This is a genomic window from Thalassolituus sp. UBA2590 (genome assembly GCF_002339775.1).
Taxonomy (GTDB): Bacteria; Pseudomonadota; Gammaproteobacteria; order Pseudomonadales; family Oceanobacteraceae; genus Thalassolituus.
This window is the reverse complement of sequence record NZ_DDKU01000108.1, coordinates 5,491-50,722: the sequence shown is the minus strand read 5'-3', so window position 1 is coordinate 50,722 and position 45,232 is coordinate 5,491. Positions and strand designations below refer to the sequence as shown.

The window sequence follows — 45,232 nt, the reverse complement described above, 5'->3', positions numbered from 1 at the left end:
GCGATGATGCTGTGCACCAGGTCAATGTTCTCTTCGAAGTCCCGGCCCCGTTGTCTGATCGGTGCTTGCTGAGCAATGATCTTGTCAGCAACGCATTGTTTACATTCAATACAGCCCCAGCCAGCACTGCTGCACTTATCGTGCACTTCGATGAGTTCAGCCCCTTCGGTGTAAACCTGATGGAACTGCCATACAGCACAGGCCTCTGGCGTACCAGGGTCCGCAAGCCGCACCCGGTTGGGGTCTGTCGGCATATTACGGAGTGCCTTCTCAACCGTTTCCGGCTCCGCTCTCAGCGGAATAATATTATCGTGGGTGTTGGACATCTTACGTCCGTCTAGCCCCGGCATTTTCGCCGCCTGCTCTGCCAGCACATGCTGAGGTTCCGGAAGGATGGCTACACTGTCCCCTTCAAGATACCCGAGCAGTCGCTCTTTATCTGACAGCGTCAGCTTATTCTGCTCGCGAATCAGCGCCTGAGCCGTTGCCAAAGCTTCTGTATCGCCGTGACGTGTGTGTGCAAGACGCAGCTCGGTATAAAGCTTTCCGGTCTTCTTGCCCAGCTTCCTGATTGCCGCTTCTGCATTGGCAGCAAAATCTTCTTCTGAACCGTACAGATGATTAAACCGACGGGCGATTTCGCGGGCCAGTTCGACATGTGGCGTCTGATCCGCCCCCACCGGCACCAGACCAGCCCGGTACGCAAGCACATCTGCACTTTGCAGTAATGGATAACCCAGAACGCCGTAACTGGCCTTATCCTGCTCCCGGTTAGATTCAATGAACTCTTTATAGGCTGGCGCCCTTTCTAACCAGGCGAGAGGCGTGATCATAGACAGAAGAAGGTGCAACTCCGCCTGCTCCGGCACACGACTCTGAATAAACATATGGCTGGCACCAGGATTCACGCCGGCGGCTAACCAATCAACCACCATTTCCCAGGTGCTTGAAGCGATGTCTTCCGGGGAGGCGTAACCGGTCGTCAGGGCGTGCCAGTCGGCAACAAAGAAAAAGCAATCGTACTCGTGTTGCAACTTAACCCAGTTTTTCAGAACACCATGATAGTGCCCCAGATGTACCGGGCCAGTCGGGCGCATTCCGGAAACCACCCGCCTCTGCGGATCCACTGTACTCAAGCCTGCTTCCTCTCTTTGCTTCTTATGTATTCGTTTTTACGCTGACTCGGCAGCGATGTCACGCTCTGGTAACCACCGCTACCGCTCAAAATTACTTGAGACCGGAAATACCGATGGCTTCACGTACCTGCGCCAGCATAGGCTTGCTGACGGCACGCGCTTTCTCAGCTCCCTTTTGAAGCTCAGCCTCAATGTCGGCTGGACGCGCAAGAAGGTCTTCATAGCGCTCGCGGGCCTCGGCGATTTCTTCATTGATCAGTGCAAAGAGTTTCTTCTTGGCATCGCCCCAACCAATACCTTCCTCGAAAGCACGACGCATTTCAGCGGTCTGCTCCTGAGTCGCAAACGCTTTCCAGATCTGGAACACGGCTGATGTATCCGGATCTTTTGGCTCACCCGGCTCAAGCAGGTTGGTTTTAATCTTATTGATATGCTTCTGCAGCTTCTTTTCTGGCAAAAACAGAGGAATGGTATTGCCGTAACTTTTACTCATTTTACGACCATCCAACCCCTGCAGAATGGCACTGTCTTCGTCCACCTGATAATCCGGCAAAGTGAGCAATGGCTCTTTCTTGCAGTAGATATGGTTGAAGCGCTGCGCCATATCACGGGCCATTTCAACGTGCTGAATCTGATCCTTACCGACAGGTACCTTGTTTGAACCGAACATCAGGATGTCCGCCGCCATCAGAACAGGGTAACTGAACAGCCCCATAGTAATGGCTTTATCCGCGTCCTCACCTTCTTCAACATTGGCATCAACAGCAGCTTTATAAGCGTGAGCACGGTTCATAAGCCCTTTCGCGCACACGCAGTTAAGCACCCAGGTCAGTTCCGGAATCTCAGGGATGTCAGACTGGCGATAGAATACGGCGTTATCTGTGTCCAGTCCGAGAGCCAGCCAGGTGGCGGCAATTTCTTTAGTCGACTGATGGACAGCTGCAGGGTCCTGGCACTTGATCAGCGCATGGAAGTCAGCAAGGAAGTAGAAGGACTCGTTATTGGTATCGCGGCTGGCTTCAATCGCCGGACGAATAGCACCGACATAATTACCCAGGTGGGGAGTCCCGGTGGTCGTGATACCGGTTAAAACACGCTGTTTGCTCATTGGAAGAACCCGTTACATCCGTTCAATCGTAAAGGGCGCAATGATAGCGGTTTTAACCGGTGAGTCACAGGGCCGGTAACCTGCGGATTACTTACTTAATTTACTCGGCAAAGGCGCTGGCATCGCCCACGCCCTGACGTGCGATCTCAGGAACGTCTCCGGTCATATCGACGACGGTCGTCGCTTCAAAACCGCAGAAACCACCATCAATGACCACATCCAGCTGATGCTCCAGCGTGGCGCGGATGTCATACGGGTCAGAAAGAGGTAGCTCATCTCCGGGCATGATCAGCGAGCTCGTCATCAGAGGTTCGCCGATTTCTTCAAGCAGCGCCATCGCAATCGCGTTGTCAGGGACACGTATACCAATCGTCCGCTTTTTAGGATGCATCAACAGGCGAGGTACATCACGGGTTGCCGGGAGGATAAAGGTAAATGCCCCTGGCGTATGCGATTTGAGCAACCGGTATTCGGTATTATCAACCTTTGCAAAAGTCGACAACTCAGAGAGATCACGACACAACAGAGTGAAGTTATGCTTAGATCCTAACTGGCGCAGCCTTGTAACACGCTCAGTCGCGGCTTTATCGCCCAGGCGACAGGCCAGCGCATAGGCGCAGTCTGTCGGAATAACTGCCAGCCCGCCCTCACGGATTATGTCCGCCGCCTGCTTAACAAGACGTGCCTGAGGATTTTCTGGGTGGATCTGAAAAAACTGGCTCAAAATAAATCCTTCAATAGTTCAATTAGATGGCTCTTTGCTTATTGCCACAAAGACCATACTGGCGTGACATCTTTAGGGAACGCTGGCATAACGCCCAGATCAAGCCCAAAACGGTTCGGCCCATGGAAATCACTACCACATGAGCCCATCAGACCCATATCTTTTGCCAGGGTCGTCATCTGACCGCGTTGATTGTTGTCCATCTGCCCGTAAGCGACTTCAACGGCGGAGCCCCCTGCCTCAATGAAGTCAGACATGCAGGCACGAAGCTTGGTTCGCGTCATTTTATACAGATGCGCGTGCGCCATAACAGCCACACCGCCAGCATCAACGATCCATCGCACCACCTGCTCAAGTTCAGGCCAGCTGGTTTTCACGTCACCGACTTTTCCCGAGCCCAGATATTTCGTGAAAGCGGCCTGCATCGAAGGCACCCAACCCTGATCGACCAGGTAGCGGGCAAAATGCGGACGTCCCACAATATCACTGCCCGCATACTCCCGCACTGAGTCCATACAGATATCCTGCTTCAGTTTTTTGCCGACTCGCTGAGCAATTAACTCACAGCGCTCATTGCGCGCCTTCAACTGAAACGCCTCGGCTTCCTTCATTGCTGCAGAATCTACGTCCATGTTCAGGCCCACGATATGTATCGTCGCACCGCCCCACACGCAGGATAGCTCGATCCCCGGTATCAGACGCAGATTCTTTTTTTCGGCCATATCACGTCCCTGACGGAACCCTTCGAGGGTGTCATGGTCTGTGATGGCCAACGTTTTAATGCCACGTTCTGACGCCCGCTCCACCAGCTCGGCTGGGCTCAGGCTGCCATCGGAAGCAGTAGTATGGCAGTGAAGGTCTATCACGGAGTTCACGATTGGACGCTCTGGGTGGCTTACGACATAATGCAGACCATTGTAAATGCACAGCCGCCACATAGCGAATAAGCGATTTTGAGCCATATTTTCTCTTGTGAGCGAGAAAACCTGTCCAAACCTTCCGAACAACAGAATAAGTGATACAACGAGGAAACCGTAACATGTGGTACGCCATTATCAGTCGGGACATAGAAAACAGCTTGCCACTGCGGAAAGAAGCCCGCCCCGCCCACCTTGAACGACTTGAAGCGTTGAAAAACGAAGGTCGACTCCTGATCGCAGGCCCACACCCTGCCATTGATAGTGAAGACCCGGGTGAAGCAGGCTTCACCGGCAGCCTCGTCGTCGCTGAGTTTGAATCACTTGATGCAGCACAGGCATGGGCAGATGCCGACCCATACGTTGCAGCGGGCGTGTACGCACACGTCGTCGTCAAACCGTTCAAAAAAGTATTACCTTAAACAGTACCCACTGAAGCCAAGAAGACCAACAAGATCAGTGACGGAGGACTCAATGAAGTACATGATCAGCCTGCTACTCGGACTCATGCTTGCCAGCCAGGCAGCACAAGCTGTCGAAAAGCGTTATGTAACCGACAAACTGTATATCCAGCTTCGCTCTGGCCCATCGAATGAGTATCGGATTCTGAAAGTCGTTCAGAGTGGCGAGCACCTTATCTACCTTGGCGAAGAAGGTGACTTCACACACGTGAAAACAACAAAAGGCGTGGAAGGTTACGTACGTACTCAATACCTGGTTAACGAACCCGTGGCCAAAGAAAATCTGATTCTGGCAAATCGTGAACTCGATAATATCAAAGCTGAACTCACAACCGCCCGGAACCAGGTAGAAGAACTGACGCAAGAACTCGAAACGGCCAAGTCTGAACGCGCAGATGCCAGTCGCTCCAGCACAGAGTTAGAACGCGAACTCGAACGTATCCGTACTATTTCAGAGAATGCGGTCGCGCTTGACGAAAAAGCACGAAAGCTGACCCGCAAAACACAGGAACTGGAACTTCAGGTGAGTACACTGTCAGCGGAAAATCAGGAACTTCGTGGCGACAGAAGTCTCTCTTATCTGATCTACGGCGGCGGTCTGGTTGTCGTAGGTATTATCGGTGGTCTTATTCTACCGGGTCTCCGCGGTCGTCGTAGTAACAGCGGCTGGGCATAATGCAGATACATTTAATAAATAAGGACAATTTCATGCGTAAGTTTTTAATGCTGGCACTCCTGGCACTTCCTGTATTCAGCGCGAATGCGGAAGAGACCGTCCACATCGGTCTGAATACCAGCGAAGGTTACATTGAGCTGGCACTCGATAAAGAGAAAGCACCAATTTCTGTTGAAAACTTCGTTACCTATGTTGAAGAAGGTCATTACGATGGCACCATCTTCCACCGTGTAATTAAAAATTTCATGATCCAGGGGGGTGGTTTCGATGCCTCAATGAACCGCAAACCAACCCGTGCGGCGATAAAAAACGAAGCTAAAAATGGTCTTAAAAATAAGCGCGGTTCTGTTGCGATGGCTCGTACTGCAAGCGTAGACAGTGCCACCAGCCAGTTCTTCATTAACGTAAAAGACAATACCTTCCTGGACCATGGCGTACGTGATTACGGCTATGCAGTATTCGGCGAAGTTGTTAAAGGTATGGATGTGGTCGATAAGATTACGGAAACACGCGTCGGCCGCCGCGATCAGCCAGCAGAAGATATTATTATCAACAGCGCTGTCATCGTTGAAAAAGAGAGCGAAGAAGCACCCGCGCCTCTGATTGAAAACTGAAGCCCTATGCGGATGATCGACCCACAGTCGTCAGCCGCGAGTCTGTCAAAGTAACACTGCCAGAAGAACCGGCAGGAATGCGAACGACAGAAAGGTCGACACGACCACTAACCCGGCCACTGCGCCGGGTTCTTTGTTATAGCGGACGGCAAAAAGGTAATTGAATACCGCCACAGGCATCGAACTCTGGATGAGCACCACGCCCCGAGCGACGCCCTCGAGCTCCATAAACCAGCACACAAGCAACCCGGCTGCGAGACCGCCGAGTATCCGTATCAGGCTGTATAAAAATGCCTTCCCCCACCCGCTCACCTGCAGGCCATAGAGCGATACACCAAGAGTAATCAACATAAGGGGAATGGTCATACCACCGATCAAGGCCACCGCGTTATTCAGAAATTCAGGCAAACGCGCGCCGCTGATAACGAGAATGACGGAAAGCAGAATTGCATACATAATAGGCATGCGCGCAACACCACTTAGTCCTCCGGCGTCTTTTCCTCCTGCAAGCAGGATACCTACTGGGAAATGCGCGACAGACAACATCATAAAAAACGCCAGTGCCAACGCAAGGCCCTGTTCGCCAAATGCCAGCATACAAACAGGAAGCCCCATATTGCCGACGTTCGGAAAAAGAAATGACGGCAAATACGTGCGGACACTGTCCCCCAGCATACGCGGCACTATGATGCCCGGAAGTGTCATCAAGACCGTTACCAGCACGCATGCCAGAGCTGTCTGACCGAAGACCTGAGGGTCAATATCGACTTGGCCCAATACCGATAACATCAGGCAAGGCGCGCCTATATTCAGCACCAGACGGGAAACAAAATCACTGTCGTAGCCAGTGCGGGTATGTGCCCATATTGCGCCCAGCAATGCACAGAGCACGACAGGAAAGAGTACGGTTGCTATTTCAATCATCATAGCCGGGAGTATACCGCTCCTTCGTCAGCTTTATTACAATACGCACCGAGAAACCGGACGGGTGAGAAATTTGAGCATCAAAGAAACAACCACGGGTGATACCGATACGGTTCTGAGGCATCCAGACCTCACCTGGAACGAGCATGGGCTCCCGGTGGCTGATGACTTCGACGACCCATACTTTTCAGTTGAGAACGGCTTAGAGGAAACCCGCTACGTTTTTCTGAAACAGAATGGCCTTCCGCAGCGCTGGCAGTCCCACCAGGCGCCCTTCCGCATTATTGAGACCGGCTTTGGCACCGGGCTCAATTTTCTTGCTACCTGGCAGGCATTCCAATCCACTCGTGGCAAGAATAACTGGCTGCACTTTACCAGCATCGAAAAATTCCCGTTAAGCCGTGATCAACTGCAAAAAGCACTGGCCCTGTGGCCGGAGCTTAGGGAATTATCAGACAGGCTTATTGAAGCTTACCCTCCGGCATTAAGAGGATTCCATACTCTCAAATGGCCGGATGAGCGGGTCTCTTTGACGCTGATTTTTGATGATGTTCATTCTGCTCTCCCCCAACTGAATGGCCCGGTTGACGCCTGGTTTCTTGATGGTTTTGCCCCAGCGAAAAACCCTGCGATGTGGTCTGACGCGCTGTTTTCTGAGATTCGACGCATTAGCAGAAACCCTCGCTCAAATCGAATACCGACGGTGGCGACCTTTACCGCAGCAGGCGTGGTCAGGCGAGGGTTAAAAGGCGCCGGTTTTAACATCGCAAAAGTACCAGGCTTCGGCCGCAAAAGAGAAATGCTCGCAGGCAGGTATGCGGCAACCACCGGCCCAGAGCAAAGTCGGTTGCATAACCATCTACCATGGCAACTGTTTCCTGCACCACTTAAAGACGCCAGCAAAGTCGTCGTTGCAGGTGCTGGTCTCTCTGGCTGCACCACAGCGCGAGCGCTGGCAGAGCGTGGTTTCCGGGTCACGCTGTGCGACCCTGAAGGTATCGCCAATGGGGCCTCAGGGAATCCACAAGGCGGACTTTACATAAAGCTGGCCGCAGACGACCAGGCAACCCATTCTGATTTTTATCGTCAGGCCTATCTGCTCGCTCTGAAAGAAGTCGAGCGTATGCTGGAAGCTCCAGTAGAGAATAATAAAACCTGGGATGCCTGTGGCGTACTACAGCTCGCCTACAGCGCTAAAGAAGAAGTGCGTCAGCAACGCTTTGTAGAGCGGCATCAACCACCCGCTGAATTCGTAGCGTCTGATAGCGAAAAGAAAGGGCTGATCTTCCCAGCGGCCGGATGGGTATCTCCGGCTGATTTCTGCAAAGCTCTCGTCAACCACCCGAATATTCAGTTTATTACCGCCGCAGTAACAAGGATAACCGGCGAACAGAATGCACTGGCCATTACTACAGACTCTGGTGACCTTGATGCCTCTGCGATCGTAATAGCAACAGCCCACCAAGCGAATGAACTTGCTGGTGAGCATAGCTACCTGCCAACCAAAAAAATTCGTGGGCAGCTTACTTATCTTAATGCTGATGCATTACCAACGGCAGATACCGTACTCTGTGCGCGCAGCTACATGGCACCGCCACTCAACGGGCGCCTCGTACTCGGTGCTACCTATAACTTAAAAGATGAAGAAGCAGAGCTTCGGGACTCGGATCATCAAACCAACCTGAGCCATCTCTGTGATTTTGGTGCTGAATGGGAAACTGCTGCGAACTCCGCTGAAATTATTGGTGGCCGTGTGGGCTTTCGCTGTACAACACCGGACTACCTGCCGATGGCGGGGCCACTGGTTGTTAAAGATGAATTCGTAAAGCGCTTTCGCCCGATGACCAAAAACGCGAAGCGCATCCCTCGTGAGCCTATGCCCTGGATGAGCGGAGTCTGGTTGAATATTGGCCACGGCTCGCGAGGACTGGCGTCCTCTTCTTTATGCGCAGAACTGATCGCCGAACAGATGGCTGGTGATGCCGTCAGTACCAGTCAAACCGTGGTCGATGCTTTGGCGCCAAACCGGTTTTTATTGCGGGATTTAATCCGCAATAAATTATAAAAGCCGATGGTCAAAGCCCCGGGGGTAACTGATCGAGAAGCGCCAGTTGGCAGGTTTCCCCAACCGGGTCAAACAGGATGACAACCTGCCCGCGGCGTATCTGCTCACGAACCTGTTCTTTTTTGTCGTCAAAAGAGTAGTTATAGTCGCCGTAATCGGTGCCTTCACGGCTGACAAACTCTTCGATAATACCGTCCAGGGCGTCGGCCGAAAGACGGTCGTAGGGAACGCGGATGACACCCTCTTCTGGCGCCTGTCCATCGCCAGAGTGAAAGTCAGATTGCAAAAGCACCCTCCCGCTCCCACTCACAACTCATACGCAATTCAGCATCTGACGGTGTGTGACCGTGCTCGGCCTGCCAGTTAAAGGTGTGCTTACCAGAGAGTTCGGTTTCCAGGTGGACCGTGGCGGAAACCCAGTGCATCGCTTTCAGCAGACTTTCGAACTGGCGCAACCAGCTTTCCCACTCATACTCTACAGCACGGTAAGAGGCAGCGAAGTGAATGATCTGCGTCTGATAGGCCCCACTGAAAATGTCATCTCCAGAGATTGAGAACATCTCACGCTTAAGCAGGGAGAAGTCATCATCCAGACCAACAGGCAAGGACTGTATCGCACCCCAGTTGGTGCGGCGCTCGCGGCGGGCTGCGAGGTCTTCTGTGGAAGGAATGTGGCGTATCACGCCGTAAACGATCGATTCCTGATCAAACTGAGACACGAGCTTCTCTCAATGCTGACTAAGGCTTTGATCATACCCAAAAGTTGCTCCAACAGAAACTGCCGGAGCCACCCTGAATGGAAACATTATAAAGACCACTCAACGGCCGACCACGTCCTGAATTCGCATACGCACATAGCTTCCGGGCGCATCTTCGATCGCTGCAAGTGGACCGTCCCCGGGCTCACGAGCCGGCACACGCTCCGCACCACCCTGCTCCTGAATCCAGGCCTCCCAGTCCGGCCACCATGAGCCACGATGGCTTTCGGCGCCCTGGAACCATTCATCACTGTCTTCAGGCAAGCAGTCGTTGGTCCAGTAGTTGTATTTGTTGGCGGCTGGAGGATTAATAACACCTGCAATATGACCTGAGCCGCCCAGGACAAAGCGTGGCTTTCCACCAAGCACTTTGGCTCCTTCGTAAGAGGCTTTCCACAGAGCAATATGGTCCTGAGACGTCGACAGGAAATAGGTCGGAACTTTAACTGCAGAAAGATCGATTTTTACGCCATCGATTTCCAGTGCATTCTTCTCGCGTAGAAGATTGTTCAGATACATGTTGCGCAGATAGTATGAATGCATGCGCGCCGGAAGGTTCGTACTGTCCGTATTCCAGTACAGTAAATCAAATGCAGCCGGACGCTCGCCCTTCAGATAATTATTCACAAAGAAAGACCAGAAAAGATCATTCTCGCGTAAGGTGTTAAAGCTGAACGACATCTGACGGCCATCATAATAACCGAGCATATCCATTTGTTTTTCCAGCCCAGCGATGGTCGTTTCGTTAATGAATACGCCAATTTCTCCCGGCATCGAAAAGTCGATCAGTGTCGCAAGAAAGGTGGCCGACTTAATACGCTCTTTGCGCTTTTTCTTCAGGTAAGACAGAGCCGCCGATAACAGAGTGCCGCCTAGGCAATAACCGATCGCGTTAACATCTTTTTCACCGGTAATCTGCTCAATCACATTCAGCGCTTCAACCGGGCCTTCCAGCAGATAGTTATCAAAACCTTTATCACGTAATGACGGACCGGGGTTAACCCACGAGATAACAAACACCGTATGCCCCTGACCTACCAGCCAGCGAAGCAGCGAGTTATTCTCACGCAGGTCCATGATGTAGTACTTGTTGATAAAAGGCGGAATGACCAGAAGTGGGCGCTTGAAAACCTCTTCCGTTGTTGGCGAATATTGAATCAGCTGCATCAGTTCATTCTGATACACCACCTTACCCGGCGTCGTTGCTACGTTCACACCGACCTGAAAGGCCGACGTATCCGTCATAGCAACATTTAGTGCGCCATTCGCACTGGCCTCCAGATCTTCAGTTAGTTGCTCGATACCGTGAGCGAGGTTCGCCCCTCCGGTTTCGAGCGTTTTATTGATCACATCAGGATTCAGGCCGGCAAAATTGGAGGGTGCCATCGCATTTGTATACTGACGGATCAGGTATTCAACTTTACGTCGTGCGTTATCGCTAAGGCCGTCTGTGTCATCGATCATCTTTTTCAGGGTATTTCCTTGAATAAGGTAAAGCTGCTTCAGATAATCAAAGAAAGGGTTCGCTTCCCATTCGGCATTCCTGAATCGTTTATCGCCTTTTTCGGGCTCGACAATTGGCTCTACCTCTTTACCCATCAGGCGAAGTACGGTGTTCTGAAATAACGCCTGTTGTTTTTTGAGCAGATCCATCTGGTCATCGATAAGTTTATCCGGGTGCTCCATCATGGCTTCGCCCAGTTCTTTAAGGGCTTCTGAGAAATCGTTCAATACACAGGCTGCCGGGTCTTCTGCCGAGGTTGGCTGCTGTATGAATTTTTCCCAAACTTTGCCGGTATGCTCCGCCGCCTGTATAGCCATATCAAAATAATCGCTAACTGCAGCCGTCAGCTGCTCAGACACATCACTCATCGACGTTCAATCTCCATGTAATTAATAAACAACCCAGTTGGTAAGACGTCCAATCAAAAAAGGCCACCGCAAGGGTGGCCTTATTCACTGCACCCGTCAGATTAAGCCGCTTTAGCTTTTGACGCCGCAGTTTTAGCAGTTGTCTTGGCAGTTTCAGCCGCAGTGTTGCGCATCTCTTCCATGATGCCTTCCATCTGGGTTTTGAACTCCATAGTCATGTCAGACAGTGTTTTAACGTCTTCCATGATTTTCTTGTTCATGCCAGATGCAACTTCAGCCTGAGAAGATGCGAACGTGCGCATTGATTCCAGGTCCTGTACATCAGCCGCGGATTTCATCTGGCTCAGTCCCATTTCAGCGTAGCTCTTAACCGCGTTGATCTGATACTCAGTCAGCTTCTCCATATTTTCAACGAACAGACTGTTGAACTTCGACATAGGCGCGTACATCGTTTTTGCCTGTTCAGCGAATGCATTAAGAATATTCTCTTGCATGGTCTTGCTCCTTCAATGGTTGGTAAGAACAACTATCACTTCCACATGCTGCAGAAGTAACATTACACTTGGGTGACAGCCGTACGATTAAAGTAGCAGTCACAGCGGTGATTGCACCTCTTTAACCGCACCGCAATGAGCAAAGCTTACATTGCCCCTCACTGTGTCCGGATTTATCCAATTCCGTCAGTCTTTGGACTGTCCCGCCATCATCATAGACATCAGATTCTGCTGAAAATTGGTCATTGCGCTCATGCCTTTTTCCATCATTGGCTGATAGATACTCATTGGATCGTATCCATCTTCTCCCGCCTTCATTTTTTCCATCATTTGTTCAAACACATCTGCCTGAAATTGCTGAACGTCGGGTAAACCAAGCAGACGACGGAATTCTTCTGGCGTCATATCGAATGTGACATTCACTTTCATTTCGTGTTCCTTTATTTGGTTATTGGCGGCTCTGTTGCTGCTCATCTGGGGACAAACTAAGCCAGGCTATGACCGCACCGGCCAAGGAGGTTGCCCCTGCAAGCACAAACACCAGCGTGCCACCCAGAGGCTCCCAGAGCAAGCCACTGACCCAGGCCCCCACCGCACCTCCTAAGCCAAAACTGACACTGCTGTATAAAGCCTGGGCACGCCCCTGAAGATGATCCGGAAAAAGTGTCTGAACATAACGCATTGATACTGCGTGCATCACGCCAAAACTGAACGCGTGTAAGATTTGCAACAGCAGAAGCACCCAGAGAGACCCGATAAGGTATCCGGTCAACATCCATCTAACGGCTGTAAGAACAAGACTCAGAACGACCCAGCCTCTCCAGCTAAGCAGATGCATAATGCGTCCGAATTGCCAGAACAGCACAACTTCGGCGATCACCCCTACACACCAGATAACCCCGGTCAGACTGGCGCTGTAACCAGCTTCATCGAGGTAAATACTAAAGAAGGTGTAATAAGGTCCAAAAGACAACTGCAGGAGGATATTAACAAGAATAAAACCTGCGACAGGCCCCTTAAGCAAGCGTCGCCAGAACTGCTGGTCTGTCTGGTTTTCAGGTCTGACGGGGTGATTAACATGCGGCATAAGCCAGGCATTAGCGACGATGCAGAACATGAGCGCCCACATCACCGCAGGCAACACTGAAATACTTAACGCCTGAAGCACTGCGCCAAGCAACACCACACTGACAATAAAGCCAACGGAACCCCACATGCGAACGCGACTGTAGCGATCGACCTGATTCGCCATCGACTGCATACAGAGTACTTCGTACTGCGGCAGCATGGCTGCCCAGAAAAAGCCATAGGCGATCATAACTGCAGCCACGCCGTAGAAGCTTTGTGTTGCGTAGATCAGAGAAAAGCAAACCAGAGTAAGAAGACCAGCCATTCGCACCATCTGAACCGGGCCACGGAATCGTCGGCTCTGAGCGGCCCACATATTGGGTGCAAGAATTCTGACAACGCCAAACAAGGCCATGAGGCTGCCAATTTCGACCGCAGTGAACGAGAGGTGTTTCAGATACAGGCCCCAGAAGGGAGCAATACACCCCAGGAGTGCGAAGTACAGGGCGTAAAATAAGGCGAAGCGCGATGGTGTAACTGGCATCAGCGGACGACCAGAAAAACGTATGAGGTGAAGGTACCAGCGGTCATAAGCGCCCGCTGGTAGTCGAAGTACTTATCTTGATGTTTATTCCGGCGCCTGGCCTGGAATCACTGGCGTAGTACATACAACATCGGAATTCTGGCCACGGTCACGCATCAGGTGGTCAAGAAGAACGATGGCCATCATGGCTTCGGCAATCGGTGTCGCGCGAATGCCAACACACGGGTCATGACGCCCTTTCGTGATGACTTCAATCGGATTACCGTCAGTATCTACAGAGCGCCCCGGCAGAGCCATACTCGAGGTTGGCTTAAGCGCAATATGCGCAATGATGTCCTGCCCTGTAGAAATTCCACCAAGTACACCACCCGCATGGTTGCTCAGGAAGCCTTCTGGCGACATTTCGTCTCTGTGCTCAGTACCTTTCTGTTCGACAACATCAAAACCGTCGCCAATTTCTACGCCCTTCACTGCGTTGATGCTCATGAGTGCATGAGCGAGATCTGCATCGAGGCGATCAAAGATCGGCTCACCCAGACCCGGCTTTACACCTGTCGCTACGACGCTGATTCGTGCACCAATAGAGTTACACTCTTTGCGCAGCTTATCCATGTACTCTTCCATTTCTGGCACTTTACTCGCGTCAGGACAGAAGAAAGGATTGTTATGAACCTCGCTCCAGTCAAAGGCCTCAGCCTTAATAGGACCAAGCTGGGAAAGGTAGCCACGGACTTCAATGCCCTTTCCGGCCAGCACTTTCTTTGCAATCGCACCAGCAGCAACACGCATCGCGGTTTCGCGTGCAGATGAACGACCACCACCACGATAGTCGCGGAAACCATACTTCTGCGTATAAGCGTAGTCAGCATGTGCAGGACGGAAGGTTTTGGCAATGTTCGAATAGTCTTTAGAGCGCTGATCGGTATTTTCAATAATCAGGCCAATCGGCGTGCCTGTGGTCTTGCCTTCGAAAACGCCGGAAAGAATCTTCACCTGGTCTGGCTCGCGACGCTGAGTCGTGTGACGCGAGGTTCCCGGCTTACGACGATCCAGGTCAGCCTGAAGATCTTCTTCAGTCAGTGGAATACCCGGTGGGCAACCATCAACAATCGCCCCGAGGGCAAGTCCGTGACTTTCACCGAACGAGGTGACTGTGAATAATTTTCCGAAACTGTTACCAGACATAAGATTTCCGTCGCAGCGCTCACGCGCCTGTTGTTAATTCTTCAGTTAATACATCAAGGTCTGAGGCTCTCAGAACACAGACACCGTGCCCACCATGTTCAAACTCGGGCCACTCAAAAGCCAACTGAGGGTATGCCGTCTGTAAGGCCGGGAAGCTGTTACCGACCTCCAGAATGAAGATACCGTCGTCCGTCAGATAGTCCCGGGCCTCCGCCAGCATAATTCTGACCAGATCCAGACCATCATCCCCGGCCGCCAGTGCAAGCTCAGGCTCGTGGCGGTACTCCTTCGGCAACTCCGCCATATCATCGGCATCGACGTACGGAGGATTCGACACAATGATGTCGTAACGCCCGGATGCCGCAGAAAACAGGTCAGACTGTAATGCAAAGACACGATCATCAAGGCCATGCAGGCCAATATTAGCTTCAGCCACTTCTAAGGCCTCAAACGAAATATCGAGCAGTTCTACCTGAGCGTTGCCGAACTCATGGGCACAGGCAATACCGATGCAGCCAGAGCCTGTGCAAAGATCCAGGATACGCGCCGGCTCTGCACTGTCAGGGAGCCAGGGCGAAAAACGTGCCTGAATAAGCTCACCAATCGGCGACCGTGGCACAAGAACCCGCTCATCGACCAGATAGGGTTTACCACAGAACCAGGCTTCCCCCGTCAGATACGGTGTCGGTACTTTTTCGTGTATCCGCTGGCTCAGTAGATCGACAACACGTTCACGCTCTGAGCGAGTCAGTTTCGACGAACGCCAGTTATCTGCGAGCTGCCATGGCAGATTCAATGCGTGTGCAACCAGGTACAGGGCTTCGTCCCACGGATTGTCAGTACCATGCCCATGATAAACCTCATGTTCCGCCATCCGACTCACAGCCCAGCGCACAAAATCCTGCAACGTAGACAGTTCATTGATAGCTTCCTGAGCAAGTTGGTCGAATTTCATCAGGTCTGGCCGTCCAAAAAAGGCGCTATTGTATCAGGATCAGCAGCGGCGCTCACCATAGAGACTACTGTGGCCGTGCTCGAACGCATCAAGCGCGTCGTTAGCAATCTGATAGCCCAGATCAACCATCTCCTGTGCACGATAAAATTCGTACATTTCACAGCTTTCAGTCGGAATACGGATCAGCAGATCAGGCGGATACCCTGCCGTCTTAAAGCGACTCAGAGAAGACTGCATGACCTCAAACATACGGGTTAGGGTCTCCAGTTTTCCCAGATTCTCATTCGCTTCTTTACGGGCTTCATTCGTGCGCTTACCAAGCCACTCAGAAGCACGATCCATAACGGTATTGAGCCAGGCTTTCTTTTCGCTTTCAGATTCCGCAACATCTCTTACGAGGTTCTGTGGTGTCGGCACATCCGAATTGATATCAACGGCAATAATCAGGTCAGCATGAGCTGATACGCACGGGGTAATAGGTAAGGGGTTCAATACCGCGCCGTCCACTAACATCATGGTGTCGGTGATGACGGGTTCAAGAATGGTTGGAATCGCAGCAGAAGCACGCATTGCTTCGACCAATGAACCCCGCTGGAACCAGATTTCTTTTTCATGCTTCAGATCGGTAGCCACCGAGGTGTAGGGAATATCCAGGTCTTCAATATTGATCTCGCCTAGCAGCTCACTGATAACACCGTAGACTTTCTCAAGCTTGATAGCGCCACCGGATAGCAAGCTGAAATCGACGAGTTTCAGCACATCTATGTAGCCAAGGCTGGTGACCCAGTCACGATACTGGGGAAGTTTTCCTGCTGCATAAAAGCCACCGACAATGGCGCCCATTGAGCAGCCGGAAATTTTCACGATATCGTAGCCACGCTCTTCAAGCGCCTGGATAACGCCTATGTGGGTATAACCACGTGCGCCACCGCTCCCCAACGCGAGAGCGACGGTTTTCTTTGACTGATTCATCGGGTTGTCTAGTCCTATCGCCAGGCCAAAGCTGGCATTTATCTGCTTTAACGGCCCGGCCAGAACGTAAAGCGAACGGCCGGTCGGCGGTCCGCGGTAGGAGCTGGAGTTAGCGCCCCATGCGCTCTGACATCAATGCCCGGCAACGCTTTGCGTACCTGCTCGGCCAAACGTTCAGAGCATTCTAATGTGTCCTTGATATGTGCACCATCATAACAATGCACCATCAGGTGCAGGCGCGTCTTCAGACCAACAGAAAGCCCCTGAACTGCATCAAACAGAATCTGGCTTTCGGTAACGTTCACGCCACGACTGTCTGCTACAAAGCCCGGAAGCCAGCCCGACGTCACGGACAATGATGCAAGAACTTCGTCCTGGGTAACCTGCCCAATTTTCAAGGGTGTCCTGGTGACCAGTTGATCAATCAGAACTTTCGGCTGACGCCCGCCGCGCATGGAGATATACACCATGGTCAGTTTCTGGGTATCAGCGTATGGCTCAATGGTTACGAAATACGCCTGGTCTTTATCGCGGCTAACCAGACTGGACAGATCAAACACGTCGTTTGCCCAGAAGTTGCTGCTACCACAATCAATACCAATACACTCATACAGTGTTCTCTGACCGTCGGTCTGGCGCCGGAAGTACACTCTCACCTCTTCGAGACTTACGCCGTCCGGCAAATTATAAACGGAACGCTCGCGCTCTCCGGAGACACGCAATTCGCGCTCTCCAAAGGTATCTGCGCGCTGGTGCTTCAGCTCAGAAAGTACAAGCCTGTAGCGTGAAACGCTCTCTTCAGAGCGTTCGATTAATTCACTGTCGGGGAATGGTGGCGGTGCTGCAGAGACACCCGCAGGCATCACAGAAGCGAAAAGTACCGCCAAAAGTAGAGGATAAAACCGGGTGTAGCGGGCAAAGAGAAGCATAAGCAACCTGTTATGTGACACTCTGCCCAATGTATCAGAATCTCAGGCTGGCACCCAGCTGCCAGTAACCGTTTTCAGCCGGGTCTGCACTGACTTCAACTCCGGTACTGTCGGTCGCTCTGATCGTACGATTTCTTAGCTGACCAATCTCGGCATTCAGCCACACGCCATTGCGCCAGCGAAACTCTGCACCAACACCCATTCTCCAGTTCGTATAAGAGACGGTCGTTACCTTTGCTGGGGTCAGATCATCGACTTCTTCTTTCCAGTAACCACCGTCAGGATAGAAGCGGGCATAGGTTGAGAACTCCTGACTCCATCGGGTCTGAATATTCGACCTGGGAAAACCCAACCACATTTCAGTATCGGAGGTCAGCTTGGTGGCCAGCGCCAGAAGCGGCCGGGGTTTGCGGTCGCCAAATTTACGGTCAACCACAATACCGTATTGCCAGAAGGTCGTGCGGCCCGTGTAAGTCCGGCCACTGACCTCAACGTTCAGATTGAGATTCTCAGTACCAACAGCATCGAGGTCCGTCATGACGCCGGGCTCAGCCATCAGGTGAAACTCAGTGCTGCCAGTGCGTTTCTGTCGGTATTTAATTGGCACAGATAACCAGATGTATTCACCCTCTGCGGCATTCGCGCCTTCCCAACGGAATTCAGTTAACTCCAGAGACACATCAGAAGTCAGAGATTCTGTGCCACGGTCAGCCCGCTCAAGCGGCAATGAAATCGCAACGGTGCTGGTCGCAAATCGTGTACCTACGCCGCTGTCGGGCGCCCCTGAAATTTCCTGCCCCCATTGAAAGGTGGACGCATTTGCCTGAAGTGCTGCCAATGACAGCAGCAGGCTAGTCGTTATTTTTCGCATACAAATTTCCGATAATCTCTTCAACACGGGCAAAACTGCAGAGTTGCCCAGAGGCTGCTTCCTGTTTACGGGCGATATCGGTTGCTGCAAGAACATCAGCAACGAGTTTCAGATCTGCAAGAGCCTGCCCGCGCACTCCAACCTCTGCCTGACTTTCAGTGTAGTCGGCAATAAAGTCATATGCGTCAGATTCGGCACGTCGACGAAGAGGATCTGTCGGTTTACTCAGACCATTGAGTACATCACGTACTCCGGCAAGTGCGAATGCGCTCTCATGATCGCCCGCCAGCAGCGCATCGCGAATAAGAAGAGCCAATACATCCGCTGAACGACGGACAAGAGAATGAGGAGTGCCGGTGGTTGGTATCGACGCCACCGGCTTCTGTATATGTTCAGGCAACCAATTCAGCATACTGCATCCTCCACTGAAGATGAGGAGGATTCAGCAATTAGCAAGCCAAAATAACAAATCCTTTAAAAATCAGATAGATAAAAAGATATGCGGTCGTTTCTTACCGCACAGTGTCAGTTTACTGCCGCTCTGATTTTCCGCTGTTTCCGTCAGCAGCCCGGTTCCGTCGTGTAATATGCGTTCGGACGCTGCGAACACCGAGCAGCACCAATAACAGCACCACAGGCATCGCTACGCCCTTCGCCAGACTGACATCGATAGGTACCCCTACCGCTTTCAGGCCATTAAATGCTATTTCCAGCAACGACAACAGATAGTAGCCGATAGCAACCACCGAGAGCCCTTCCACCGTCTGCTGCAATCTCAGTTGCAACTGACTGCGACGGTTCATGGAGGATAACAGGTGCTGATTCTGCTCCTGAATCGACAAGTCGACTCGTGTTCTCAGCAGACTTGTGGTCCGGTGAATACGACGCGACAAATCCTCAAGACGATCCCTGACCGAGTTACAGGTTTTGATGCCTGGCGTCAGTCGACGCTCAAGGAACTCCTGCAGGCTCTGAACACCATCCATTGGGACTTCCTGCAGCTGTTTGATCCTGTCTCTGACCAGATCGTGGTAGGCCACTGAAGCTGAGAATCGGAAGTTTGTGTCAGAGCGATGGCGCTCGACTTCTGCCGCCAGATGCGACAGTTCCTGCAGCAGCTCGCGCTCATCTTTGTCTTTGTCGATTTCTGAGATACTCAAATTCAGAGTCGCCAGATTGTCCTCGATACGTGACAATTCTGCGCCCATTTCCCGGGCTACAGGTAGAGCCAGCAATGACATCAGGCGGTAAGTTTCCAGCTCACACAACCGCTGTACCATGCGACCGGCCTGATAAGCATTGAGATCCCGGTTCCAGGCGACGATACGCCCAAATCCGTCGCTATGAAGCTTAAACGCGGTCCAGACCTGGGCTTTATTCTCAGCGACTTCTGAACCTGACACACGCTGACCTTCGAACCAGCGCTTCAGGTCAACGTCACTGGGTGACGATTCAACCATCACCAGATTAACGGCTACGACTAATTCTCCGGGCATGCTGGCTAGCCAGTCTTTAGGAATAAACGCCAGAGCATCGTCAGAAAACGGGGCTGCGTCTTTGCTGATAAAGGTGAAGTTCGCAAATTCCAGATGGCGTTCCCAGCGCAGCTCAAACCCACCAAAATCCTGATACAGGCAACTGGAGTCGTTACCCGGCGCCGGCACGCTGTAGCGGCGGCAGAGGTCATTGACGTGCTCAAGAATCTCTTCGCGATTATTATCGAGCATCACCGTAAAGTGAGTAACCTGACAGCCACCCTCAATGATTGGTGATGGCCGGTTATGTAACTCCTCATACAGTGATGATCTCTGCGGATGCACTCGTAGCGAGACCGCCGGAGCGCTGATCTCGGGCGTGCCCGCCTCACTGGCTACTTCCTGTATCGCATGTTTCATTCCTGTCTCCCGATGTATTTGCTCATCATTCTTACTGCTTTCCACTGACTCAACTCAGTAACTCACTGAGCGGTACGTCAAAGCGTTCGTCAAACTCTGAGCTAAAGTCGTTTTGCCATTGGCGTAATTTCACCAGCTTTTTGGCATCTCCGGCATTGGCCTTACATAGTTCCTTCAATGTCTGCCCGGCAAAGAACTCAGAGGTTTTAATGGTCTCAGGCGCCCGAACCCAGGCCCAGCGCCCCTCCTCCGTGAATACAACCCAACCCGACTTGCGAAATTCATTAAGCATATTGGTAACTCGCCCTGCATCGACGTCACCCAATTGGCGCCGGATATCCAGCTCGCGATTTAGAGGTTCACCACTCCGGGCTTTGATCAGAATTTCTGCCAGTCGCAATCGCTCATTCACCGGATGACGCCCTGCACCAGGCCGACGATAATGGCTCAGGCCGTAGCTCAACTCAGCGCCCAATAGAAGAAGCATCCAGGATACATAGATCCATAGCAAAAACAGCGGAACAGCAGCAAACGCGCCATAGATCAGCTTGTATGATGGAAAAAGCCCCAGAGCACCACTGAACAGAAACTTGCCCAATTCAAAGGCCGAGGCAACGATGACGGCGGCTATCAACGCATGAGGCACGGGGACTTTGCAATTCGGCACCATCAGATAAACCACAGTCACTGCGCCGGTGGTCAATAGCCACGGAACAAGCCGCGCCAGAATAGTCAGCGGCCCACCGGGAGAGTTTTCCCACAGCGGCATTGATGCCAGAACAGAAGATGTGGCTACACCGGCACCAAACAACAACGGCCCAAGGCTCAATACAGCCCAGTAACGGAAAAATGTCTGAATTTTCGAACGCGAACTTTCAACGTTCCAGATTCGGTTGAACTGCCCTTCAATGGTCTGTAGCAGGAAAATACAGGTCACAAATAAAGCGGCGATACCAATCCAGGTCAGCTGTCTCGCCTGCTCACTGAATTGGCGCAGGTAATCCGTAATCACTTCACTGCCCTGCGGCAGAACATAACTGAGCAGCTGCTGGTTCGCATCCTGCCCCCACTCCTGCAGTGTCGGAATGGCGCTGAGAATGGAATAGCTGACGGTGATCACAGGCACCAGGGCGAACAGCGTTGTGTAGGTCAGAGCGGCAGCTTCTTTGCGACGCTCCATGCTTTCGAAACGTTTAAGTGTCTGCCATAAAACGCGTCCGACATGGGCTGGTTCAGGGATAAAACTCGGCTTCATAGGTATCCTTAACGGGTATCCTTGTTACAATGGCGACCAAATGACTGTCTACCGGAATTCAGAAAAAGCATGAGCGATATTACCATTTATCACAATCCCCGTTGCTCCAAGTCCCGCCAGACACTGGCGCTTTTACAAGAAAACGGCGTCGAGCCAACGGTGGTCGAGTATCTGAAAGAAACACCCGATGCAGCGACCCTGAAAGCGGTCATTGATAAGCTCGGCATCACGCCGCGTGAGCTTCTCCGTACCAAAGAAGCCGAATATAAAGAACATGGTCTGAATGATAAAAACGTCTCTGACGACGCCATCATTCAGGCGATGATCGAATCCCCCAAGCTGATTGAGCGCCCTATTGTGATCAAGGGTAACCAGGCTCGCATAGGCCGCCCACCAGAGCAGGTACTGGAGATTATTTAATGGCTACGCCCTATGTTCTGGTGCTGTATTACAGCCGCCACGGCAAAACTGCCGAAATGGCTAAGCTGATTGCACGCGGTATCGAATCAGCCGGACTGGAGGCCCGTTTACGCACTGTGCCAGAAGTCAGCCCGGTCTCTGAAGCAACGGCACCGGCAGTGCCAGACGACGGCGCAGTCTATTGCACTCTCGACGACATCAAGCACTGCTCAGGTCTGGTACTGGGCAGCCCAACCCGCTTTGGCAACATGGCTGCACCGCTGAAATATTTCCTCGATACCACCAGCAACCTCTGGCTGACCGGTGCTCTGATCGATAAACCGGCCAGTGTGTTTACTTCCACTTCGTCGTTACACGGTGGCCAGGAAACCACACTGACATCCATGATGACACCTTTGATGCATCATGGAATGGTCATCGTTGGCCTGCCCTACAGTGAGGCCGGTTTATCCACCACCTCTTCAGGCGGTACCCCTTACGGCGCTACGCATTGGGCGGGCCCGAACGGCGATCACGAGTTAAGCAAAGAGGAAATTGGGTTGTGTAAAGCTCAGGGCGCACGTATGGCAACACTGGCGAAACGCCTGTCTGGAGCAGACGAATGAAGTCAAACCGCGCATGGTGGGCAATGGTGCTCTGTTATCTCGGTCTCTTCGGGCTTCTGTTGGCAGGAACCTACGCGGGGGCGCCTGAACACGTTAAAGGCGACGAGGACATTGTCGGAGCCACGCTGATGTTCTGGCTCGTGAAGTGCATACCCTTACTGCTATTTATTCCGGGCATCATCAAGAAATCGCACTACGCAGCCTCCTGGCTCTCGTACATGGCCATGTTTTATTTTGTCGTGATCATCGCGACTGGCGCGGGTATCTGGATGTGGCTTCAGGTTCTGACCATTGCCCTGCTGTTCATCGCTTCGCTGATGTTTACACGCTGGAAGAAAGCAGAAGAGTAGGCTTAAGCTGAACGATTAAACTCTGCTCTGATCGCGGGATGACGTTACTCGTCGTCCCACTCGCCGTCAGTATCATCGTCGGCAATTTCAGTAGTCACGGTGGCGCCACACTTCACACACTTGCCATCGATATAGACAACACCGCCCATTTCATACTCGACCGGGTCTTTCATTCCCAGGTCCACTTCCATGCAGTCATTGCACCAGGTCTGCGTCAGAAACGCTTCCTGATCTTCTTTATCACGCGCGTAAAAATCCCGCTCTGTCCGTTCCATTGTCTACTACACTCTTAAACAGGCCAATCGGCCCTACAAAAATAAAGGGACCGTGTCTTATGTGACACAGGGACCCAGACCTATATTCGTATTCTATTCTGATTAGGCAGATCGATAAACGGAAACTCCCATGAGAATTCAACAACAAATCACACTGAGCGTTATTGCCTGTACGGTTGCCGCCGTGCTTGTAACGACGATTGTGACAGTAACGACCTCTATCAACGCCTCGTCGGAGCATGCCGAACGTCTGATTAACGACAATCTGACCGCCCAGCGAGAGCAGAAAAAAGCGCAGATAGAGAACTATTTCAGCGATACAGATAAGCAGCTGCGCCTGATTGCTAAGAGCCCCTTCATTCGTGAATCCCTGACCGAACTGATCGCTGGCTTCGACGCCTACGCGACCGAGGTTAACTATCAGTCGGCGAATGAGCTGAAAACCTACTACGAAGATGAATTCAACCAGCGCTACCGCGAGATTACGGGCTCAGGTAGCGACATCGACGCACTGACGCAAAATCTGAGCGCTAACACCCTCGCTCTGCAGAATAACTATATCGCCCGCAACCCCAACCCACTGGGCGAGAAAGAAAAGATGAACCGCGCGGCTACGTACGCCTACTATGACTCGCTGCACGAAATGGTTCACCCCTTCCTGCGCGAATATCTGACTGGCGAAGGTCTGTATGACGTCTTCCTGGTTTCTGACCGTGGCGATATCGTTTACAGCGTCTACAAAGAGCTGGATTACGCAACATCGCTGCTCAACGGCCCCTATCGCGATAGCGGGATTGCTGATGCATTCCGCGCGGCACAGCAACTGAATGAAGGAGAATCTGCCTTCGTCGACTTCCGCCCTTACACTCCGTCCTACGAAGCAGCCGCTGCGTTTCTGTCGACACCAGTCCACGTAGGCGACACCCGCATAGGCGTGATGATCATTCAGCTACCGATCGATACGATTTCAGCCATTATGAGCAATGGTAGCCAGTGGCGGGATATGGGCTTGGGTGAAACCGGCGATAACTTCCTTGTGGGTGGCGATCATCTACTTCGTTCAGAGATGCGCGGATTCCTTGAATCTCCGGATACCTTTCTTAGTGCATTGCCTGCGAGTGCTGTCCCTGCAGGCGCTATGGAAGCGATTCGCCAACGCGGTTCGCTGGTTGGTTACCTGAAACTAAAAACAGACCTGATCAATACGGCCAGCACAGGTACTAGTGGAACTGGACGTCAGGTCGATGTAACCGGCACTCCGGTTCTGAGTTCTTACACACCAGTTTCTGTGTTCGATAAGACCTGGGTGCTGATAAGCCAGATGAGCGAGGGCGAAGCCTTCGCCAGCGTGTCAGAAACAAAATCAGACCTGATCCTCTACAGTCTGATTGCTTCTCTGTTGGTTGCCGGGGCTGGCATTCTTCTCGCGACTATTCTGGGACGCTCGCTCACACGCCCAATCGTCAGCTTTATTCGCCAGATCCGGATCGGCGCAAGCAACAAAGATCTGAGCATTCGATTTAACGAGCAAGGCGCCCAGGAAATCGTCAGCCTGGCAAGGTCGCTCAACGAGATGATGACCGACCTCGATAGCTTTATGAGCAAGGTTAACGAGACTTCAACCTCACTGAACGAACACGCCCACACCCTGGAAGACGTCACCATGTCGACCAGCACGAAAGTGAATCGTCAGAACGAAGAAGTAAACGCTGCAGCCAACGCAACCAGAGAGGTCAGTGAATCGGTCGGCGAAGTAGCGTCTCATGCAGATAACGCAGCGCAGCACGTTCGCGATACCCGCGGCCGCATTATCAATGGGCACAAACTCTCCGCAGAAGCACGTAAGTCGATCCGTCACCTGCGGGAAAATATGAAGCGCTCAATGACTTCCATTGAAACCCTCGAAACAGAAAGCGAGAGCATCGGTGCAGTACTGGATGTTATCCAGACCATTGCTGAACAGACCAACCTCCTCGCTCTCAATGCCGCCATTGAGGCAGCAAGGGCCGGAGAGCAAGGTCGCGGTTTTGCTGTGGTGGCCGACGAAGTAAGAACACTGGCCAGCCGCACCGGCGAGAGTACCGATGATATACGCAACCGGATTCAGGCCTTGCGAAGCCAGGTACAGAATGTACGTGAAGCAATCTCAGCCTCTGAACAGGACACGCGTGAGTCATTGGATGGCATTGAAAAGACCGTGGAAGAAATGGACGAAGTCGCCTCCAGTGTTGATGGCATCGAACAGATGAGTATGCAGATAGCGGCATCAGCGGAAGAACAGAGCCAGGTAACATCAGTGATTGAAAAGAACGTCGCACACGTTCGCGACCTCTCTGATGAAGTACTCAGCTCTACCGCTGTGATCAGTACCAGCAGCAAGGAACTGGGAGAACTGGCTTCAGTAATGAAGTCTCACCTCGCCCAATATCAGTTCGGAAAGCACTGAGGGCAGCCACGCCCTACTGCAGCGGAACACTCTGTTTCGCTGCATATTCCCCTCTTTATCACTCAATTCAGTGCCCGCTCGGATAAGGCACTTTCAATCCTAAAGCGTGTCCGTTATAAGAGTGGGCGAATTTCTATTCTTAACGGTCAGGTACTTATGGTCACGCTTCATCATCTTGAAAACTCGCGTTCACAACGTATTCTCTGGTTGCTCGAAGAGCTGGGTATCGAATATGAAATCAAGCTTTATAAACGCGATCCTAAAACCAACCTGGCGCCAGATGAACTCAAAGCGATACACCCTCTTGGTAAGTCGCCGCTGATAACAGACGGTGGAAAAGTGATCGCCGAATCCGCTGTGATCATCAACTACCTGATCCGCAACTACGACAAAGATAATCGCTTCACCAATGCCACCGACTCTGATGCCGCCCAGCAAAATGAATACTGGCTGCACTTTGCTGAGGGTTCGCTAATGCCGTATCTGGTTATGAGCCTGGTATTCACCAAAGTAAAAACGGCCCCGATGCCTTTCTTTGTCCGACCGGTAGCCAAAGGAATTGCCGATCAGGTAATGAAGACTTTTATCAGCCCGAACGTTGAGAACTCCCTGCGCTTTATCGAAGATCACCTGAGTAAAAACATGTGGTTCTCTGGAGATGAAATGTCTGCCGCTGACTTTCAGATGATATTCCCTCTGGAAGCTGCCATGACTCGTTCCGACATAGCTTCTAAGCTACCGGCCATCAATGCCTGGGTGAAGAAAGTACATGCACTGCCTGCCTACCAGAATGCACTTAAAAAGGGTGGACCATACGATTACGCCTGATCGTAGAAAAACATTATGATGAATTTTTTTAAGAACACCTGGCTCGTCTGGATTATCGTCCTGACGGGCTGTGCTACTGCAGGCTTGCAGTCTTTAGACACCCAGGAATTATTCGGTAAATCGCTTATTGTAGAGCGTAGAGCTGACTTCAAGGCTGAGGAAGCCGCCTGGTTCAGAGAGGAAGTAAAGCCGGTTCTGGATCAGCGTTGTGTTGTCTGTCATGCCTGTAACGATGCACCGTGCCAGTTAAAACTGACGTCGGCTGAAGGTATTATGAGGGGAGCTAACCCTCAGAAGGTATACCACGGAACACGGCTGACCGCGGCCGAACCGACCCGATTAGGTATCGACGCAGACTCAACTGCTGAATGGCGACAAATGGGGTTCCACTCTGTGCTTAATGAGCGAACTCAAAGCCCGGAAGTAAACCTCGCTAACTCGCTCATTTATCAAATGCTGGCACTGAAGAAAAACGCGCCGGCACCTGAGAATGCACTCCTGAGTGATGACTACAATCTGGCTCTGAATCGCTCCCAGTCCTGCCCGACACGCGAAGAGTTCAATGAGTACGCAGAAGAACACCCCAAATGGGGAATGCCGTACGGACTGCCTGAAATCAGTGACAGCGAGTACAACACTCTGGTGCAGTGGCTTAGAGCCGGCTCGCCGATGTCTCAGCCGAAGCCCCTTTCCGATGAAACTAAACAGACGATCAAAGACTGGGAAACGTACCTGAACGACGACAGCCTGAAACAACAATTGGCTAGTCGGTATATGTACGAACACCTCTTCCTGGCCAGCCTGTATTTTTCGGATGAGCCTCTTTTCCGCGGTATCGACCCGAAACAACGGCCAGAAAACTTCTTCCGCCTGGTGCGTTCGTACACACCACCAGGTCTCCCGATTGAAGTCGTGGCAACACGCCGCCCGTATGACGACCCGGGCGTTAAGCGTATCTATTACCGATTAGAGCGTATAAAAGAAACCATCGTAGCCAAGACTCACATGCCTTACCGCCTCAACGACGAGCGTATGGAATGGATGAAGTCACTGTTCAACGAGCCTGACTACGAAATTACCAGCTTGCCTGGCTACGAGGTTCATATCGCCTCAAATCCTTTTATCGCGTTCCACGACCTGCCTGTGAACTCGCGATATCGCTTTATGCTTGAGGAGTCAGAATACATTATCCGTGGCTTTATCAAGGGGCCGGTTTGTCGTGGGCAAGTTGCGTTGAATGTGATCGACGATCACTTCTGGGCCGTATTTATCGACCCTGATGCCATTGACTCCGGAGAGCTTGCAGACTTCCTCAGCGAGCAGAGCGAGAACCTGCGCTTACCGGGCGAAGCAGAGAGTAACGCAGGGATTCTGAGCAACTGGTTGGAGTACTCAGACCTGCATAAAGACTACCTCGAAGCTAAAAACCAAAAAATGATCGAGCACTTCCCTGAAGGTAGAGAGCTCGATCTGGACCTGATCTGGGACGGCGATGGTCATAACCCGAATGCCGCTTTGACAATTATGAGGCACTTCGACAGCTCGTCTGTTGAGCAGGGTTTTATTGGTCAGCCGACCAAAACGGCCTGGGTAGTCGACTACACACTGCTTGAGCGAATCCACTATCTGTTAGTCGCCGAATTCGACGTCTACGGTAACGTCGGCCATCAGCTGATGACCCGTCTGTATATGGATTTTCTGAGAATGGAGGGCGAACACAACTTCCTTACCTTCCTGCCTCAGAAAAAGCGGATTGAACTGGCCAATTACTGGTATCGGGACGCCAGCGATGAAGTCGATGAGTATCTGGTAAATTATGAAGACTCAGTTATTACTGATCCGGGGATTGAATTTCAGACTCAGGAACAGAAAATCGAACTGTATGGCCTGCTGAAGACCCACCTGAAAGGCGCCACCTCTATGCGCTACGAGTTGTCAGGTGCTGTCACTCCTGAGCGGCTTTCAGCACTCTTACCGATCAATGATGTTGTGGGTAAGCAAGCCACACTGATGCCTGAGATCTCATTCGTTATGATTGATCAGGTGATGGGTGACCCTCAGGTGTTCACGCTATTGAGAGCAAGCGGCCACAGCAACCTGACGGGCCTGCTGTATGAGGAAAACAATCGTCTTCCGGAAGAGGATTACCTGACGATCGTACCTGGGCTTCTTGGCACTTATCCAGCGGCCATTTACCGTGTACCTGAGTACAAGTTAGGTGACTTTATCTCTGGCATTAAGGCGCTTGAATCAGAGGAAGACTATAAGTCGCTGGCAGGACAGTTCGCTGTCCGTCGCACGTCACCAGACTTCTGGCAAAAGAGTGACGAGCTGCATAGCTGGTTCCGTAAGGACAGTCCGCTGAACTACGGCGTGCTCGATTACGCTCGCCTTGAAAACAGGTAAGACGTCAGGCTTCAATACTTCTGAGGCACGGATGCCGGAGTATTGGTGTTAAGACACCAACAAATCAAACACCCACAAAAAAGCCGCATCAGATGCGGCTTCTTTGTGTTCTTGCACAACCGTTAGGCTGCGACTATCGACGCGCGATAACCCATACCGCGTGAATGATACCTGGCAGATAACCCAACAGGGTCAACAGAATATTCAGCCAGAATGCACCACCTATACCAACTTGCAGAAACACACCAAGTGGGGGTACCAGTACTGATAGTAAAATCCGGATAAGATCCATGTCCTACTCTCCATCATAATGAACGTAAAGATATAGATGGCTTATCCGGTCTGAAGTTCAAACTGTTTTACAGGCCAGCACTGCTGAGCAGGTTTTCGATGACTTCTTCATCTGGAATCCGGAAACTCGAATTCGAGTGAACCACCTTACCTTCCGGGTTAATCATGTACTTGTAAAAGTTCCAGCGAGGGTACTGGTCCTGACTGGCGACCTCTTTGAAAAGTGGGTGAGCATTCTCCCCCTTCACAGGTACTGTCGATAACATGGTAAAGGTGACGCCAAAGTTTTTGAAACAGACTTCAGCGGCTTCTGCCTCGTCTTTTGCTTCCTGATTAAAAGAATCAGAAGACACGCCCAGAACGACCAACCCGCGATCCTTATATTTCTCATGAATCGCTTCAAGATCGCCAAACTGATCCGTAAAGCCACAATGGCTCGCCGTATTCACAAGTAATACGGGCTTACCGTCCGTCACATCACACAGGTTCAGCATCTTACTGCTGTGAAGCTGTTTCATCGTATGGTGGTAAATTTCCGGGCAGGATTCTGGATAGCTACCTTCACTTTCTTCAGCCTGAACACTGATGCCTGCAAAGGTTAACGACAGCGCACCGATAAAAAATAACTGCTTGAGTGAATTACGCATGGTTTTCTCCTCAATGTGGTTATTAAGAATAGCAAAAACGCTGACAGGTAAGGAACAGGCCGTCCGGGCGCTGACATGATATTATCCGGCCACATTTCGTACACGCCGCTGAGGCGTGATGTCAGGAGATAGTATGGCGCTCAAGCACTTCATCACTCACAAAATAGCTAAGCTGGAAAAAGAACCAGCAGCCACTGTGACCTACAGCGACCTTGAGGGCGAAGTAGGTGAAGATACTCTGTCGGGTTACTACCAGCGTTGTGCCTCTCAACTGAAGGGTATTCTTTTACAGCGTAGCGGTAAGCGTTACGGTGTGTTCAATCCCGAATCGCCAGCGTTCAGCGCGCTTATCCGCAACTGGCAGAAAGAAGCCATGCCGTTTTCGAGCTGGGCACGCAAAGCCATTGCGCACATCAGCGCTAGCCTCGACAGTACCGACCTTCTTGTAGACGGCTATATCGCAGTATTTCACGAAGAGCTGGCGGATGCCGACAAACTCTATATCTTCCACCTGCGCTACAAAGACAGCGTGACGGTCGATGCTAACCTCAACCTGTCAGAAACCCGCTACCTGGACTTCTCAAATACCGGCTTTGGTGTATGCATCAATCTCACCGACTGGGCACAGGATGAAGACGCAAAGTACATCACTTTTTCTTTTGGCCGCGGTGACCGCCCTCTCCAGAACGCTATCCTCGAGGCTATCGGGTTCACGGATACCCTGAATACAACGGCAGAAACAGAGGAGTTCCTTGAAATCGTTGACTCCTACAGTCGTACGCTTCCCGAGGAACAGGCGTTTGAATATAAGTCTAAGGTTGTCGATTACTGCATTGAACAGGACCTGCGTGGCGAACCCGTCGTCTTCGAAGAGCTGGAAAACCACCTCGCCAACGAGACCAATGCAAAACCTGCAGAAGCATTTTCACATTATGTGATAGAGAAGAAGAAAGAGCGTCGTAAGCAACCCACTTCCGCAGGCGCTACTCCCGAAGAACTGGTTGCAGCCGGCGCTCCCGTGGCAGACGTTGCCGATGCCGTGAAAGCAGAGCTGATTCCAGACCGTAAGAAACTCAAAGGATTTATTCGCTTCAGTGGAAAGAATAAAGATCTGAGTCTGAGCTTTTCGGCTGCCCTGCTGGGTAAAGATATTGAATTCAATCCTGCGAACAAATCTCTTCTCATTCACAAGGTGCCAGAGAGCCTTCTCAAGCAACTGTCTGCCAAAAGCACTGATAGCGAAGACTAAACATAAAAAAGCCCGGCGGCTGCCGGGCTCTCATAATCATTAAGTAATCATCAATCTTCGTACTGCTGGTAGCTGTCGATAGTGACCGCCACCTGTGCATGCATAAAGTCACCGTCATGTGGCCACAAAAAAGCGGTCCATGGCGTCAGCGCAAGCGGGTTGATGACGTAGGTGTTATCAATCACCTCGTAATTGATATCGAAGCTCACACCCGCGATAGAGTTTGAGGACGTTTCTGTCCACTCAGCAGCCTCACTGCAGGCCGATTCTCCATCATTGCAAGCGTTAACGTAAAAAGTGAAAACGTCTTCAGTGTTAATGATCGCACCAAGTGACTCCGTCACCGTGCCAGCGTTCGCCTGATAGAAGCGATAGTACTGTGTCTGACGATCGCTTTCGTCATAGTAGGTATAAATGTTTTCGGTGTAGATAAAATCATCACCGCCTTGCTCAGTCACCTGTTCGCCGTACTCAATACCAACACAATTAGCAATCGAGCTATCTACTGAGCCTGCATTGCCTATATTGGTGTAGTCCAGGCCATACGTTGAGGTCAGTTGCTCAGCATCTTCAAAGCTGGTGCTGTCACTGACTTTGACACCTTCGAGTGTCAGCGTCGTACTTTCACCCACAGGCGTGGTGACGCGGCTACCTTCTGCCGACAGCGACCGGTTATTGCTGGCGAACGTCACAGTCAGGTCGGTCAGTGTCATTGCAGTGACACCGGATTCATCCATGTCACCAGTTTCAGTCAGCGTCGCCTCATAACCTGTTTCGGTCGCTGTCAGTTCAAAGTCTTTGCGCCACTCGCTGTCACAGCGGGTGAGCTCGTAAATGCCCTGCTCGTTCGCAGTGACTTTTACAAACTCACGGGTCATACCGGTATAGGCGTATGGATTCATGCTGTCTTCAGCGTTCGGGATACTGGAGTTTTCTTCCGTCACAATCATCCAGATACCCTCTGGTGATTCCGCGCTCAGGCTGCGATCAACTAGCGGCAGACCAGTAAACCCCTGAGGAAAACACCCCGCCAGCGAAAGAGAAAGACCAGCAACGGCCGCAGGTGCCAGAGCAGGTTTAATGAGCTTGAGCATGGATAACTCCATTTAATTTGTTATTCGAGTCGGACACCAGAATACCTGATAAACGCCTGTCTATTATCTCAAAAGGTGCAAAGTGGCCTCATCTGCCCCACATCCGTAAGACAAAATACGCCACCATCGACAAAGCGGCTCCAAGAATCAATCTGTAGACAGCGTTACGTCTAACCGAGTTCGCATAAAGTCTCCATCATGCGGCCACAAGAAAGCAGTTAAAGGCGTCATGGCGAGTGGGTTCAAGACATACTCGTTATCAATCACCTCGAAGTTGATGTCGAAAGTAATCCCCTCAGCCGAAACCGTGCTGGTTTCGGTCCATTCTGCTCCTGCTTCGCAGGCCGTCTCGTCTCCTGTGCCAACGGAACAGGCATGTACGTACATGGTGGCGACGCCCGGTTCAGCCTGCTCATCGCGCCCTAAGTCCGTACTGCTGACGACGATCACCGCCCCCAATGAGCGGGTTAATTCACCGTCGGTATTCTGATTCAGCTCGTAATACTGAATCTGATCAGAAGGGTCGCCTTCCGGCGTATTAAGAATGACCGTGAAGTAGCGCTGGTCAAGCTGCCACTCATCTGTGGTCGATTCGGTCGTTTTCTGACCTACGGATGAACCAACACAATGAACTGGGAGATCAGTGCGGCTTCGAGGCGCCCCCTCAGGCTCAGCATCAGCGTTGCCCAGGTTCACGTAATCCAGCTGAGCAGATGCCGCGAACTCATCAGCAGCATAAAAGTCAGGGGCGTCACTGACCTTTACCCCCTCGACCGAGAGGGCCAGGTTTTCTCCGGCTGGCTGCGTTATTTTGCTTCCCGAGACGGTTAGCGTCTGGTTATCTGCCCCGTAAACAACACTGAACTGCGTCGTAGTCGTGTACTCAACGCCACCCTCATCCGGAGCAGTAGTTTCAGAATAGGTTGCATCGTAGCCTGTCTCGGTTGCGGTAAGTTCATATTCATCTCGCCAACTGCCATCACAGCGGGTGAGAACATAAATGCCATCACCGTTCTCAGTAACAGAAACAAACTCCCGATTCGTTTTCTCAAATAAGAAAGGGTTCATCGAATCTCCTGAATTAGGAATTTCAGAAGATTCTTCAGACACAAGCATCCAGATACCTTCCGGAGAATCTGTCGTAAGGTTGCTGTTCACCTCAGGTAATGCTGTAGAGAAAACCGGGTTATCGACTCCTGAATCACTGCCGTTATCAACTTCTGGCTCACTGCCGTTATCCGTCTCGGAATCTTCATTAGGAGCTTCATTGACTGGTTTATCACCTGAGCTGTCCGCGACCTCTCCGTTGTCAGTTGTTGCATCATCTGCTCCGCAACCAGACATTAATGCACTGAAGGTAAACACAAGGGCAAGTGGGGAAAGAGCACGCCAACGTATTGTTTCTGAATTCTGCATTGTTGTTATCCTTATCATATTTGATACACCTACCAGCTCCGACGAACCTGCATTGAGAAGAGTTCCTGACTGATATGTGATTTCAGAGAAAAGTGTACCAATTCTCTACCCCAATACGACAATGCAGGTTACGCCAGAATCCATTGGCTCGATCCGTCTGCCTTCGCTATCGTGGACTGTTAATCATTCACAAACTCTGCAAGGATGCACAGATGAATACGATTCCTGACTGGCAAGCGCCACTTAAACGTACCTTCGGCTTTGATCAGCTACGCGAAGGCCAGCAACCCGTTGTTGAGGCCATACTGGCCGAGCGATCTGCCGCTGCGATTTTCCCAACGGGTTCAGGTAAGTCCCTCTGCTATCAGCTACCCGCCCTGTTGCTTCCGAACCTGACCTTAGTGGTGTCGCCGCTGTTAGCACTGATGCAGGATCAGGTGGCTTTTCTTCGTAGCAAAGGCGTTGCCGCTGCCAGCCTCGACTCCACTCTCAGCCGCAAAGAGTTGACCTCAGTACAGCAAGGCGTTCGCTGCGGTGAAATAAAGATTCTTTTTATCTCAGTGGAGCGTTTAAAAAATGAGCGTTTCCGCGAATTTATCCGGGGGGTTGCTATTTCTTTGCTGGTCGTCGACGAAGCCCACTGTATTTCAGAATGGGGCCATAACTTCCGCCCGGATTACCTGAAACTGCCCCACTGGCGTCGCGAATTTAATATCCCGCAATCTTTGCTCTTAACAGCAACGGCGACACAGCCCGTCGTAGAAGACATGCGCCGACATTTTGATATCGTGGAATCCGATGTCATCAGTACCGGTTTCTATCGGCCAAACCTTCGATTATTAGTTCAGCCCACGCCAGTACATGAACGCATACACAAATCTGCTCAATGGTTAAATCACCGGATCAAAAAAGGCGAACCTTTCGGCAGTATTATTTATGTCACACAGCAGAACACCGCCGACGAAGTCGCCATCCAGTTAAGCCAGATGGTATCCGTGCCGGTGGAGTCCTATCATGCAGGCCTTGCCAGCGAGAGACGTCAGGAGATTCAGCAGCGTTTTATGTCAGGGACGACACCCTGCATCGTGGCGACCATTGCCTTTGGTATGGGCATCGACAAAAGCAATATCCGTCAGGTACTGCATTATGACTTACCGAAGTCGATAGAAAACTACAGTCAGGAAATCGGCCGCGCCGGGCGTGACCGGAATCCCTCCGACTGTGTATTGCTCGCCGATTTAAGTGGCTTAACCGTGCTTGAGAATTTCACCTACGGCGATACGCCAACCCTCGGGGCGATTAAGCGTTTACTCACCACCATCAGTACAGATACCGCTGTAAACAGCAATGGCTCTGGCCGTTGGGAGACCATGATGCAGCCGCTGTCGAACCAGACAGATATCCGCCCACTGCCGTTAAAAACATTGCTTGTGCATTTAGAAATGGCTGGACGAGTCACCCCGCTCTACAGCTACTATGCCGAATACCGTTTTAAGCCAGAATCCGAAAGCGCCCTGCTCGCTCAGTTCAGTGGCGAGCGGCAGACGTTTATTCAGACGCTGTTAAATCACAGTAAAAAAGGCCGCACCTGGTACAGCCTGGATATGGATGCACTAATTCATAGCCTTGGACCGGAAGCGCGCTCGCGTGCAGTGAAAGCCTTAGAATATTGTGCTGAACAGCAGTGGTTAACGCTAGAAATAAAGCAGATGACCGAGGTGTATGAGGTAAAATCTTGGCAAGTATCCGAGACCGACGCCATTGCCGATGAACTGCACCAGAGCTTTATGGCCCATCAGAACAGTGATATTCAACGCCTTCACAATATGGTGAACCTGTTTCAGTCCCAGCAGTGTTTAAGCCGACAACTGGCCGTGTATTTTAATGATCATTCGATGGCACAGGATTGCGGCCACTGTTCTGTCTGCATGGATAAATGGCAGCCCTGGCCGCAGAACAGTGTCGTGAATGCACCTGAGCCTTCTGTTATTCAGGGAATGGTGTCGGAGTTTAATCAGGCGTATCAGGCGATGTTTAAACTGCTGCCTGAGCCTGAAACTCAGACCCGGTTTTTAAGTGGTATGACGAGCCCGTGGCTGACTAAAGTAAAAGTCAGAAAACTTGCGAATTATGCAGCACTCGAGCAAGTACCGTATGCTGCCGTGCTGAATGCGTTACAGAGCTAACGCTCGGACATTAAGATTTTTTACCGGCGTTATCCGCAATCCGGCGGATAACCCGCGACGCTGCCACAAAGCCAAACGTGCCCGTGACCATAGTGGCGGAGCCAAAGCCACTGTTGCAGTCGAGGCGCGTACTTTCGCCCGCGAAGGCTTTCGTCTGACATACAGTGCCATCACTGCCCGGGTACACCAGCTGCTCGGTCGAGAACACACAAGGAATCGAATAATTACGCGACGCATTGCGTGAAAACCCATACTCACGGCGCAACAGCGAACGTACTTTACGCGCGAGCGGATCATTGAAGGTTTTATTCAGATCACCGACCTGAATCTGCGTCGGGTCCGTCTGACCACCAGCCGCCCCCGTGGTAACGATACGAATCTTGCGACGCTTACAGAAGGCAATCAGCGCGGCTTTGTTCTTTACACTATCGATGCAATCGATCACGTAATCCATATCCGGCGTGATCTGCTCTTCCAGATTCGAAGCCGTGACAAACGCCATACGAGCATCGACATCGATCTCAGGATTAATGTCTTTTAAACGCTCAGCAACCGCTTCGCACTTGAGCTTACCGACCGAGCTGGTCATGGCGTGAATCTGTCGATTGGTGTTGGTGACACAGATATCGTCCATGTCGATCAGAGTGATCTTACCCACCCCGGTACGCGCCAGAGCTTCCGCCGCCCAGCTACCGACACCACCAATACCAATCACACAGACGTGTGCATCGTGCAGGCGTTGCAAGCCGTCTGCACCGTATAAACGGCCAATACCGCCGAAACGGTCGAGGTAGGATGGACTCATCGAAGAAGACATTATGGAACTCAGAGATCAAAAACGTGGGAAGATTATATCAGCTTAACTGCCGACTCTCTTCTTCCCTGAGCGTCAGTACTTCGAACCCTTCGGCCGTTACGGCAATAGATTCGTAGGTCCTCGCTCTAACAGATGGGATCAATCTTCGGATGGAACAAAAGCAAAACCGTTCTTTCCGTCTTTCTTTACCCGATACATGGCGGCATCTGCGGCTTTAAGCAGTGATTCGAGATCCTCCCCATCGTCAGGGAAGTTAGCAATGCCGATACTGGCGCTGACCCGGGCCTGGGCGCCCTCAACCGGGATTGGCTCGTGCAGGCAATCCAGAATACGCTGAGCCATACGTTCAGAATCTGCTCGCGAGCTGGCGTGAGATAGCAGTACATATTCGTCCCCACCAATCCGGGCCAGCAGGTCGCTCTCACAAATAACCTCCTGTAAGCGTCTGGCCACTTCACGCAACACCTCATCACCGGCACTGTGGCTGAAGTTGTCATTGATTGCTTTGAAGCCATCCAGGTCAATAAACATCAGCCAGAGTGGCTGTTTATCAAGGGCGGCATGAGCGAGTTCAGCGTCGGCGGCCTCCTGCATGTAGTGCAGGCTATGCACACCCGTAAGAGCATCCTTCATCGCAATATCATGCAGCCTGGAGCGCGCTGACTCGACTTCTTCCAACGCCTCGTACAATTCGGTGAAATCATACTCGACCACCAGAAACAGGAAATCCCCATTCAACGGATGGCGGGTACGGCGAATATCCAGGCTATGGCGGCGCGGCCCATTGGCGGTTTGCATGATGTAGTCCCAGCGGCCTTCTTCTCCTGCCTGCACCCGCTTGAGGCAGGTTTGTCCGTCAGCAGGGTCTGCAAAGCGGGCAACAAAAGGAGAGATATCTGCTGCCAGAGACTGGCCATGGATATAGTTATAAGCATCGGTTGCCGCAGGGTTTTCTACCACGGGTGTACCATCCAGGGTGAAGGTAGTTGCAGGCACCCGCGTATAGCGCATCGCCTCCATCAAGAGCAGATTTTCGGGCTGCTCCCCCATGTTCACCTGTTCATTGATGTAGGCAATGATGCCCCGATGGCGGTCTGGCCCCAACAGCACTGCCCGGTGCATCATCAACAACGTCTTAGGTTTACCGTTCGGATAGGTTGTCCAGGGGTCAACGGTAAGGCCTTCGCGCACCGCGAGCTCAAAGGTTTGCAACGTACGGTCACGCGCGCCCTGAGTATCACCTGACAGATCTTTGTCGATCAGTGCTTGCACCGAATCCAGCCCCCAGAAGGCAACCGCTGCTGAGTTGCCCCACCACCAACCGTGCTTATCGATATCGAACACCCAAACAACGTTGGGTATCAGTTCATAAAGCTTCAATTCCTCAATGGTATCGATATGAACCAGATGACCATACTGACTGAGATTTACCACGGTTGAACAACGACCTCGACGACGTTGATAGTGCTTTCCTCTGCTAGTTGAAACTCACAAGTCCGCTGTGAGATGGATTGTAGATAACAAGTACGTTCAACTATAGCAGGAGTCTATCTGACTGCTACTGACTCAGACCTGACTACAGTTTCCAGTGGCCCAGATTGCCTAACTCAATTCCGCACACTTGCTTGAAAAGATGGCGCCCCTACAAATTCACCAACTGAATCCTTGGCCCGTCATCCAGCAACTGCCGGTACAACTGATCGACGATCTGAGGGTTACGGACGTCTTCGAGAGAAATTCGCCCCATCATTTGCATGATGAGCTGATTGATGCCCCCCCAACCGTCTGAGAGATTACAGGTATCAGTGATATCACAGACGTGATGATCCTGAGAGCACTCAGTCAGGGCAATAGGGCCTTCAAACGCTTCAACTACATCCCGTACGCTGATCTGTGCAGGTGGTCGGGCGATGCGATAACCGCCTTTCGCACCGCGGCGTGCGATTACAAGGCCGCTATCGACCAGTGCCTTCATCACTTTGCGTACGGTCGGAACGTTGAGACCAGTGGTCGATGAAATGTCATCCACCGACTGCTGAACCGCGCCCTGCGCCGCCAGGTGATTAAGCACCACGATTCCGTAATCTGTGAGTTTGCCGATTCTGAGCATCTGTCTTTCCTGTGGATCAGGCCGCCGTGTTTTTCTTAGAACCCGATTGAGAATCATTGTCGATTCGTCAGCATTCATGGGCTTTGATACAATCCTGACACAAAGCATACCAACTTGGTATTCTTTCTGTACAGACAGAGAGTACCTGAGTAAAATACTCAGTTATTGACGCCAGTTCTGATAAACTGCCGCTCGATAACGATGTACCCGATGCACCTATGATGCGACGCGAGAGAAGTAGCTATGGCCACCAACGCTGAAATTGAAAGCCAGATCAAAGCCCGTGAATACAAAGCCGGCTTCGTCACCAACATTGAGTCCGAGACCCTGCCACCGGGGCTGGATGAAGATGTGGTGCGCTTTATTTCGGCTAAAAAAGGTGAGCCAGAGTGGCTGACAGAGTGGCGCTTAAAAGCATATCGCGAATGGCTGACGATGGAAGAGCCTGACTGGGCGCACTTGGGTTACCCTGAAATCGATTATCAAGGCGTGTCTTACTACTCTGCGCCTAAGAGCATGGAAGACAAACCAAAATCGCTTGATGAAGTCGACCCAGAGCTGCTGGAAACCTACAACAAGTTGGGTATCCCACTGCACGAGCAAATGGCACTTGCGGGCGTTGCCGTTGATGCCGTGTTCGACTCAGTATCCGTCGCGACTACATTCCGCGAAAAGCTGGAAGAAGCTGGCGTTATCTTTATGCCGATTTCAGAAGCCGTTCACGAGTACCCAGAGCTGATCAAGAAGTACATGGGCTCTGTTGTACCTCAGCGCGATAACTTCTTTGCAGCACTGAACTGCGCCGTGTTCTCCGATGGTTCCTTTGTGTATATCCCGAAAGGGGTTCGCTGCCCGATGGAACTGTCTACGTATTTCCGTATCAACGAAGCCATGACCGGCCAGTTTGAGCGTACTTTAATTGTCGCCGATGAAGGTTCGTACGTCAGTTACCTCGAAGGCTGTACTGCACCGATGCGTGATGAAAACCAGCTGCACGCAGCCGTTGTAGAGCTGGTCGCTCTTGATGGTGCTGAAATTAAGTACAGCACAGTACAGAACTGGTACCCAGGCGATGAAAACGGCAAAGGCGGTATCTACAACTTCGTGACCAAGCGTGCGGTTGCTCATACCAACGCTAAAGTCAGCTGGACTCAGGTTGAAACCGGTTCTGCCGTCACCTGGAAGTACCCAAGCTGTGTACTGAAAGGTGACAACAGCATTGGCGAATTTTATTCCGTTGCCCTGACCAATAATTATCAGCAAGCCGACACCGGCACCAAGATGATTCACATGGGTAAGAACACTAAGTCGACCATTATTTCGAAAGGTATTTCTGCGGGTAAAAGTCAGAATGCTTATCGCGGCTTAGTGCGAATGGGTCCAATGGCGGAAGGTGCGCGTAACTTCACTCAGTGCGATTCTCTGCTCTTAGGCGATAAGTGTGGTGCTCATACCTTCCCATATATTGAGAGCAAGCACCCAAGTGCTGTAGTAGAACACGAAGCAACGACATCGACCGTAAGCGATGATCAGTTGTTCCTGTGTCAGCAGCGCGGCATCGATACCGAGAAAGCGGTATCCATGATTGTTAACGGGTTCTGTAAAGAAGTATTTAAAGAGTTGCCGATGGAGTTTGCCGTAGAGGCAGGAAAGCTGCTCGAAATATCCCTAGAAGGCTCCGTAGGCTAAATCTGCTATTGCGCTCGGCCGGGCATTGTTAAAAATTTTTTCGGGATGCTCATGTATGACTTATACACTCCGCTCCCTCAAAAATTTTTGCCTCCCCCGGCCTTCGCTCACGACGCAGATTGTTTTACTCGAAAGCGTTAGTCGTTAAGACGCGAATTATGGGAGATTGGAAGAATTTGAGGCTCAGCCAACCTTCTTCCGATCTACCGAAAAATTGAAATTTGAACACTAACCGTCTGCCACCAGACGAAAGGTTAAAGAAATGATCGAGATTAAAGACCTCAAGGCCAGCGTTGAAGAAAAAGACATTCTCAAAGGCCTGAACCTGAACATCGGCCCAGGTGAAGTACACGCCATCATGGGTCCGAACGGTGCCGGTAAAAGTACCCTGGGTAACGTACTGGCGGGTCGTGAAGGCTACGAAGTGACTGGCGGTTCGGCCACGTTGAATGGCAAAGATATTCTCGATCTTGATCCAGAAGAGCGCGCTCGCGAAGGTCTGTTTCTGGCATTTCAGTATCCGGTCGAAATTCCGGGCGTATCAAACCTCGAATTCCTGAAGGCCTCTGTTGATGCAGTACGTGAACAACAAGGCAAGCCAGCGTTAGATTCTGTTCAGTTTTTAAAACTTGCTCGTGAAAAGTGCAAAGCAGTAAACCTCGATCAGAGCTTCCTCAAGCGTGGCGTTAACGAAGGTTTTTCTGGTGGTGAGAAAAAGCGTAACGAGCTGATGCAGATGATGCTGCTGGAACCAAGCCTGTGCATCCTCGATGAAACCGACTCCGGTCTGGATATCGATGCCCTACAGGTGGTCGCTGATGGTGTGAACGCAATGCGCGATGCTAACCGCAGCTTTATCGTAGTTACCCACTACCAGCGTCTGCTCGACTATATCGTGCCAGACTATGTTCACGTTCTGGCGAATGGCCGCATCGTGAAATCCGGCGGTAAAGAACTGGCGCTGGAGCTGGAAGAAAAAGGCTACGGCTGGCTGGAAAACGGTAACGAAAACGGAGCTGAGTGATATGGCCGCTGAATTTATTGCCCAGCAGCTTGAACTTGCAAAAGGCATCAGCCCACTGGCATGGCTCGAATCAACAAATGAGCGCGGCCAACAGGCCTTCGCTGAAGCCACTGTGCCTACACGTAAAACCGAAGACTGGAAATACACCTCACTGTATAACCTGACTGAAACCGGCTTTGCCAACAGTGCTCCGCACGCTCAGGCGCATGCACCGGTTGTTCCGGGTCTTCAGGCTAATCGCCTTGTAGTTGCTAACGGCGAGCTGGATACTTCCGCATCAGACGCTGCTGCACTCGAGCTGGTCGTTCGTTTCCGTGACGCTCGCCCGGAACAGCAGGAAGCCATTCGTGAACTATTAGGCAATGTAAAAGGTGAGCGCGGACATTTGTTTGCCGACCTCAATGACGCCAGCATTAACGATGGCTTGTTTGTTCTGGTCGAGAAGAACCAACGCCTCGAGCACCCGCTGCACATTGTCTACGCCAACACCGTAGGCGATGCACCTTTTACCGTTAATACGCGTTTATTGATCGCTCTCGAACAGGGTTCTGACGCCACGATCATCGAGCACTATGCGGGTGACGATACTGTCGATGGTAAGCAGAATAATTTCACCAATGCGGTTACTGAAATCCGCGTTGGCGATAACGCCAAACTGGTGCATTACCGCATGCAACTGATGGCAGAGTCTGCATTTCATATTGGCGGTACCTTTATCGATCTGCAGCGTGATTCGCGTTACGAAGGTTTTCATTTAGGTCTGGGTTCTGCCCTCACCCGCAATGACATTATCGTGAACCATAATGTTGGCGGTTCGCACTGCGAAATGAACGGTGTCTATGTTCCGCAGAACAAACAGGTCATTGATTTTCATACCTGCGTTGAGCACAAAGCAGCGCACTGTACGACCGACGAAGTGTTCCGCGGCATTATGAATGATAAAGCCAAAGCAACTTTTAACGGCCGTATTCATATTCATCCGGATGCCCAGAAAACGCTGGCTGAACTGAGCAACAAAAACCTGCTGCTGACAAACACCGCCGAGATCAACACCAAGCCTGAGCTTGAGATCTACGCTGATGACGTTCAGTGCGCACACGGTGCCACCGTCGCTCAGCTTGAAGAAAAAGCCCGCTTCTATCTGCAAAGCCGTGGTATCAGCGCCGCCGATGCTGAAGTGATGCTGAGCTTTGGTTTTATCAATGAACTGCTGAATGGTCTGAACGATGAAGCGCTGGGCCTTTGGCTACGCCCTCAGTTGGCAAAACGCTTTGGTCGAGATGACGATCTGTCCGCTCAACTCTCTGGAGAGCTGTAAGAATGACTCAGGCGCTGATTAACGACATCCGTGCACAATTCCCGGCACTTCATCAGGAAGTGAACGGCAAGCCGCTGGTTTACCTCGATAACGGCGCGACCACTCAAAAGCCGCAATGCGTTATTGATGCGCTGAGTGATTATTATCGCCTGAATAATTCGAATGTTCACCGTGGCGCTCACACGTTGAGTGATCGCGCTACCCAGCAGTTTGAAGATGCACGTAAAACCCTGCAGGTATTTTTGAACGCGAAAAAATCAGAAGAAGTCGTCTGGACCCGTGGCACAACCGAGTCGATTAATCTGGTTGCTGCGACCTGGGGCCGTCAGAACATCAAAGCCGGTGACGAAATACTGGTCACAGGCATGGAGCACCACTCGAACATCGTTCCGTGGCAGATGCTGTGTGAGCAGACAGGTGCAACACTTCGTCCTATTCCGGTAAAAGATAATGGCGAGTTGGATATGGAAGCGTTTACTTCCATGCTCAACGATAAGGTAAAACTAGTGGGCGTTGTTCATGTGTCCAACGCATTAGGCACGATTAATCCCGTCGCTGACATTATTAAGATGTCTCACGATGTAGGTGCCAAAGTACTGGTTGATGGTGCCCAGGCCGTTGCCCACTGGGATGTCGATGTGCAGGCACTCGATGTCGACTTCTACGCCTTCTCTGGTCATAAGCTGTTCGGCCCGACTGGTATCGGTGTGCTGTACGGCAAAGAAGAACTGCTGAATGCCATGCCGCCTTATCAGGGCGGAGGTGAAATGATTGAGCACTGCTCTTTCGATGGTACAACCTACAATGTTCTGCCCTTTAAATTTGAAGCAGGCACCCCCAACATTGCTGGGGCCATCGGTTTGGCTGCCGCGGTTAGTTATCTGAATGGCGTGGACCGTGCAGCACTTGAGCAACACGAGAATGCGCTGCTCGTACGTGCCAACGAACTGGCCGACGAGATTGGCGGTATCCGTAAAATCGGTACTGCACCACATAAAGCGAGCGTATTCAGCTTCCTGTTGGATGGTGCACACCCTGCTGACGTCGGTACTCTGCTCGACCAGCAAGGCATTGCCGTTCGCACTGGCCATCACTGTGCGATGCCATTGATGAACCAGTTTAAGGTGCCGGGTACAGTTCGTGCCTCGTTCAGTTTTTATAACACCATGGACGATGTTGAGCGCCTGTTTGCTGGCCTTGAAAAAGCCAAAATGTTTTTACTCTAAGGTGATCCGGCTATGAATATTGAGACTTATGATCCAAATGCTAAAGCAGAAGTCTCCATGACGGAGGCAGCGATTGCACACGTGCGTAAGCAGCTGAGCAAAAACCCAGACATGAAAGGTATTCGCCTTGCAGTCAAAAAGAGTGGCTGTTCAGGCTTTAAATATGATGTCGAATTCGTTGATGATGAAAAGTCAGAAGACGATGCGATTCAGGTAGCCGACGACGTGACCCTTTACGTTGCAGCAGACGCCCGTGCCTATGTCCGTGGTACAGTGATCGACTTCACCAAAGAAGGCCTGAACAGCACCATTACCTTCAACAACCCGAACGCCAAAGATCTGTGTGGCTGCGGTGAAAGTTTCAGCGTCTGAAGCTCAATTAAACTGGTCTGCTTAAACGGCTTGAGCCTCCAGCCGTTTAAGTAATTTCTTACACCGCAATGCCATCTCTTCTTTTTCAAGAGCCTGTAACGCTTCATGCATCAAGGAATAGGCCTTAATCAATAGCTGATTATCTGAGCAGTCCTGATGCATACCATTCACCAGTCGAATTACGGCTGGGTAATCCCCAAAGGATGCGTAATCCTGCGCGAGTGTGAATCGCACTTCGTAGCTTGTCGGTTTGAAGTCAGGGATGACGCTGCGGGTCTGGTTATAAATTCGCTTAAGCTGGGCCTGATGTCCTTTATGCAGCTTATAAGCCATGTAGTCGTCGGCAAACTCAGGCAGATCTTCTTTGTTTCCGGTAGCCGTTAAAAATTCGAAATATTCATCATTGAGCGACAGGTCCTGCCCATGACGATCCAGTGTTTTCTTATATAAGCGATTGACGCCCTCATAGTCGCCTTCTTTGATCAGAACACTGATCTTCGCCCGGCTACGCTCTACTTCGCTCCGATATATCGGAGCATCCCCCGTCTGCGCTCGCGCGTAAAAACCAAGCTTTTCCTGATACTGGAAAACCACGTAGCCGAGGAGGTGAAAGATAACCACCATATAGAAATTAGAAATGACTGATTGCAGAATCATGCTCGCCCACTCGAATCCAGAGAAGACCATGTAAGAAAGCAACCCAACAGACGAACTCATCAATAAAAGAAGACCAATCAGAATGCCGTACGGTAAGCCCACAGCACTGACAATACGTAATATATTCTGTGGCGCAAACGACGCCAGTACGCGATCGGTTAACGCAAAATTAATCAGAAAGGCGGGAATACTGAGCACAACCAAGGCGCCAAGTAGCCCGGTAATCCCTGCACCCAAATAATGGTATGAGCCGATCCCACCTGCGGTAATCAGGATAATTAAACCAATCATTTTGAAAATAATCACGATGCCACCCGAGAAGGCTTCACTCAGATCGGGAGGAGACATATTTCCCGCGGCCGTCTCTTCCAGGCATTGAAAGC

At 51.4% G+C, this 45,232-nt stretch carries 45 protein-coding genes; 17 read left to right on the top strand and 28 right to left on the bottom strand.

Translation table 11 applies throughout. The annotated features are described in order from the left end of the window. The 4 genes from B2067_RS09810 to B2067_RS09795 all read right to left on the bottom strand — a co-directional run. Window positions 1-1,097, bottom strand: a 1,097-nt coding sequence (locus B2067_RS09810) for a tryptophan--tRNA ligase (RefSeq protein WP_301388297.1), incomplete at its 3' end; no start/stop codon positions are given. Between the two features lie 130 nt (window positions 1,098-1,227). Then, window positions 1,228-2,244, bottom strand: coding sequence for a tryptophan--tRNA ligase (locus B2067_RS09805; protein WP_068439571.1), 1,017 nt, complete (start codon window positions 2,242-2,244; stop codon window positions 1,228-1,230). Window positions 2,245-2,344: 100 nt separating this feature from the next. Further along, a complete protein-coding gene (locus tag B2067_RS09800) occupies window positions 2,345-2,968 on the bottom strand; it encodes an L-threonylcarbamoyladenylate synthase (RefSeq protein ID WP_068439569.1) in 624 nt (207 codons plus the stop codon). Between the two features lie 38 nt (window positions 2,969-3,006). Continuing rightward, window positions 3,007-3,930: a PHP domain-containing protein gene (locus tag B2067_RS09795; RefSeq protein WP_139325823.1), complete on the bottom strand. Its 924-nt coding sequence runs from the start codon at window positions 3,928-3,930 to the stop codon at window positions 3,007-3,009. Window positions 3,931-4,007: 77 nt separating this feature from the next. Here B2067_RS09795 and B2067_RS09790 point away from each other — a divergent pair, with 77 nt between their 5' ends. From B2067_RS09790 to B2067_RS09780, 3 genes are read left to right on the top strand one after another with little or no spacing between them, the layout of a single operon-like run. After that, entirely contained in the window at window positions 4,008-4,307 is a 300-nt protein-coding gene (locus B2067_RS09790; protein WP_076516008.1) for a YciI family protein, read from the top strand. Window positions 4,308-4,359: 52 nt separating this feature from the next. Further along, entirely contained in the window at window positions 4,360-5,022 is a 663-nt protein-coding gene (locus B2067_RS09785) for a TIGR04211 family SH3 domain-containing protein (protein WP_068436203.1), read from the top strand. Between the two features lie 32 nt (window positions 5,023-5,054). Then, on the top strand, window positions 5,055-5,636 hold the full coding sequence (locus tag B2067_RS09780; protein WP_414716535.1) for a peptidylprolyl isomerase: 582 nt from the start codon (window positions 5,055-5,057) through the stop codon (window positions 5,634-5,636). 45 nt (window positions 5,637-5,681) lie between these two features. Here B2067_RS09780 and B2067_RS09775 read toward each other — a convergent pair whose 3' ends face one another. After that, window positions 5,682-6,563: an AEC family transporter gene (locus B2067_RS09775; RefSeq protein WP_076516006.1), complete on the bottom strand. Its 882-nt coding sequence runs from the start codon at window positions 6,561-6,563 to the stop codon at window positions 5,682-5,684. 70 nt (window positions 6,564-6,633) lie between these two features. On the opposite strand from B2067_RS09775, the gene mnmC reads away from it, so the two are divergent. Further along, entirely contained in the window at window positions 6,634-8,625 is a 1,992-nt protein-coding gene (gene mnmC, locus B2067_RS09770; protein ID WP_273088756.1) for a bifunctional tRNA (5-methylaminomethyl-2-thiouridine)(34)-methyltransferase MnmD/FAD-dependent 5-carboxymethylaminomethyl-2-thiouridine(34) oxidoreductase MnmC, read from the top strand. Window positions 8,626-8,635: 10 nt separating this feature from the next. Here the strand turns inward: mnmC and B2067_RS09765 are convergent, their stop codons facing one another. From B2067_RS09765 to B2067_RS09700, 14 genes are all read right to left on the bottom strand, one after another. Further along, window positions 8,636-8,911, bottom strand: coding sequence for a YheU family protein (locus tag B2067_RS09765; RefSeq protein WP_084188860.1), 276 nt, complete (start codon window positions 8,909-8,911; stop codon window positions 8,636-8,638). After that, window positions 8,901-9,344, bottom strand: coding sequence for a hypothetical protein (locus tag B2067_RS09760; protein ID WP_068436209.1), 444 nt, complete (start codon window positions 9,342-9,344; stop codon window positions 8,901-8,903). The genes B2067_RS09765 and B2067_RS09760 overlap by 11 nt, the downstream gene beginning before the upstream one ends. A gap of 99 nt (window positions 9,345-9,443) precedes the next feature. Continuing rightward, entirely contained in the window at window positions 9,444-11,255 is a 1,812-nt protein-coding gene (locus tag B2067_RS09755) for a PHA/PHB synthase family protein (RefSeq protein ID WP_301388296.1), read from the bottom strand. 101 nt (window positions 11,256-11,356) lie between these two features. Further along, on the bottom strand, window positions 11,357-11,749 hold the full coding sequence (locus tag B2067_RS09750; RefSeq protein WP_068436212.1) for a phasin family protein: 393 nt from the start codon (window positions 11,747-11,749) through the stop codon (window positions 11,357-11,359). A gap of 186 nt (window positions 11,750-11,935) precedes the next feature. After that, window positions 11,936-12,178 (bottom strand): DUF6489 family protein, encoded by a 243-nt coding sequence (locus tag B2067_RS09745; protein WP_076516000.1) that lies wholly within the window; start codon window positions 12,176-12,178, stop codon window positions 11,936-11,938. A gap of 19 nt (window positions 12,179-12,197) precedes the next feature. Then, complete coding sequence (locus B2067_RS09740; protein WP_301388295.1) at window positions 12,198-13,361, bottom strand: MFS transporter; 1,164 nt, start codon at window positions 13,359-13,361, stop codon at window positions 12,198-12,200. An 84-nt stretch (window positions 13,362-13,445) separates the two neighbouring features. After that, the gene (gene aroC / locus B2067_RS09735) at window positions 13,446-14,546 is read right to left on the bottom strand and encodes a chorismate synthase (protein WP_301388294.1); all 1,101 of its coding nucleotides are present in this window, start codon (window positions 14,544-14,546) and stop codon (window positions 13,446-13,448) included. A 19-nt stretch (window positions 14,547-14,565) separates the two neighbouring features. After that, the gene (gene prmB, locus B2067_RS09730) at window positions 14,566-15,501 is read right to left on the bottom strand and encodes a 50S ribosomal protein L3 N(5)-glutamine methyltransferase (RefSeq protein ID WP_301377529.1); all 936 of its coding nucleotides are present in this window, start codon (window positions 15,499-15,501) and stop codon (window positions 14,566-14,568) included. Between the two features lie 39 nt (window positions 15,502-15,540). Further along, a complete protein-coding gene (locus B2067_RS09725; protein WP_297532185.1) occupies window positions 15,541-16,473 on the bottom strand; it encodes a patatin-like phospholipase family protein in 933 nt (310 codons plus the stop codon). Between the two features lie 47 nt (window positions 16,474-16,520). Further along, window positions 16,521-17,402: a DUF4892 domain-containing protein gene (locus B2067_RS09720; protein WP_068441204.1), complete on the bottom strand. Its 882-nt coding sequence runs from the start codon at window positions 17,400-17,402 to the stop codon at window positions 16,521-16,523. A 34-nt stretch (window positions 17,403-17,436) separates the two neighbouring features. Continuing rightward, entirely contained in the window at window positions 17,437-18,273 is an 837-nt protein-coding gene (locus B2067_RS09715; protein ID WP_273088737.1) for a hypothetical protein, read from the bottom strand. Next, window positions 18,254-18,685, bottom strand: coding sequence for a hypothetical protein (locus B2067_RS09710; protein WP_068441210.1), 432 nt, complete (start codon window positions 18,683-18,685; stop codon window positions 18,254-18,256). Before B2067_RS09710 ends, B2067_RS09715 begins: the two co-directional genes overlap by 20 nt. 118 nt (window positions 18,686-18,803) lie before the next feature. Continuing rightward, window positions 18,804-20,168 (bottom strand): DUF3422 family protein, encoded by a 1,365-nt coding sequence (locus B2067_RS09705; RefSeq protein ID WP_301377534.1) that lies wholly within the window; start codon window positions 20,166-20,168, stop codon window positions 18,804-18,806. Between the two features lie 49 nt (window positions 20,169-20,217). Further along, window positions 20,218-21,423 carry a YihY family inner membrane protein gene (locus B2067_RS09700; protein ID WP_301388293.1) on the bottom strand — a complete coding sequence of 402 codons (1,206 nt, stop codon included), beginning with the start codon at window positions 21,421-21,423 and terminating at the stop codon, window positions 20,218-20,220. Window positions 21,424-21,492: 69 nt separating this feature from the next. Here B2067_RS09700 and arsC point away from each other — a divergent pair, with 69 nt between their 5' ends. The 3 genes from arsC to B2067_RS09685 are packed head-to-tail and all read left to right on the top strand — an operon-like array spanning window position 21,493 to window position 22,798. Next, window positions 21,493-21,843 carry an arsenate reductase (glutaredoxin) gene (gene arsC, locus B2067_RS09695; RefSeq protein WP_301388292.1) on the top strand — a complete coding sequence of 117 codons (351 nt, stop codon included), beginning with the start codon at window positions 21,493-21,495 and terminating at the stop codon, window positions 21,841-21,843. Next, window positions 21,843-22,448 carry an NAD(P)H:quinone oxidoreductase gene (wrbA, locus tag B2067_RS09690; RefSeq protein WP_301388291.1) on the top strand — a complete coding sequence of 202 codons (606 nt, stop codon included), beginning with the start codon at window positions 21,843-21,845 and terminating at the stop codon, window positions 22,446-22,448. The genes arsC and wrbA overlap by 1 nt, the downstream gene beginning before the upstream one ends. Then, window positions 22,445-22,798 (top strand): DUF2069 domain-containing protein, encoded by a 354-nt coding sequence (locus B2067_RS09685; RefSeq protein ID WP_301388290.1) that lies wholly within the window; start codon window positions 22,445-22,447, stop codon window positions 22,796-22,798. The genes wrbA and B2067_RS09685 overlap by 4 nt, the downstream gene beginning before the upstream one ends. Before the next feature lie 44 nt (window positions 22,799-22,842). Here the strand turns inward: B2067_RS09685 and B2067_RS09680 are convergent, their stop codons facing one another. Then, window positions 22,843-23,073, bottom strand: a complete 231-nt coding sequence (locus B2067_RS09680; RefSeq protein ID WP_301388288.1) for a hypothetical protein — start codon at window positions 23,071-23,073, stop codon at window positions 22,843-22,845. Between the two features lie 130 nt (window positions 23,074-23,203). Here B2067_RS09680 and B2067_RS09675 point away from each other — a divergent pair, with 130 nt between their 5' ends. The 3 genes from B2067_RS09675 (at window position 23,204) to B2067_RS09665 (ending at window position 28,753) form a co-directional block, all read left to right on the top strand. Further along, window positions 23,204-25,519, top strand: coding sequence for a methyl-accepting chemotaxis protein (locus B2067_RS09675; protein ID WP_301388287.1), 2,316 nt, complete (start codon window positions 23,204-23,206; stop codon window positions 25,517-25,519). A gap of 156 nt (window positions 25,520-25,675) precedes the next feature. Then, entirely contained in the window at window positions 25,676-26,347 is a 672-nt protein-coding gene (locus B2067_RS09670; RefSeq protein ID WP_301388286.1) for a glutathione S-transferase, read from the top strand. A 15-nt stretch (window positions 26,348-26,362) separates the two neighbouring features. Then, on the top strand, window positions 26,363-28,753 hold the full coding sequence (locus B2067_RS09665; RefSeq protein WP_301388285.1) for a fatty acid cis/trans isomerase: 2,391 nt from the start codon (window positions 26,363-26,365) through the stop codon (window positions 28,751-28,753). 133 nt (window positions 28,754-28,886) lie between these two features. On the opposite strand, the gene B2067_RS09660 is transcribed toward B2067_RS09665, so the two are convergent. Both B2067_RS09660 and B2067_RS09655 read right to left on the bottom strand, forming a co-directional pair. Beyond that, the gene (locus B2067_RS09660; RefSeq protein ID WP_076515971.1) at window positions 28,887-29,045 is read right to left on the bottom strand and encodes a YqaE/Pmp3 family membrane protein; all 159 of its coding nucleotides are present in this window, start codon (window positions 29,043-29,045) and stop codon (window positions 28,887-28,889) included. Window positions 29,046-29,112: 67 nt separating this feature from the next. After that, window positions 29,113-29,691: a glutathione peroxidase gene (locus B2067_RS09655; RefSeq protein WP_068441235.1), complete on the bottom strand. Its 579-nt coding sequence runs from the start codon at window positions 29,689-29,691 to the stop codon at window positions 29,113-29,115. Window positions 29,692-29,824: 133 nt separating this feature from the next. On the opposite strand from B2067_RS09655, the gene B2067_RS09650 reads away from it, so the two are divergent. Beyond that, on the top strand, window positions 29,825-30,940 hold the full coding sequence (locus B2067_RS09650) for a nucleoid-associated protein (RefSeq protein ID WP_301388284.1): 1,116 nt from the start codon (window positions 29,825-29,827) through the stop codon (window positions 30,938-30,940). A 50-nt stretch (window positions 30,941-30,990) separates the two neighbouring features. Here the strand turns inward: B2067_RS09650 and B2067_RS09645 are convergent, their stop codons facing one another. Next, entirely contained in the window at window positions 30,991-32,034 is a 1,044-nt protein-coding gene (locus B2067_RS09645; RefSeq protein WP_301388283.1) for a hypothetical protein, read from the bottom strand. A 147-nt stretch (window positions 32,035-32,181) separates the two neighbouring features. Continuing rightward, window positions 32,182-33,450, bottom strand: a complete 1,269-nt coding sequence (locus B2067_RS09640) for a hypothetical protein (RefSeq protein ID WP_301388282.1) — start codon at window positions 33,448-33,450, stop codon at window positions 32,182-32,184. A gap of 212 nt (window positions 33,451-33,662) precedes the next feature. Here B2067_RS09640 and B2067_RS09635 point away from each other — a divergent pair, with 212 nt between their 5' ends. Next, on the top strand, window positions 33,663-35,636 hold the full coding sequence (locus tag B2067_RS09635; protein WP_301388281.1) for a RecQ family ATP-dependent DNA helicase: 1,974 nt from the start codon (window positions 33,663-33,665) through the stop codon (window positions 35,634-35,636). 10 nt (window positions 35,637-35,646) lie between these two features. Here the strand turns inward: B2067_RS09635 and tcdA are convergent, their stop codons facing one another. The 3 genes from tcdA to B2067_RS09620 all read right to left on the bottom strand — a co-directional run bounded on the left by tcdA (window position 35,647) and on the right by B2067_RS09620 (window position 38,563). Then, a complete protein-coding gene (gene tcdA / locus B2067_RS09630; protein WP_301388280.1) occupies window positions 35,647-36,453 on the bottom strand; it encodes a tRNA cyclic N6-threonylcarbamoyladenosine(37) synthase TcdA in 807 nt (268 codons plus the stop codon). A 138-nt stretch (window positions 36,454-36,591) separates the two neighbouring features. Then, window positions 36,592-37,887 (bottom strand): sensor domain-containing diguanylate cyclase, encoded by a 1,296-nt coding sequence (locus tag B2067_RS09625; RefSeq protein WP_301388278.1) that lies wholly within the window; start codon window positions 37,885-37,887, stop codon window positions 36,592-36,594. 208 nt (window positions 37,888-38,095) lie between these two features. Next, window positions 38,096-38,563 (bottom strand): SUF system Fe-S cluster assembly regulator, encoded by a 468-nt coding sequence (locus tag B2067_RS09620; RefSeq protein WP_301388276.1) that lies wholly within the window; start codon window positions 38,561-38,563, stop codon window positions 38,096-38,098. Window positions 38,564-38,806: 243 nt separating this feature from the next. Between B2067_RS09620 and sufB the strand changes: the two genes are divergently transcribed. From sufB to B2067_RS09595, 5 genes are all read left to right on the top strand, one after another. Beyond that, the gene (sufB, locus tag B2067_RS09615; RefSeq protein ID WP_076515938.1) at window positions 38,807-40,252 is read left to right on the top strand and encodes a Fe-S cluster assembly protein SufB; all 1,446 of its coding nucleotides are present in this window, start codon (window positions 38,807-38,809) and stop codon (window positions 40,250-40,252) included. Window positions 40,253-40,514: 262 nt separating this feature from the next. After that, complete coding sequence (gene sufC, locus B2067_RS09610; protein WP_076515936.1) at window positions 40,515-41,276, top strand: Fe-S cluster assembly ATPase SufC; 762 nt, start codon at window positions 40,515-40,517, stop codon at window positions 41,274-41,276. A 1-nt stretch (window position 41,277) separates the two neighbouring features. After that, the gene (sufD, locus tag B2067_RS09605; RefSeq protein WP_301388274.1) at window positions 41,278-42,594 is read left to right on the top strand and encodes a Fe-S cluster assembly protein SufD; all 1,317 of its coding nucleotides are present in this window, start codon (window positions 41,278-41,280) and stop codon (window positions 42,592-42,594) included. A gap of 2 nt (window positions 42,595-42,596) precedes the next feature. Beyond that, window positions 42,597-43,820, top strand: a complete 1,224-nt coding sequence (locus B2067_RS09600; RefSeq protein ID WP_301388273.1) for an aminotransferase class V-fold PLP-dependent enzyme — start codon at window positions 42,597-42,599, stop codon at window positions 43,818-43,820. Window positions 43,821-43,832: 12 nt separating this feature from the next. Beyond that, window positions 43,833-44,192, top strand: coding sequence for a HesB/IscA family protein (locus B2067_RS09595; RefSeq protein ID WP_068434652.1), 360 nt, complete (start codon window positions 43,833-43,835; stop codon window positions 44,190-44,192). A gap of 21 nt (window positions 44,193-44,213) precedes the next feature. On the opposite strand, the gene B2067_RS09590 is transcribed toward B2067_RS09595, so the two are convergent. Further along, window positions 44,214-45,232, bottom strand: a 1,019-nt coding sequence (locus tag B2067_RS09590; RefSeq protein WP_301388272.1) for a hypothetical protein, incomplete at its 5' end; no start/stop codon positions are given.

Coding starts and splice junctions, on each gene's coding strand:
- B2067_RS09805 (WP_068439571.1), bottom strand. CDS start 2,244: ATGAGCAAACAGCGTGTTTTAACCGGTATCACGACCACCGGGACTCCC.
- B2067_RS09795 (WP_139325823.1), bottom strand. CDS start 3,930: ATGGCTCAAAATCGCTTATTCGCTATGTGGCGGCTGTGCATTTACAAT.
- B2067_RS09790 (WP_076516008.1), top strand. CDS start 4,008: ATGTGGTACGCCATTATCAGTCGGGACATAGAAAACAGCTTGCCACTG.
- B2067_RS09785 (WP_068436203.1), top strand. CDS start 4,360: ATGAAGTACATGATCAGCCTGCTACTCGGACTCATGCTTGCCAGCCAG.
- B2067_RS09780 (WP_414716535.1), top strand. CDS start 5,055: ATGCGTAAGTTTTTAATGCTGGCACTCCTGGCACTTCCTGTATTCAGC.
- B2067_RS09775 (WP_076516006.1), bottom strand. CDS start 6,563: ATGATGATTGAAATAGCAACCGTACTCTTTCCTGTCGTGCTCTGTGCA.
- B2067_RS09755 (WP_301388296.1), bottom strand. CDS start 11,255: ATGAGTGATGTGTCTGAGCAGCTGACGGCTGCAGTTAGCGATTATTTT.
- B2067_RS09750 (WP_068436212.1), bottom strand. CDS start 11,749: ATGCAAGAGAATATTCTTAATGCATTCGCTGAACAGGCAAAAACGATG.
- B2067_RS09745 (WP_076516000.1), bottom strand. CDS start 12,178: ATGAAAGTGAATGTCACATTCGATATGACGCCAGAAGAATTCCGTCGT.
- B2067_RS09740 (WP_301388295.1), bottom strand. CDS start 13,361: ATGCCAGTTACACCATCGCGCTTCGCCTTATTTTACGCCCTGTACTTC.
- aroC (WP_301388294.1), bottom strand. CDS start 14,546: ATGTCTGGTAACAGTTTCGGAAAATTATTCACAGTCACCTCGTTCGGT.
- prmB (WP_301377529.1), bottom strand. CDS start 15,501: ATGAAATTCGACCAACTTGCTCAGGAAGCTATCAATGAACTGTCTACG.
- B2067_RS09725 (WP_297532185.1), bottom strand. CDS start 16,473: ATGAATCAGTCAAAGAAAACCGTCGCTCTCGCGTTGGGGAGCGGTGGC.
- B2067_RS09720 (WP_068441204.1), bottom strand. CDS start 17,402: ATGCTTCTCTTTGCCCGCTACACCCGGTTTTATCCTCTACTTTTGGCG.
- B2067_RS09715 (WP_273088737.1), bottom strand. CDS start 18,273: ATGCGAAAAATAACGACTAGCCTGCTGCTGTCATTGGCAGCACTTCAG.
- B2067_RS09710 (WP_068441210.1), bottom strand. CDS start 18,685: ATGCTGAATTGGTTGCCTGAACATATACAGAAGCCGGTGGCGTCGATA.
- B2067_RS09705 (WP_301377534.1), bottom strand. CDS start 20,168: ATGAAACATGCGATACAGGAAGTAGCCAGTGAGGCGGGCACGCCCGAG.
- B2067_RS09700 (WP_301388293.1), bottom strand. CDS start 21,423: ATGAAGCCGAGTTTTATCCCTGAACCAGCCCATGTCGGACGCGTTTTA.
- arsC (WP_301388292.1), top strand. CDS start 21,493: ATGAGCGATATTACCATTTATCACAATCCCCGTTGCTCCAAGTCCCGC.
- wrbA (WP_301388291.1), top strand. CDS start 21,843: ATGGCTACGCCCTATGTTCTGGTGCTGTATTACAGCCGCCACGGCAAA.
- B2067_RS09685 (WP_301388290.1), top strand. CDS start 22,445: ATGAAGTCAAACCGCGCATGGTGGGCAATGGTGCTCTGTTATCTCGGT.
- B2067_RS09680 (WP_301388288.1), bottom strand. CDS start 23,073: ATGGAACGGACAGAGCGGGATTTTTACGCGCGTGATAAAGAAGATCAG.
- B2067_RS09675 (WP_301388287.1), top strand. CDS start 23,204: ATGAGAATTCAACAACAAATCACACTGAGCGTTATTGCCTGTACGGTT.
- B2067_RS09670 (WP_301388286.1), top strand. CDS start 25,676: ATGGTCACGCTTCATCATCTTGAAAACTCGCGTTCACAACGTATTCTC.
- B2067_RS09665 (WP_301388285.1), top strand. CDS start 26,363: ATGATGAATTTTTTTAAGAACACCTGGCTCGTCTGGATTATCGTCCTG.
- B2067_RS09660 (WP_076515971.1), bottom strand. CDS start 29,045: ATGGATCTTATCCGGATTTTACTATCAGTACTGGTACCCCCACTTGGT.
- B2067_RS09655 (WP_068441235.1), bottom strand. CDS start 29,691: ATGCGTAATTCACTCAAGCAGTTATTTTTTATCGGTGCGCTGTCGTTA.
- B2067_RS09650 (WP_301388284.1), top strand. CDS start 29,825: ATGGCGCTCAAGCACTTCATCACTCACAAAATAGCTAAGCTGGAAAAA.
- B2067_RS09645 (WP_301388283.1), bottom strand. CDS start 32,034: ATGCTCAAGCTCATTAAACCTGCTCTGGCACCTGCGGCCGTTGCTGGT.
- B2067_RS09640 (WP_301388282.1), bottom strand. CDS start 33,450: ATGCAGAATTCAGAAACAATACGTTGGCGTGCTCTTTCCCCACTTGCC.
- B2067_RS09635 (WP_301388281.1), top strand. CDS start 33,663: ATGAATACGATTCCTGACTGGCAAGCGCCACTTAAACGTACCTTCGGC.
- tcdA (WP_301388280.1), bottom strand. CDS start 36,453: ATGTCTTCTTCGATGAGTCCATCCTACCTCGACCGTTTCGGCGGTATT.
- B2067_RS09620 (WP_301388276.1), bottom strand. CDS start 38,563: ATGCTCAGAATCGGCAAACTCACAGATTACGGAATCGTGGTGCTTAAT.
- sufB (WP_076515938.1), top strand. CDS start 38,807: ATGGCCACCAACGCTGAAATTGAAAGCCAGATCAAAGCCCGTGAATAC.
- sufC (WP_076515936.1), top strand. CDS start 40,515: ATGATCGAGATTAAAGACCTCAAGGCCAGCGTTGAAGAAAAAGACATT.
- sufD (WP_301388274.1), top strand. CDS start 41,278: ATGGCCGCTGAATTTATTGCCCAGCAGCTTGAACTTGCAAAAGGCATC.
- B2067_RS09600 (WP_301388273.1), top strand. CDS start 42,597: ATGACTCAGGCGCTGATTAACGACATCCGTGCACAATTCCCGGCACTT.
- B2067_RS09595 (WP_068434652.1), top strand. CDS start 43,833: ATGAATATTGAGACTTATGATCCAAATGCTAAAGCAGAAGTCTCCATG.